Below are 57,671 nucleotides of genomic sequence, written 5' to 3'. Positions count from 1 at the left end.
AGCTCGATCTGCCCCTCCAGCTCCTGCCGGGCCGCGAGGTACTGCCCCGAGTCGATGTTGTCGCCGGCGTCGGCGGGCGGCGGGGTTAGGTCGGCGCGGAGGCGGTCGAGGGACGCGTCGATGTCGCGGAGCCGGGCGCGCCGATCGTCGTTGGCGGACCGGTCGTTGCTGGCGGGCCGATCGTCGTTGGCGGACCGGTCGCCGGACCGGTCGTCGGCGGCGGGGCGGTCGTCGTCCGGACTGCTGTGGTTCATGTGTTCCTCCCGTGGGTCTGCATGCCCGTGGCGGGACGGTTCACCCGTGCATCCCGTCCTCGCACCGGATCAGATGCGGATCACGGTCTTGCCGCGCGCGCCGCCCGCCCGGTTGGCGGCCAGCGCGTCCGGCGCGTCCTCCAGGGGCACCTCGCGTTCGACCTGGACGCGGAGTTCGCTCGCGTCGATGAGGGCGGAGAGCCGGTCGAGCGTGCCGGAGCTCAGCCCGCCCTCCAGGTTGAGCCCGCGCAGGCCCTTGGCCTCCATGGCGTCGGGGTTCACCGCCCAGATTGAGCTGACGTAGGTCCCGCCGGGGCGGAGCAGCTGCGCGATGTCCTCGGTGGCGGGGGTGTCGCTGACGACGTCGAGGACGGCGTCGATCCCGTCGTTGTGGACGGCCAGCACCTGGGCGTTGAGCCCGTCGGCCCCGTCGCCGCGGGTGTGGTCGACGGTCTCGTCGGCGCCGAGGCGGCGCATCGTCCCGGCCATGTCGTCGCAGGCCGTGGCGATCACCTTGGCACCGGCGAGGGAGGCGAGCTGCACCACGCCCTGCCCGACGCCGCCCGTCGCCCCGACGACGAGGACGGTCTGCCCCTCGTCGACCCGCGCCTGGTCGACCATCCCGAGCGCGGCGCCGCTCGCGGTCGGCACCGCGGCGGCCTGCGTGTAGATCATCCCTTCCGGCATCGCGGCGACCGGCCCGTCCTCCCGGACGAGGGCGTACTCGGCGAACGCGCCGAGGCCCCGCTCGATCCCGGCGAACGTCCCGTAGACCGGCTGGCCCTCCCGCAGCCGGGTCACGCCCTCGCCGACCTCCTCCACGACGCCCGCGCCGTCCACGCCCAGGATCAGCGGGAACGTGGTGTCGACGGAGTCCTTCACCATGCCGTCGGCGAGCTTCCAGTCGAACGGGTTCAGCCCGGCCGCGATCATCTTCACCAGGATCTCCCCGGGACCCGGCTCCGGGCGCGGCAGGTTCATCAGCGCCGGTGTGGCGCCGTACTCGGACACGGCGATGGCTCGCATGACGATCGTCCCCCCGAACGGATACGCACGCATATTTCGCACGCTTGATTCGCACAGCTTAGGTTTCGCGACGCTCAACAGGGGTGAGCACCCCACCGGTGATCTACCCGGACGCCGGACGATCACACAAAGCAGCAGGTCAGGCCCTATGGGAAGGGCAGAGCCGGATCAGGGCGGCGTGAGCTGGGAGCGGTCGCCGGGGGCGGCCGGGAACGTCGGGAACGTCGGCGGCGGGGTGACCGGCGGGACCGGCGGGTCGCCGTCGCGGGGTCCTGGACCTTTGCTGACGCGCAGCTCGATGGTCTCGCCCGGCTCTGCCTTGCCGGGGGCCGGGTCCATCTCGGCGATGGTGCCCTTCTTGTACTTGCGGGACTCGACGGCGGGCCTCTCGATGCGGGGCTCGAACCCGGCCTCGCGGAGCTTCTTGACGGCCTCGTCCGGCTTCATGCCGCGGACGTCGGGCAGTTCGACCTTCTCCTCGCCCGTCCCCTTGCTGAAGAAGTGCGACGGCGGCCGAACGAACGACGTTGGGGACGTGTCCGACAGCGCCCCGAGCATGCTCTGCCGCCAGATCGGCGCGGGGATCGTCGCACCGAACACCGAGCCGTAGCAGCGGCCGTCCATGCAGAGGCTTTCCATCGGGTACTTGTAGCCGCCGCGCGGATCGCCGACCCAGACGGCCGAGGCGAGGTCGGGCGTGTACCCGGCGAACCAGGCGGCGGAGAAGTTGTCGACGGTGCCGGTCTTGCCGGCGGCGTCGCGGCCGAGGCCCATGCCGCGCGCCGTGCCCTTGGTGAGCACGCCGGTGAGCACGTGGTTGACGGCGTCGGCGACGCCCTTGTCCATCACCTGGTCGCACTCGCGCGGCGGCACTTTCAGCCTGCGCCCGGACGCGTCGATGATCGACCGGATCGCGATCGGCTTGCAGTACTCGCCGCGCGCGCCGAACGCCGCGTAGGCCGCCGCGAGCCGCAGCGGCGAGACGGGGTTGAACCCCAGCGTGAACGCCGGGAACTGCTCCAGCGGCTCCCCGCTGGACTGCCGCATCCCGAGCCGCTCGGCCATCTTGACGGTGTCGCAGAGGCCGACCTCCTTCTGCAGCGCGAGGAAGAAGGTGTTGACGGAGTGCTGGGTGCCGGTGACGATGCTGAACTTCTTGCCGCCCTCGCCGTCGGCGGCGTTGCCGAGCGTCTTGGACGCGTCGCCGACGCGCTGCCCCTTGCAGTTGCGGAAGCCGACGGGCGTGTACTCGCGCGGCGCCATCAGCCGGGTACCGAACGGCATGCCCTCGTCGAGCGCGGCGGCCAGCGTGAACGCCTTGAACGTCGACCCGGCCTGCATCCCGATGCTGGAGCCGTGGCTGGCGTCGGCGGCGAAGTTGATCCAGGTCTTGCCGCGCTCCTTGTCGGGGCCGAGCTGCCGGTCGACGACCAGCGCCTTGATCTCGCCGGTGCCCGGCTCGACCATCGCCTCCGCCGCCGCCTTGCCCGCGGAGTTCTTCTGCGGGACGTGCCGGTCCACGGCCCGCTGCGCGGCCTTCTGCGCCCGCCGGTCCATCGTGGTGCGGATCGTGAGGCCGCCGCGTTTGAGCAGCTTCTCCCGCGCCTCGGCGGTCTGGCCGAACACCGGGTTGGTGAGGATCTCCCGCTGGACGTAGTCGCAGAAGAACGGCGCCTTGCTGGTCACGCAGCCGCTCTTGACGTCGTCGACGTCCAGCCTGATCGGGAGCCGCGCGGTGGCGTCGGCGGTGGCGCGCTCGATCCAGCCGAGCTCGGCCATCCGGTTGAGGACGACGTTGCGCCGGTCCCGTGCCTCTTCGGGATGCTGGGTCGGGTCGTAGGCGTAGGGGTAGCGGATGACGCCGGCGAGCAGCGCCGCCTCGGCGAGGTTCAGCTCGGACGCGTGCTTGGAGAAGTAATGCCGGGACGCCGCCTCGATGCCGTACGCGCCGTCGCCGTAGTAGGCGATGTTGAGGTAGCGGCGGAGGATCTCGTCCTTGGTGAACCGCTTCTCCAGCGCGACCGCGTACTTGAGCTCGCGGATCTTGCGCGCCGCGGACACCTCCTGCGCCGCCTGCCGCTCCGCGTCGGAGTCGGCCTGGGTGACCAGCAGGTTCTTGACGTACTGCTGGGTGATGCCGGAGCCGCCCTGGGTGACCTGGCCGTGGCCGAGGTTGCTCGCGAGCGCCCGCAGGGTGCCCTGCGCGTCGATGGCGCCGTGGTTGTAGAAGCGGCTGTCCTCGATGGCGAGCACGGCGATCCGGAGCACGGGCGCGATCTTGTCCATCGGGACGTCCACGCGGTTCTGGTAGAAGAACGTGGCGAGGGTGCGGCCGCTCGCGTCGAGGATCGTGGACCGCTGCGGGACGCCGGACGTCGTGAGCCCCTCCGGCTCCTTTAAGAACCAGGTGGCGGCGTCGCGGGCGCCGACCCCGGCGGCGCAGGTGGTGGGGAGCAGCATCAGCGCGACGAGGCCGCCGGCGAGCCCGCCGAGCGTGAACAGGTTGCGGAGCGCGCGGGCCTTCTGGGCGCGGGTCGTGGACGCGGTGAACACGCGCCGGGGGCGGCGGCGTGGCGGGTTCAGGACGTCCCGTTCTGCGGGCGCGCGCTCGCCCGCGGGGACGCCCTGTAGTACTTCGGGGTCCCCGGAGTCACCATCAGCCCCAGCCGACACGCGCTCAGAGTAGACGCGCCGCCCCCACCGGACTACCCCATCCGCGATATTTGGGTAGATACCTCGCGAATCAGTCGGACCGGTTCGACCGCTCCCAGGCTCGGACACGATCCCGGAATACCCTCGAAACCGCCCGCAACTCCGACTCGGCGTCCAGCCCCCGCGCCACCGCCTCCCGGACCAGCCCGAAAAGCCGTTCGCCCAGGTCATCGTCATTGTTGTCATCGTCATTGGTGACGAGACCGTCGGCGAGGCCGGACGGGGCGTCCAGGCGGGCGGCGCGGCGCTGGAGCTGCGCGGCGAGCGACAGCGCGGGCTGCCCCATCGGCACGCCGTCGAGCGCCGAGGCCTCCTCGCCGCTCTTCTCCGCCCGCTCCGCCGCCTTGATCTGCTCCCAGTTGGCGTTGACCTCGTCGGCACCGGAGACGGTCACGTCCCCGAACACGTGCGGGTGCCGCCGGACGAGCTTGTCGACGATCGCGCCCGCCACGTCGTCGATGGTGAACGCGGTCTCGTCGTCGCGCTCGGCGGCGACGACCGAGTGGAACGCCACCTGCATCAGCACGTCGCCGAGCTCCTCGCGCAGCGCGCCGTAGTCGCCCGCCTCGATGGTGTCGAGGACCTCGTAGGCCTCCTCCAGCAGGTACGGGACGAGGGTCGCGTGGGTCTGCTTGCGGTCCCACGGGCAGTCGCGGCGCAGCGTGTCCATCACCGAGACGAGGTCGAGGAGCCGCGCGCCGGGCAGGTCGTACGACCCGTGCAGCACCTCCACCTCCAGCGGGTCGCTCACCACCAGGTGGCCGATCTCGCGCATCAGGGCCTCGTCGCCCTCGGGCGCGGCGATCCACAGGACGTCGGCGCGGCGGGCGTCCGCGACCAGCGAGGCCGCGTCGGGCTCGTCCACCAGCTCGGGCACGACTCCCGCGTCGCCGAGGGACGGCAGCAGCGGATGCCCCGTCCGGGCCCTGACTGCGGACGCCGACCGGAGCGCGTCCCACGCGCGCCAGGTCAGCAGGCCCGGCGCCACGCGGTGCGTGGTCGCGAGCAGTGTCAGGCTCATGCGCCCCGCGTACCCGAATCGGGGCTGGACAGCCGGAACCGGACCGGCCCGACCTCGAACTGGCCCGGGTCGTAGCTGCCGTAGCGCGGGTTGACCTCGATGTCCATGCCGTCCGCGGTGCTGCGGAACAGCTCGTTCCACTTCTGCCCGGCCTGCTGCGTCGCCGGGCTCAGCTCGCTTCGCAGGTCGGCGCCGAACCGCTGCATCACCGCGCGCTGCGTGGCGACAAGCCGGGCGAGGTCACGGACATGCGCGCGGGGCAGCCCGCTGGCCAGGGTGATCGACGCGGCCCCGCCCTGCCGGTTCAGCGAGTCGAGGGCGCCGTCCACCTCCGCCCCGGTGACCGTCACGCCCGCCTTCTCCGCCACCTCGCCCGCGACCCGGAAGTTGATCATCAGGGTCAGCGCGCCGCGCAGGTCGGACTCGGACTCGCCGCCGAGCTGCGGCGCCGGGTTGCCCGGGTTGGCGCGCAGCTCGTTGGCGCGCGGGTCCGTCCGGAACTGCTCGCGCCAGTCGCGGACGGTCTGGCTGAGCGTGGTGACGGTGATGCGGTCGTCGCCGACGAGCGCGGCGGTGCCGACCTTCGGCGAAGCGCCGCAGCCGGTCAGCACGCCGGCCGCGATCACGGCGGCGCCGGCCGCCGCCGCGGCCTTCACGGACTTACCAGGCACGGAAACCTCGTCTCGTCGTCACACGATGGGGCTGTAGATCAAGTCGCGCCAGACTACCGGCTGCCAGAGGCGGCGGGTGCCTCCAGAAACAGCGCTTGAACCAGGTCGGTGGCCCAGCGGAGGAGGTCCTGGTCGCGGAGCGGGCGGCCGCCGATCTGGGCGGTCTTCGGTGCCGGGACGAGCAGGGTGTCGGTCGCCGGCTTGAGGATGCTCTTCGGGTACAGCCGCTGCAGCCTGACCTGCTTGGAGTCGGGCAGGCGCGCCGGGCTGAACTTGATGAAGTTGCCCTGGACGGTCACGTCCGCGAGCCCGGCACGGCGCGCCTTCGTCCGGAACCGCGCCACCTCGAGGAGGTTCAGCACCGGGACGGGCAGCGGCCCGAACCGGTCCTTCAGCTCGTCGTGGACGGCGCCGATCTCGTCCTCGGACGTGATCGCGGCGATGCGGCGGTAGGCGTCCAGCCGGAGCCGCTCGCCCGGGACGTACTCGTGCGGCAGGTGCGCGTCGACGGGCAGCTCGACCTTCGTCTCCACGGCCTCCGGCTCGCGGCCGCCGCCTTCCTTGAGGTCCTTGACCGCCTCCCCGACCATCCGGACGTACAGGTCGAACCCGACGCCCGCGACGTGCCCGGACTGCTCGGCACCGAGGATGTTGCCCGCGCCGCGGATCTCCAGGTCCTTCATCGCGACGTACATGCCCGCGCCGATCTCGGTGTGCTGCGCGAGCGTCGCGAGCCGCTCGTGCGCCGTCTCGGTGAGCGGCTGCTCCGGCTGGTAGAGGAAGTAGGAGTAGGCGCGCTCCCGGCCGCGCCCGACGCGCCCGCGGAGCTGATGGAGCTGCGACAGGCCGTACATGTCGGCGCGGTCGACGATCAGGGTGTTGGCGTTCGGCACGTCCAGGCCGGACTCGACGATCGTGGTCGCGACGAGGACGTCGTAGTTCTTCTCCCAGAAGTCGACCATGACCTTTTCGAGCTCGTTCTCGTTCATCTGGCCGTGCGCGATGCCGATCCGCGCCTCCGGGACGAGCCTGGCCAGGTTCGCCGCGACCTTGTTGATCGACCGGACCCGGTTGTGCACGAAGAACACCTGGCCCTCGCGCAGCAGCTCGCGCCGGATCGCCGCGGCGATCTGCTTCTCCTCGTACGGCCCGACGAACGTCAGGACGGGATGCCGCTCCTCCGGCGGGGTCAGGATGGTCGACATCTCCCGGATGCCGGTCAGGCCCATCTCCAGCGTCCGCGGGATCGGGGTCGCGGACATCGCGAGGACGTCCACCTGCGTCCGGAGGCGCTTCAGCTCCTCCTTGTGCTCGACGCCGAACCGCTGCTCCTCGTCGATGATCACCAGGCCGAGGTTCTTGAAGCGGGTCTGCGACGACAGGATGCGGTGCGTGCCGACGATGACGTCGACGGTGCCGTCCGCCATCCCGCGCAGCGTCTCGTTGATCTCACCGTCGGACTGGAACCGGCTGATCGGCTTCACCACGACGGGGAACGCCGCGAACCGCTCGGTGAACGTCGACATGTGCTGCTGCACCAGCAGCGTCGTCGGGACGAGCACCGCGACCTGCTTGCCGTCCTGGACGGCCTTGAACGCCGCCCGCACCGCGATCTCCGTCTTGCCGTAGCCGACGTCGCCGCAGATCAGCCGGTCCATCGGGACGGGCTTCTCCATGTCGAGCTTGACCTCGTCGATGGCGGCGAGCTGGTCGGGCGTCTCCACGTAGGGGAACGCGTCCTCCAGCTCCCGCTGCCACGGGGTGTCGGGGCCGAACGGGTGGCCGGGGCTCGCCATCCGCGCCGAGTACAGCCGGATCAGCTCCCCGGCGATCTGCTTGACGGCCTTGCGGGCGCGGGACTTGGCCTTCTGCCAGTCGGCGCCGCCGAGCCGGTGCAGGCTCGGCGCCTCGCCGCCGACGTAGCGGGTCAGCTCTTCGAGCTGGTCGGTCGGGACGAACAGCCGGTCGCTCTTGGCGTACTCCAGGATCAGGTACTCGCGGGTGGCGCCCTGGACCGTCCGGCTGACCATCTCGACGTAGCGTCCGACGCCGTGCTGCTCGTGCACGACGTAGTCGCCGGCCTTGAGCTGCAGGGGGTCGATGCCGCCGCGCCGCCGCGACGGCAGCCGCCGCGCATCTTTGGTGGACGACTTCTGCCCGGACAGGTCGGTCTCCGTCAGCACCGCGAGCTTGACCGACTCCCAGGTGAACCCGGTGTCCAGCAGCCCGGTCGTGACGGTGACGACCGATGGGGTGGGCGGCCCGGCGAGGTCGTCGAGCCGCGCGCCGACGCCCTCCTCCCCGGCGAGCTGGACGAGCCGCTCCGCGGGACCGTGCCCGGCGGTGACCATCACCACGCGCCAGCCGCCGTCGATCCAGCCCTTGAGGTCGCCGACGACCCGCATCGTGTCGCCCCGGTACGCCTCCGCAGGCTGCACGCCCAGATTCAGCGCGTCGCCCTCATCACTCAGGGGGGACGCCCCCCCTGTACCCCCCGCACTCGCTCCGCTCGCATTGAGGGGGTTGAGCGCTGTCACGCTCCATCGGGGCAGGCCCAGCTCCGTGCTGTGCGCGCGGACCTCCTCCAGCGACCGGAACGCGGCGGCGCCCAGGTCGATCGGCGCCTCTCCCCCGGCGGCGGCGTTGACCCAGCTCGCCTCCAGGAACTCCTGGCTCGTCCGGACGAGCTCGTCCGCGCGGGTGCGGATCCGCTCCGGCTCGCACACCAGCAGCGCCGAGCCGTCCGGCAGCAGGTCGGTCAGCAGCTCCATGCGCTCGGCGAGGACGGGCGAGAACGCCTCCATGCCCTCGACGGTGTCGCCGTCCGCGATCCGGCCGAGGACCTCCTCCAGCGCCGGATGCTCCTCGGCCAGCAGCTTCGCCCGCTCGCGGACCTGCTCCGTCAGCGGCAGCTCGCGGCACGGCGGCGCCCAGAGCCCGTCCTGTGCGACTTCGAGCGAACGCTGGTCGGCGGCCTTGAAGTAGCGGATCTCCTCGACGGTGTCGCCCCAGAACTCCACCCGGAGCGGGTGCTCCTCGGTCGGCGGGAACACGTCCAGGATGCCGCCGCGCACCGCGATCTCGCCGCGCTTCTCCACCAGGTCGACGCGGTGGTACCCGGCCTCGACCAGGCTGCGGACGGCGTCGTCCATGTCGGCGTCCTCGCCGGACACCAGCCGGACGGGCTCCAGGTCGGCGAGGCCGGACACGATCGGCTGGAGCACGGCGCGGATCGGCGTGACGACGACGTCCAGCGCCCCGCCCTTGCCCGCACCGCCCATGCTTTTCTCGGTGCCCGACTCTTCCTCGGTGGGCGGGCCGCCCGTGCCCGGGTGGACGAGACGGCGCAGCACGGCGATCCGCTGCCCGACCGTGTCGGAACGCGGCGACAGCTTCTCGTGCGGCAGCGTCTCCCACGCCGGGAAGTGCGCGACGCGGCCCGGGTCGAGGAGGCTCGACAGCGCCGCCGTCAGATCTTCGGCCTCGCGTCCTGTGGCCGTCACGGCGAGGACGACACCGCCCCCGGCGTCCCCGCCGATGCGGCGGCTCAGCGCGGCCGCCAGGATCGGCCACAGCGAGGACGGCGCGACGATCTCCTGATCCGTCCGTGCCGTCTGGAGGGCGCGCGCCAACCCGGGATCGGTGCTCGCGAGATCAACAAGTCCAGAAAGCGTCATCGTCGCCGTTTCGTTTAGTAGGGCCGTCTCGTTAGCAGGGCCGTTTCGCCGGCGGAGCCGCCGGCCGGCCGGAGCAGGGCAGCCCGAAAACCCGGGAATCCCACCTGGATCCCGGTACCGGATTCCAGGGTACGCGCCGCCTCACCCGCTCGTTCAGGCGATGCCACAGCTCGCGGACAGGACCGGCGGAGGGACGAGCGCCGCAACGCAGCGCGACACGGCCATTACCAAGAATAGGCAAATAGCGGACGGAACGCAGTCGGTCGATTACGCTGCGATACTGTGACCGATCTGCGTACGCCGCCGGTCAGCGACGGCGATCTCTTCTCGCAACGCGCTCGCCAGTACGCCCAAGAGAAGCCCCTGCAGCGGATCCACATCCTGGAAGCGGGCTGCGGCTGGGGGACGGGCTTGGACCTCGGCGACCGCGAGCACCACGTCACGGGCGTCGACATCGACTCCCCCGACCTGCGCGCCGCCACCTCCGCGCGGTCCGACCTGGACGCCTGGCACCTCGGCGACCTGCGGACCGTGCCGCTGCCGCCGCGCGCCTTCGACATCGTCCACGCCTCGTTCCTGATCGAGCGCGTCCCGCACGCCGAGCTGGTCCTCGACCGGTTCGTCGCCGCGCTGAAGCCCGGCGGGCTGCTGCTGGTCCGGCTCCGCGACCGCAACACCGCCTTCGGCTTCCTCGACCGCACGGTCCCGAACTGGTTGCACGTCGCCGGCCGGACGGGCCTGCCCCCGGCCATCTACGACCGGGTCGCGTCGCGGTCGGGCATGCAGTGGTACTGCGTCATGCGCGGGCTGGTGATCGCCGAGGAGTACACGTCCCGGCAGGCGATCAAGGCTCTCGGGGCCGGAACCGGCCTCGCCGAGCTGCTGTGCCGGCTGGTCTCGGTGCTCGGCCGTGGCCGCCTTCCCGCGGACCACAGCGAGGTCACGCTCGTGATCCGCAAACCAGAGAACCGTTTCGCCAGGGTCATCTGACTCCCCCGCACAGGCGGGGCGGTGGTGCGTGCGCCCGGCCCGGCGCAGTATTTTTCCTGCGGAAACTCCATTCATTCCAGTCCGGCCGCCGCGCCCTGACCGGCGGCGCCGACTCAAGATCGGAGATCGCGGTGACCGCCGAGTCCGGCCTGCCCGACACGCTGCGCGACCTGCCCGCCTGGACCCCCGGTCCGGTGGAGCTCGCCGACCTGGAGCTGGTCCTGGCCGGCGTGTACCGGCCGCTGACCGGGTTCCTCGGCTCCTACGACACCGCGATGGTGATCGCCGGCGGGCGGCTGGCCGACGGGACCCCGTGGCCGGTCCCGGTCACGCTGTCGGTCCCGAAGGAGCTGACCGACCAGGAGCGGATCGTCCTGCAGGATCCGGAGGGCGTGCCGGTCGCGGTCCTGAAGGTGGACGAGGCGTGGCAGGACCCGACGACCCGGGACTGGCGGCTCGCCGGGCCGCTGGAGGCCCTCCGCGCCCCCGCCCACGGACCGTTCCACGGCCTGCGGCGCCGCCCCGACGAGCTCGCCGCCGTCGAAGGGAACGTTCTAGCGGTGGCCGTCCGCGAACCGCTGCACCGCAAGCAGCTCGGCCAGCTGAGGCAGGTCGCCGAGCGGCTCGGCGCAGGGCCCGGGGCGGTCCTCGTGCTGCCGCTGCTGGGCGGCGAGCACGACGAGTCGCTCGTCCGGGCGCTGCTCGGCGTCCGCAAGGAGCTGCCGGACGGCGCGCGGATCATCCCCGTCCCGCTCCCGGCGCGCGGGGAGCAGGGCGTCCAGGAGAAGCGGGACGTCCACCTCCACGCGCACGTCGCCGCCGCGTACGGCGCCACGCATCTGCTCGGCGAGCACGAGATCGAGGACACGGCGATCCCGGTCGTCGTGCCGGAGCCGTGGGCCTACGACGCCGACGTCGAGGTGTGGCGGCCGGTCGCGCGCATCGAGCCCGACCACGTCCAGGCCGAGCTGACCCGGGAGCGGCTGAACGAGCTGCTGGACGCCGGCGAGCCAATCCCCGACTGGTTCACCCCGCCCGCCGTCGCCGCCGAACTGGCGCTGGCCCGGCCGCCGAAGCTGTCGCGCGGCATGACGGTGTTCTTCACCGGCCTGTCCGGCTCGGGCAAGTCGACGGTCGCGCGCGGCCTCGCCGACGCGCTGATCGAGCGCGGCGGCCGGACGGTCACGCTGCTGGACGGCGACGTCGTGCGGCGGATGCTGTCGTCCGGCCTGACGTTCTCGCGCGCCGACCGCGACCTCAACATCCGGCGCATCGGGTTCGTCGCCGCCGAGATCACCCGGCACGGCGGCACCGCGATCTGCGCGCCGATCGCGCCGTACGCGGCGACCCGCGCGGAGGTCCGCCGGATGGTGTCCGCCGTCGGCGACTTCGTCCTGGTGCACGTCGCGACGCCGCTGGAGGAGTGCGAGCGGCGCGACCGCAAGGGCCTGTACGCCAAGGCCCGCGCGGGCGTGATCCCCGAGTTCACCGGCATCTCCGACCCCTACGAGGCCCCGGTCGACGCCGATCTGACGCTCGACACGTCCCGGATGACGCCGGACGAGGCGGTCGCGAAGGTCCTGGACCTGCTGGTGGACGGCGGCTGGGTACGCTCCGCGTAGTTCCGGCTACGCAAACGCGATAAATAACGAACCGAGGGGTTCACTCGGGCATACCAGGGTTACCAGGTCTGGATGGGCTCCTTTACCCTGTTGGACGAGTATCCCTACAAAGCTGGTAGGTCATGCCGATGGACTTCGATTGGACGATGGCGCTGGGTTCGTTCCTCGTCGCCATCATCGTCGGGCTGACCGGCATGGGCGGCGGCGCCCTGATGACGCCGATGCTCGTGACGTTCTTCGGGGTCAGCCCGCTCGCCGCCGTGTCGAGCGACCTGGTGGCCGCGGCGGTGATGAAACCCGTCGGCAGCGCGGTGCACTACCGCCAGGGCACCATCGACATGCGGCTGGTCGCCTGGCTGTGCGCCGGTTCGGTGCCGGCGGCGTTCTCCGGCGTCCTGCTCGCGCGGGCGCTAGGCCACGGCGGCGAGGTCGAGGAAATCATCAGCAAGGCCATGGGCGCCGCGCTCATGATCGCCGCCGTGGGCCTCGTGCTGCGCGGCTACCTGTCCCGCCGCGCGGGCGCCAGCCCCGACGCCGCGGAGGAGAAGACCAGCGGGACGGCGCCGAAGGTCAAGGTCCGTCCGGTGCCGACCGTGGTGGTCGGCGCGGTCGGCGGGCTCGTCGTCGGCATCACCTCGGTCGGCTCCGGCTCGCTCATCATCGTCGCGCTGCTGGCCCTCTACCCGGCGCTGAAGGCCAACCAGCTCGTCGGCACCGACCTGCTCCAGGCCGTCCCGCTGGTGCTCGCGGCCGCAATCGGCCACCTGCTGTTCGGCGACTTCCAGATGGAGGTCACGACCGCCCTGCTCGTCGGCTCCATCCCCGGCGTCTACCTCGGCTCGCGGATCTCCTCGCGCGCCCCCGGCGGGATCATCCGCCGTATCCTGGCGATCGTCCTGGTCGCGTCGTCCCTGAAGATGTTCGGCCTGGGTGCGGTCCCGCTGGCCTGGACGATGACCGCGCTGATCGCCGGCTCCGCCGCCGTATGGCTCGTCCTGCGCCGGCGCACCGCCCGTGGCCTCCGCGCCGAGGCGGACACGGTCAGGGTGCCGCCGGACGAGCTCGTCCGCTGAGCACCTGAAATAGGCGGAAACGCGACCAGAAGCCCGGTAACCACCAGTACGGTGGTCCCCTATCCGTTCGCCCTGAGCAACCCCCCGCCCTGAGCAAGAAGGACCGTCACTCGTGATGCCGCATTCCATCCGGCGCGTCCAGGCGGGGCGAGTCCGCCGCCTGACGCCCGCCGTTCTGGCCGCCTGCGTGGCGCTGCTCGCCATCCCCGGGCCGCCCGCCGCACAGGCCGCCGACACCGCGGCCCTCGCCGCGCCGCGGACCGCCCCGGGCGCGCTCGCCGCGGCTCCGAACGGCATCGACCTCGAGGACGTCGTCCAGGGCCTCACCGAGAACGGCGGGCTCTACATCGCGCCCGACGTCCAGGACCTGAGCGACGGCCAGCTCGACCGGCTCCGCTCCCCGCTGGAGGGGGCCCGCCTCCCGGTCTACATCGCGATCTTCCCGGCCGGCACGCTGCCCGCCCGCAACACCGCCTTCAACCAGCTGATCGTGGACATCTACAAAGCGGTCAAGCGCAAGGGCACCTACGCCGTCGTGGTCGGCAAGACGGTCCGCGCCTACTCGTGGAGCTTCGCGCCGAGCACGACCGCGAAGGCGTGGGCGAGCGCGCGGCGGGGCGGCGGCGGCAGCCTGATCAACGAGCTCTCGCTGTTCGCGCGCAGCGCGGGCAGCGCGGCGCCCGGCAAGGCCGGCCCCGGACCGGACGTCGGCACGGAGAGCCCCGTCGCCACGCCCCCGCCCCCGCCCGACGAGAAGGCCGCGACCGACCCCGGAGCGGCACCGGAGGACGAGGGTTCCCCGATCGGCCTGATCGCGGGCGGCGTGGCGGCCGTCGCGCTGGCCGCGGGCGGCGCGGTGTTCCTGCTCCGCCGCAGGCAGAAGCCCGCCCTCTCCCCGGCGGGCGGCCCCGCCCCCGGCGCGAGCGGCCCGGGTGGTCCGGGCGGCCCAGGTGGTCCGGGTGGTCCGGGTGGTCCGGGCGGTCCGGGCGGTCCGGGCGGTCCCGGTGGCCCGGGCGGTCCGCGTCCGAGTGGCCCCGGTGGTCCCGGTGCCGCCGCGCAGGCGCCCCCGCAGCCGCCGGGCAGCGTGCCGCCGCCCGGAGGCGCGCAGCCGAACAACCCGCGGCCCGGTGGCTCCGCGAGCGGCGACGGCCGTCCTGAGGGCCGTTGATGGCCGCGCTCATCGCCTTCTGCCTGCTCGGCATGGTCCTGTCGTTCGTCCTCGGGTACGTCGTGACGGCCCGTCCGGCGGGCGCCGGCACGGGGGCGGTCGTGCGGCTGCGCACCGCCCGCGCGCAGCTCGACCGGACGCTCGGCCCGTTCGGTTCCTTCGTCGTCTTCCTCGGCGCGGGAACCTTCCTGGTCACCGCGGTGTGCCTGCCCCTCGGCGAGCTGTGCCAGCGGCTCCTCAAGGCCCACGACGTCCCGATGTTCGACCTCGCACAGCGCCACGTGCGGCCCGGCGCGTTCACGGACACGATGAAGCTCATCACGCAGTCGGGGAACGTGTGGCAGACCCGGTACGTCGGGCTGGGCGCGGCGATCGTCCTCACGCTCGTCGCCCTCAGGCTGCGCCGCCGCCCGTGGGTGCCGGTGGTGCTGATCGGCTTGGTCATCCTGGTGGAGCGGTTCCAGCAGACCGGGCTCGCCAAGCTGGTCGACCGGGGCCACCCGCCGACGACGCTCGGCACCTACCCGTCGGGCGGCTGCGCCCGGCTGATCTCGATCTACGGCGTGATCGTGCTGATCACACTGACCTACCTGCGGGCCGGACCGCGGACGCGCGCCATCGTGTGGGGCGCGCTCGCCGCGTTCGCGTTCCTGGAGGGGTACACGCGCTGGCATCTCAGCAAGCACTGGATCACCGACGTGTACGCCGGCTGGATCTACGGCTACCTGCTGCTGGCCGTGGCCGTGTTCGCGGGCCGGTCGCTGCTCGCCGAGCGCGGGGACGGCGACGGTGACGCGGGGTCGTCCGCGGACGGCGAGCGCGAGCCGGTCAGGGCGGCGTCAGGCGGTTGAAGTCCGGCATTTCAACGACCTTCCGGAATGCATTCGCCGAGGCGCCCGTGGCGTTCCACCTCGTGTCGCCCACGGGCGTCTTCGGCGACTCGAAGTAGAGCAGCCCCTTCAGCCGGGGGTAGCTCGGCAGCTGCCGCGGGACGGACGCGAAGAACCGCCGGCTGAAATCCGGGTCGTTCTTGCGGTTCACGGTGCCCCATTCGGCGAGCATCAGCGGCTTCTTCGGAAACCGCTTCGACGCCCATTCATAGAATCCGGGCCATGCCGGGTAATCCGGGCGCGTCTTGTTGACCAGGGTGGCGAAGTCGTTCACCCATTTGTCCGCGTACAGGTCGGCGGCGACCCAGTCGATCACGTCGTCGCCCGGGTAGAGGTCGTTGAACCAGGGCTGCGCGCCCCAGTTCGGGACGCCCATGTACGCCATCACGGTCACCGCGTTGTCCACGCCGCCGGCCCGCAGCCGCTTGATCACGTACCGGACCATGGCGGCGTAGTCGCGGGCGGTGAAGCCCGACCCGGGCGCCGGCCGGACCTCCTCCTCGGGCTCGTGGTGGACGGCGAGGAAGAACCGGTCCGGGTAGACGTCGCGGATGCGGCGGGCGACGTCGTCGATGTGCTGGTCGACGGCCGGGTCACCGGCGGCGACCTGCGCCCACGTCCGGCCCAGCTCGGGCTTCCAGTTGAGGAAGAGCAGCCGGGGGCGGCCGCCGTCGCGCGCCATCGCGATCTCGCGGTCGGTCGGGAAGATCTCCCCGTCCCGGTGGTACAGGTGGACGGCGTCGGCGGGGCGGCGGGTCTTGTCCTCCCAGTCGGCGAGGGCCCGCTCCGTCGACTTGTTCGTGAAGACGCCCGGCGCGACGCCCCACCACCGGCCGCACTCGGGGACCAGCTTGGCGGAGACCGCGCAGCCGGGGCCCTTCTGCTCGGAGTCCCCCCCGATGGAGATGCCGACCGCGACGCCCACCACCAACGCGACGGCGCTCGCCGTCCCGGCGAGCGCCCAGCGCACCTTCCTCGTCATGGCAATCAAAAACAGAACTCCACTCGTACCTAAGGCGATGCACCAAGGGCGTCGTAGACAAGGGCCAGGCGCCCACCGTATTCGGGCGGGCGCCCGGCCCCATCTCGCTATCTAGCTATGGATCATCCGGCGCTGCTGATCAGCCGACGAACAGGCCGCGGCCCCGCCAGTCCTCGCTGCTGATCACGGTGGGGCTGCCGCTCGGCACGCCGCCGGTGAACGTCACCGCGTTCAGCTTGCCGTCGGCGGCGACGTAGTAGAGCTTGCCACCCGAGACGAACATCCCGCGGACGTTCGACCAGCCGGAGGACACCGCGACGTTCTCCGAGCCGAGGATCCCGCTCTCCGGCGTGAAGGACCGGTAGAACAGCGAGTCGTTGCCGGCCCGGGTGTAGTACATCCGGCCGTTGTCGTAGAACATCCCGAGCGTCAGGCCGCCCGTCAGCGAGCTGTAGAAGTCGGGCACGGTGCCCTTCCAGGACGGCTCGTCGGCGTCCCACTGCGCGTTCGCGTAGGGGTTGACGACCTGCTCGGCTCCGACGGTGACGCCGTTGAAGGTGCGCTTGTACAGCGCGCCGTCGGCCTTGGCGTACCAGAGGACGCCGTCGATCAGCATCGTGCCGCGCACGTCCGACCAGTTCATGCCGCCCGCGACCGCCTCGGGGACCTCGGGGCCGACCGTCGTGCCGTTGACCGTGCGCGAGACCAGCTTGTTGGGCTGGAGGACCGCGCCCGGCGCGGCGACGTACACCTTGCCGGGAAGCTGCTTGGTCACGTCCTCCGGCAGCGTCGACCCGCCCGCGAACGGGAAGAAGCCGATCTTCCCGCGGAACTTCTGCGACGACGGCGGCAGGAAGTAGTTAGTGTCGCTGCCGACCCAAACGCCGTCGGCGGTCACCAGGATCGACCACGCGCCGTCGCCGCGGGGGTCACGGCCCGGGTTCCAGGAGAACGGGACGCCGTTGCGCGGGTCGAGCGCGGCCAGGCCCGGCCGGGTCACCGCGCCCGCGCGGGACCTGTCGCGGCCCAGCGGGTTGTTGGACCAGCGGGGGTGCCCGCCGACGAACACGGCCGAGTCGGAGATGGCGATCGAGTCGAGCGTGTCGCCGCCCGTGTAGTTCGCCCACGCCGGCTTCACGTTCAGGCCGCTGTCGTCGTTGTTCCAGCGGGTCGCGCTGTCGCAGAGCTGGGTGGTGCCGCCCGGGCCGCCGGTCGTGGCGACCGCCACGTACTTGCCGTCGGGCGACATCGCCATGTCGCGGACGTAGCTGTCGAAGACGGTGGCACACGGGGAGGCGAACCCGTCGGTCTTCCAGTTCGCGTCGACCGCGTCGGCGGCGTCGCCGAGGTTCAGCCGGGCGAACTGGCGCCGCTCCGCGCCGCCGACCGAGCTGAAGTTCCCGATCGCGTACATCTTGGTGCCGTCCGGGGTGGCCTCGATCCGCCGGACGACGGTGACACCGCCGTTGTGGATGCCGCTGAACGGGACGATGCCGAACTTGGTCGACAGGCCGCCCGTCGTCGGGCTCAGCGCCGCGAGGCCCTTGCGGTTCGCGCCCGCGACCGAGGTGAACTGCCCGGCGATGTACACCCGGCCTTTCGACACCTCGATGTCGAAGACAGCGCCGCCCTTGATGCCCGGCGTCTTCCAGGTGCCGTTGGCGGTCTCCTTGCCGGTGGCCACATCGAGCCGGGCGAGCTTCGGCCGGGCGGCGCCGTTGACGGTGTTGAACTTGCCGCCGACGAGCACCGACTTGCCGTCCGCCCCGGGCGCGAGCGCCTCGACCGTGCTGTCGAGCTGGGGACGGAACGTGGGGTCGAGTCGCTTGGTCGTCGCGTTGATGGCCAGCAGGTGGGTCACCGGGTACGTCGTCTCGCCCTGCTTGACCGACCGGAACTTGCCACCAACGATGATCTTGTCGCCGACCTGGGTCATCGCGTAGACCACGCCGGCCCAGCCGCCCTGGTTCGGCTCGATATTGGGGGTTCCGCCGTAGGGCGTCTCGACGGGCATCTTCCCGGCGGCGAGGGCGGCACTGGCGACGACCGGGACCTGACGGCCCTCGGCGAACTGCGGGGCGGCCACTAGGCCGATCCCTGCCAATGCCGTCACCGCAACCGCGGTCTCACGGCGCAGACGCGACACTTATGCCTCCTTGGCGGGGAATCATCGGTAAGAAGAAAGTGGTGACCAATGCGCCCATGGTGTCGCAGGTACATGCTCATGAGACGAGAGTTACCCGACTGATACTTATGGGGGGAGCCTGCGGTAGCATAGCGGTGGCTCGACCCGGCCGCCAGGCCGCATCCGGCAACCGGACGGCACGCGGCGACAGGCTAATAACGGACGGTGACGGACGCGGAGCGAAATGGCCCCCCGTTCACTTACCTCCCCGTCCACATACGTCGGATCCGCGCCGGTGATGTCCGGCCGCACGCCGATTGTCGGAACCATGCCCGTCGAATCGATATAGTGACCGCGACGCCACGCCCCCCACCTCATCCGGCGGCCAGCCCCACAGACCAGGCAGTTCGCGCGGCGGCGGGGCGGTGACCGCGGAAAGGGACTGAAGTGTCGTCTAGATCAGCGCCCTCCAAGGAGTTCGTCGACTACACAGGGTTGATTCGACGGCGCTGGGGGATCGTTCTGTGCTGCGCCGCGTTCGTCCTGGCGGGCGTCGCCGCGTACACGTTCACGCTGGCGAAGACCTACACCGCCGAGGCGCAGGTGCTCGTCGCGCCGACCGGGTTCGACGACACCGCGCCCGAGGCGGCCAAGAGCAAGCTCGACGTCAACCTCGACACCGAGGCCCAGGTCGCCAAGTCGCTCGAGGTCGCCAAGGAGGCCAAGCGGCTCCTCAAGTACGAGGACACCGAGAACCACCTGCTGTCGCACGTCGCGGTCTCGGTCCCGCCGAACTCGGGCGTCCTGACCATCGCCTTCACCGACGACTCGGCCCGCGGCGCCGCGAACGGCGCGAACCTCTTCGCCCAGGCGTACCTCAACCAGCGCACGGCGTCCGCGCAGGCCAACCTGAAGGCCCAGATGGACGTCATCAGCAAGAAGATCCAGGAGCTGAGCGAGGAGAACAAGGTCCTGCTGGACAAGATCCCCCGCTACACCGGCGCCGCCCGCACCTACGCGCGCAGCCAGCAGGGGATCATCAGCCGCCAGATCACCGAGCTGACCGGCCGGCTGGGCTCGCTCACCACCACCACGATCAACCCCGGCCGGATCATCAGCACCGCCGCCACGCCCACCCGGCCGAGCGGCCCGAACGTGCCGCTCTACCTCACCGGCGGGCTCATGGTCGGGCTGCTGGCCGGCCTCGGCGCCGGCGCCGTCCGCGACCGTCTCGACACCCGGCTGCGCAGCGCGGCGGACGTGGAGCGGATGCTGGACATGCCCGTCCTGCTGGAACTCCACCCGGCGGGCAAGGGCGACCGCCTCGGCCTGCTGCCCGCCCGCAGCCGCAACGGGCAGGAAGTGCACGAGCTGAGCCACCAGCTCAACGCCGTCCTCGGGCACGGCAACCATGTGATCCTCGTGACGAGCGCCACCGAGGGCCCCGGCGCGGGCCTGTCGGCCGCGAACCTGGCCGCGGCGCTCGCCCGCACCCAGTCCCGGGTCGCGCTGGTCTGCGCCGACCTGCACTCCCAGGAGTCGGCGCGGCTGACGGAGGCGCCGGCGAGCGTCGGGCTCGCCGAGGTCCTGCTCGGCAAGCGGTCGCTCCGCAACGCGATGGTCCGCTCGCCCGTGCAGAAGCGGCTGTGGGTCGTCCCGCCGGGCGTCGACACCGACCTCGCCTACGAGCTGCTCCAGACGCGGCAGATGGTCCACATCATCGACCAGCTCCGCTCCAACACCGACTACGTCGTGATCGACGCGCCGTCCACCGCCAGCAGCGCCGACGCGCAGGCGATCGCCGAGGCCGCCGACACCGCGCTGGTCGTCGTGGAGGTCCCGGACGCCCGGCGCAAGGACGTCGAGGAGTCGGTGCGCGCGCTCGACCGGATGAGCGTCGCGGTGCTCGGCACGCTCGTCGTCCCGGCCCAGCCGCACTCCACCGCGCGCCTGCAGCCGCGCCGCGCCCCGCGCCCCGCGCCCGGTGCGGCCTCGCCCTCCGGGACGGGCTCGCCCTCCGGTTCGGCCACATCCGGTCCGGCCATCGACCTGGAGGCGTTCGGGGACGGGCCCGCGGACCGCACCCTCGTCGACCCGCCCCGCGACCGTCCCGTCGGCGACCGCGCGGTCGCCGGGCCGCGCCGGGCGGTCGCCAAGCCCGCCGACGACGGGGAGAGCGAGCACCGCGCCCCGGCCAACGGCAGCGAGCCGGACACGACGTCGGTGATCCCCCGCTTCAGCAGCGGGCATGCGGACACGGACGACGAGTCCGGCCGCCTCTGAGCCGTCCCGACACGATCCGAGCCGATGCCTACCCCCGCGAAGACGTCCGCGAGCCCTGCGCCGGAAGCCGCGCCGGGCGGTCCGGCGCCACCGACGCGGAGCGAGGAACCGCTGCCGACCCGGCTGCGCCAGCTGCCGCGCTCGACCTGGCCGCTGATCGCGCTGCTCGTCGGCTACCCCGTGTGGTGGCTCGTCGGCCTCGGCGTGTTCAGCTTCGTCATCTGCGCCGTGCCGATGGTGCTGGTGCTGCTCAACCGGCGCCCGATGCACGTCCCGCCCGGCTTCGGGCTGTGGGTGCTGTTCCTGATCTGGTACGTGGTCAGCCTGTCCATGCTCAGCGAGAACCCGCCCGGCGCGTACGGCGAGTTCGGCCTCGGGCGGATCATCTCGGTCCTGGTGCGGCTGGCCATGTACCTCGCGTCCGCGGTCATCGTGCTGTACATCGGCAACCTCAGCGAGCGTGAGCTGCCGCGGCTGCTGCTCGTGCGGATGCTCGGGGCGATGTTCGTCACGACCACGTTCGGCGGGCTGCTCGGCGTCGTGTTCCCGAACTTCACCGTCACGCCGCTGTTCGGGATGCTGCTGCCCGCACGGGTGCGCTCCGACTCGTTCGTGCAGAACATCATCAATCCCACCGCGTCGCAGATCCACTGGGTCGGCGCGGTCAAGGCCGTCCGCCCCGAGGCCCCCTTCGAGTGGGCCAACACCTGGGGGAACAACTACTCGATCCTGCTGATCTGGTTCGTTCTCGGGTGGTGGGTGTACGCGTCCCGCAAGCGCCGGATGCTGGGCGTGGGGATCTTCGCGCTGTCGCTGATCCCGGTGGTCTACGGGCTGAACCGCGGGCTGTGGCTCGGCATCGGGGTCAGCGTCCTCTACATCCTCGTCCGGCTGGCGCTGCGCGGCCGGACCATGGCGCTCGGCGTGGGGGCGGTCGCGCTGGTGCTCGGCGGCACCGCGTTCGTGATGTCGCCGCTGTACGCCCAGGTCGAGACCAGGCTCGACAACCCGCAGAGCAACAGCATCCGCGCCTACACGCGCGCGAAGACGATCGAGGCGACGTTCAACTCGCCCATCATCGGCTACGGCAACACGCGCTACGCGGTCGGCAGCGACAAGACGGTCGTCACCGGCAAGACGCAGGCGTGCCCGCAGTGCAAGCACCCGCCGCTCGGCTCCGACGGCCAGCTGTGGCTGCTGCTGATCTCGCAGGGCTTCGTGGGGGCGGGCCTGTACGTCCTGTTCTTCCTGAACGCGATCCGGCGATATTGGCGGGACGTCTCCCCGATCGCGACGGGCGGCGTCCTGACGATGATGCTCGTGCTGTACTACATGACGATCTACGACGGGCTCTACACGCCGCTGCCGCTCTACCTGCTGTCCTTCGCGGTGATGTGGCGCAACGGCATGGACCTGGCGCCGCCGCGCATCGAGCCTGTCGCGGTGCGCGCCAAGCGGGCCCGCGACAAGGCGCTCAGCGCCGCCCGGACACGGCGGCTGCTGGAGACGAAGACGCGCCGCGCCGCACTGTCGACGCGCACGAACGGCAGGCCCATCCGGATCGGGGAAGGGCAGCGGGGTCGGGAAGGGCAAAGTACTCGGGAGGGGCACAGTGAGCGACACGGCGGACCGGCTGGCGGCACTGAATGAGACGGCCCGGCTGCTGTGGCCCGAACCGGCCCGCGTCACCTTCGGCTCCGGGGACCGGCTGCTAGCGCCCGGCGCCCGCCGGCCGAGGATGCTGCTGCCCGCCGACCGGGCGGCGTCCGTCGCGGCGCTGCGCGCCTACGGGCGGGTCGACTCGCGCGCCGCGCGGGCGGTGACGGCCGGGCTGATCTGGTCGCTGCGCGGCGGTGTCGCGCGGGCGGTGCTGCGGCGGGGCATGCGGGTGGACGTCCCCGAAGGCGCCGAGACCATCGAGACGTACCTGAGCGCGGCGCTGGGACGTCCGGTGTGCGCGGCGCTTTACGCGCGGCCCGCTGGGCGTGCCAACGACAAGCCTGTTCTGCAGGCGCTGTCCCCCGGCTCGAGCGGTCCCCCGGTGGCGTTCGTCAAGGTCGGGATCAACGAGCTGACGGGACGGCTCGTCCGCGCCGAGGCTGAGGCGCTGGCGAAGCTGCCGCGCGCGGCGGACGCCGTGGTCCGGGCCCCTGAGGTGCTGCATTTCGGGTCGTGGCGGGGGCTGGACGTCCTGGCGCTGACCCCGCTGCCGACGTGGGAGCCGGGCCGTCCCGTCGCGCCGGACACGCTGGCCGCCGCCCTCCGCGAGATCGCCGAGTCGGCCGGGACGCAGCGCATCCGCCTGCCGGTCTCGCCCTACTGGAACGCTCTCAACGACCGCATCGCCGCGCTGCCCGGCGAGGCGGCGGACCGGCTGCGCGCCGCGCTCGCGGCGATCGGCGAACGGCACGGCGACGCCGAACTCGTCTTCGGTTCCTGGCACGGCGACTTCACCCCCTGGAACGCCTGCGGCTCGGGCGGCGGGCTGCTGGTGTGGGACTGGGAGCGGTTCTCCGGCGACGTTCCCGTGGGCTTCGACGCGCTGCACCACCGCCTCCAGCAGGCGGTCTCCGACCCGGCGGCCGACCCTGCGCGGGCGGCGTCCGGCTGCGTCCGCGACGCGGCCGGCACGCTCGCCCCGCATGCCGTGGAGCCCGCGCAGGCGCCGCTCGTCGCGCGGCTGTACCTCGCCGAACTCGCCGCGCGCTATCTCGCCGACCGGCAGGCCGAGGCGGGCGCCCGTCTCGGCGATGTCGGGGCGTGGCTTCTTCCCGCCCTCTCCGAGGGCTTGCACGAAACGAAGGAAACGAATGGCTGACAAGCACCAGGCAGCGCGTCCCCCCGGGCACAAGCGGCTGGCCCAGGCCGCCGCCGTCTCCGCGGGCAAGGCCACCCACCGCGCCCGCATGCTGCCCGGATTCCTCATCGTCGGCGGCCAGCGCTGCGGGACGACGTCGATGTACCGGACGCTCAGCCAGCACCCGGCGCTGCTCAAGGCCCTGTGGCACAAGGGTGTCCACTACTTCGACACCGGCTACGACAAGGGCCCCGCCTGGTACCAGGGGCACTTCCCGCTGCGGACGACGGCCGCGCGCGTCGAGCGCCGGCACGGGGTGAAGCCGCTGGCGTTCGAGTCGTCGCCGTACTACGGGTTCCATCCGCTGGCCGGGGCGCGGATCGCCGCCGACCTGCCCGGGGTGAAGCTGCTGATGCTCGTCCGCGACCCGGTGGAGCGCGCCTACTCGGCGCACTCGCACGAGCTGGGACGCGGCTTCGAGACCGAGCCGTTCGAGAAGGCGGTGGAGCTGGAGGAGGAGCGGCTGGCGGGCGAGGCCGAGCGGCTGGCGGCCGACCCGTCCGCGACGAGCCACGCCCTCCAGCACAACGCCTACCTCGCGCGGAGCCGGTACATCGAGCAGATCGAGCGGCTGGAGAAGCTGGTGGGCCGCGACCGCCTCCACGTCGTGGACAGCCACGAGTTCTTCACCGAGCCGGAGACCGTGTACAAGGGCGTCCTTGACTTCCTCGGCGTCCCGCCGCTCGGCTCGCCGGTGTTCGAGCGGCACAACGCGCGCAGCCGCTCCCCGCTGCCGGACGAGCTGCGGGCGCGCCTCGACGAGTACTTCCGCCCGTACGACGAGCGGCTGGCGGAGTGGCTCGGCCGCACCCCGTCCTGGCGCCGGTGAGCGCCCCCACGACCGGCGCGGTCCCGGGCCCGGGCGAAGGCGCGGGCACGGGCTCGGAACCGGAGGGGTCGAAGGGGTCGAAGGGCTCGGACGTCGGGTCGCTCGCCCGTGGCGGCGCGCTGAACATCGCGGGCGCGGGGATCTCGGCGGTGACGCAGCTCGTCGTCGTCGCCATCATCACCAACGCCTTCTCGCAGGACGAGGCGGGCATCCTGTTCGCCGCGACGTCGGCGTTCCTGCTGTTCGGCGCGATCTGCGAGCTCGGGACGCAGACGAGCCTGGTCTACTTCATCGCCCGGTTCCGCTCGCTCGACCGCAAGGAGTGGATCGGTCCGATCGTCCGGCTGGCGCTGCGGCCGATGCTGCTGTTCTCCGCGGTGCTCGGCGTCGCGCTCTTCGTCGCGGCGCCGTGGGTGGCCGAGGCGATGATCCGCGGCGACTCCGGTGACGGCGTCACCTACCTGCGGGTGCTGGCGGTGTTCCTGCCGGTGATGAACCTGTCGGCCGGGTCGCTGGCGGCGACGCAGGGGTTCCGGCGGATGCGGCCGGCGGTGCTGATCGAGAACATCGGCCGCCCGCTGCTGCAGCTCGCCGCGGTCGGCGCGGTGGCGGTGGCCGGGGCGTCCGGGCTCATCGCGGTCGCGTGGGCCGGGCCGTACCTGCCCGCCGCGGTGCTGGCCGTCCTCGCGATGCTCGCGCTGGTCCGCCGCACCGCACCGGCCGACGGGTCCGCACCGGACGTCCCGGCGGATCTCGGCCGCCAGTTCTGGGGCTACGCGCTGCCGCGCGGGCTCGCGGGCATCACCCAGATCCTGCTGCAGCGCATGGACATCCTGCTGGTCGCGTCGATGCTCGGCGCCCGCGACGCGGCGATCTACACCGCGGCGTCGCGGCTGCGCGTCGTCGGGCAGCTCGCCAACCAGGCCATCTCGCAGGCCGTCCAGCCGCAGCTGTCGGAGGTGCTCGCGCACGACGACCGCCGCTCGGCCAACACCCTCTACCAGACCGCCACGAGCTGGCTGATGCTGGCGAACTGGCCGCTGTTCCTGCTCGCGGTGATGTTCGCCGAACCGCTGCTGCGGCTGTTCGGGGAGGGCTACCGCGACGGCGTGCCGGTGATCGTGGTGCTGGCGGTCGCGATGCTGCTGCGCGCGGGGACGGGCATGGTCGAGGTCGTCCTGATGATGGCGGGCAAGACCACCTGGAACCTCGCGAACATCGTGCTCGCGCTCGGCGTGAACGTCGTCGTCAGCGTCCTGCTCATCCCGCACATCGGGATCATGGGCGCGGCGCTCGGCAACGGCGCGGCGCTGCTGGCCCGCAACGTCATCCCGCTGCTCCAGCTCAAGATGAAGCTGAGCCTGCACCCGTTCGGGCGGGGTTCGCTGGCGTCCGCGGCGCTGGCGGGCGTGTGCTTCGGCGCGGTCCCGCTGGTCGTGCGGCTGACGGCGGGCGACGGGCTCATCGAGCTGGTCGCCTCCGCCGCCGTCGGCACCGTCGGATACGTCGCGGGCCTCTACCTGCTGCGCCGCCCGCTGCGCCTGGACGAGGCCGCGCGCTCGATCCTGCGCCGCGGACGGCGTGCGGCGGCCTAGGAGCGGCGGTAGCGGTCTCGCGCGCAGCCGGTGAGGAACCGCGCCGCGAACGGCAGGTCGTGCAGGATGTAGCGGCTGAACAGGCGGCGGGGCTCGCTCGCCAGCCGGTGCAGCCACTCCAGGCCCGACCGCTGCATCCACTCCGGCGCGCGCTCGATCTCGCCCGCCGCGAACGGGATCGCTGCGCCGCACCCCACGAACCAGGCGCCGGGCAGCGCGGGCCGCAGGACGGTGATGAGCCGGTCCTGGCGGGGGAAGCCGAGGCCGACGAACACCAGGTCGGGCTTGGCCGCCGCGAGGTCGGCGGCGACCGCGGCGACCTGGTCGGCGTCCCGGTCGAAGCCCATCGGCGGCGCCGACGCGCCCGCGACGCGCAGCCCCGGATACCGCTCGGCGAGGACCTCACCGGCCCGCTCGGGGACGCCCGGCGCGCCCCCGCCCAGCAGGTAGATCGACCGGCCGTCGCGCGCCATGGCCTCGCTCAGCGTCCAGATGAGGGACGCCCCGGTGACGCGGGCGGGCAGCGGGCGGCGGGCGAGCCGCGCGCCCCACAGGATCGGCGTCCCGTCGGCGACGACGAGGTCGGCGCCGGTGACGAGCGACCGCGCCTCCGCGTCCCGCCGGGCCAGCCGCATGATGTCGATGTTCGGCGTCACCAGGTGGCCGCCCGCACCGTCCGCGACACCGGCGGCGACGTGCTCGACGACCTGCTCCTCGGTCAGCGCGTCGAACGGCACACCGCGCAAGACGACCCGTGACGCGTTCTCCGCCACGTCGCCGGTCATATGCCGTGCCCCCGCGAGTGGAGGGTCCGCAGCACGCGCTCGTCGGAGACGATGCCGGACGCGACCGCCAGCGCGAACGGCACGCGCCGCTCCCGCCAGTTCGCGCGCAGCGCCCGCCGCGACCAGGTCAGCGCCTCCCGGCGGTGGCCGAGGCCCGCCTTCCAGAACGCGATCTGCGCGTAGACGCGGGCCGACCCGACCGGGTCGGCGGCCAGCTCCGGGTGGTGCTCCAGCATCCACCGCAGACCGTCGATCTTGGTGGCGTACTCGCCGGCGAACAGCGACGACCGGCCCCACAGCACCCGGACCAGCGGCTCGTCGACGTTCACGATCGGGTGCCGGCGGGCGGCGCGCAGCGCGAAGTCCCAGTCCTCGTTCTGGCCCGCCGGGATGGTCTCGTCCACCAGCCCGATCCCGTCCGGCTCGGTGAGGGCCGCGCGGCGCGCCAGGTACGTGGAGGAGTGGACCATCACCATCCGGGACCGGACGAGGTCGGCGTGCGTCACCTCGGCGGCGCCCGCGAGGCGCGCGTTGCCGCCGCCGCGGAACTCCACGAGGATGCCGCAGCTCGCGAGCACCGCGTCCGGTCGCTCCGCGAGCGCGGCCGTCTGCGCGGACAGCTTCTCCGGCAGCCACTTGTCGTCGTCGTCGCAGAACGCCACCAGCTCGGTGTCCAGCGCGAGGATGCCGGTGTTGCGCGCCCCCGCCAGGCCCGGAGTGCGGTCGTTGGTGACGACGGTGACGCGGCCGTCCGCGCCGGGCACGTCCGCGAGCGACGGGTCGGGCTCGGCACGGTCGTACACGATCACGACCCGCAGCTCGCCCGGATAGTCCTGGGCCAGGACGGCGTCCAGCGCCGCGCGCAGCAGCTCCGGACGGTTGTGCGTGGGGATCACCACGCCGACGGACGGATGCCCGTCCCGCTCCCGCGTCATGCGCCGTCCCCCATCATGCATCGCCTCCGAGATAGCTGTAGTGGCGCAGCAGCGGCAGCGTCATGGCGGTGACCCTGCGCTGGTCGGCGGGCGGGAGCGCGGTCCGCCACCGGTCATCGGACCGGACGTCGATGTGCCCGGTGCGGAACCGCATCGGGTTGCCGGACGCCGTGTGGTTCGCGGTCAGCTCCGCGCCGCCGGCACCGACGAAGGCCAGCGCCTCGTCGCCGGCGGGCAGGCCCGCGAAACGGGCGATGTCGCGGAGCCGGGCGCGCGGATCGGCCACGAAGTCCTCGTAGCGCATCCGCCGCACCCGCACGCCCCGGCGGGCGAGGAGCTGGTAGGCGCCGTTCTCGGCGTTCCAGTGGACGGCGGTGCGGGGCGGCGACCATTGCGTCATGTACTCGTCGCCGCCCTTGTCGGCCTCCGGGCGCCGCACCTCGCGCGTCCACGAGTAGGCCACGCCGCGGCTGTCCCGGACGACGTGCAGCACCCGCAGGTCGAGGCGGCCGGAGCGGGCCGCCCAGCGCAGGCAGAACGCCAGCGACGCCTGCTTGCTGGAGTCGATCAGGACGGACGCGCCCGTCTCCGCCGCGACGGCCCGGTACAACCGCAGGTAGTGGTCGACGTACTCGGCCACGAGCACCGCCCGGTCGGCCGGGAGCCGGTCGCGGGCGAGCGCCGGGATGTACCGGGTCCGGTCGACGGCGGCGCGCAGCTCGGCGAGCCGTTCCAGGTCGAGCACGTCCCAGCCGCCGAACGCGGCCTCCCCGGCGCGCCGCCACACCGGGCACTCGCCGAACGGGACGCCGCAGCCGCACCGCTCCCCCGCGTGCACGCCGCGCTCCCACAGGTGGATGACCTCGCCGAGCGCCATCGCCCCGGGCAGCTCGCCGAGCAGCCGCTCGACCAGCGTGGTCCCGCTGCGGCCGAGGCCGCCGAGGAACAGGACGCGGGGCGGGTCCGTCCGGTCCGCGGGCCCGGTCTCGGCTCCGGCGGGCTCAGCGGACACGTCCGCGCTCCGGTGGGGGGACACGCGTCATCGGCTCGACCTCGCAGGTTCGGGGGGTGTAGGGAGCCCATTGTTCCGCACCTCACCGGGCGATGTGACCCGGTTCAGTGTGATGCGTCTGCTTTGTACAGCGTGTTCTGCGCTGCGTGCTCGTGTGCTGCGCTCCCCCGGCTACCGGGTGGCGGTGATCATGCCGGCGCCGACGGTGTTGTTGGTGGCCTCGTCGATGAGGATGAACCCGCCGGTGAGCCGGTTGCGGCCGTAGTCGTCGACGAACAGCGGCTGCGTGACCCGGAGCGAGACGCGGCCGATCTCGTTCAGCTCCAGCGCCGTGGCCTGGTCGTCGCGGTGCAGCGTGTTGACGTCCAGCCGGTAGTGCAGGTCCTTCACCAGCGCGCGGGCCGTGCGGGTCGTGTGCTTGATGATCAGCTTGGAGCGCGGCGCGAGGGTGCGGTCGGGGGTCATCCAGCACACCATCGCGTCGATGTCCTGCGCGACCTCGGGCCGGTTGTGCGGGCGCGCGATCATGTCGCCGCGGGAGATGTCGATGTCGTCGGCGAGGCGCAGCGTGACCGACATCGGCGCGTACGCCTCGTCCACCGGGCCGCGCGGGCCGTCGATGTGCGTGATCGTCGTCGTCAGCCCGGACGGCAGGTGCACGACCTCGTCACCGGGCTTGAGGACGCCGCCCGCGACCTGCCCCGCGTAGCCGCGGTAGTCGTGCAGCTCCGGGTCGGTGGACGCGTGCGGCCGGATCACGTACTGCACCGGGAACCGCACGTCGATCAGGTTCCGGTCGGACGCGATGTGCACGTGCTCCAGGTGGTGCAGCAGCGACGACCCCTCGTACCAGGGCATGTTCACGCTGCGCTGGACGACGTTGTCGCCGTGCAGCGCCGAGATCGGGATGAACGTCATGTCCGTCACCTCCAGCTTGGAGGCGAACGCGGTGAACTCGTCCACGATCCGCTCGTAGACGCCCTGGTCGTAGTCGACGAGGTCCATCTTGTTGATCGCGACGACGAGGTGCGGGACCTGCAGCAGCGTGGTCAGGAACGCGTGCCGCCGGGACTGCTCCAGGATGCCCTTGCGGGCGTCCACCAGGATGATCGCGAGGTCGGCTGTCGACGCGCCCGTCACCATGTTCCGGGTGTACTGGATGTGCCCCGGGGTGTCGGCGATGATGAACTTGCGGCGCGGCGTCGCGAAGTAGCGGTACGCCACGTCGATCGTGATGCCCTGCTCCCGCTCGGCGCGCAGCCCGTCGGTCAGCAGCGCCAGGTTCGTGTACTCCTCGCCGCGGTCGGCGCTGGTCTTCTCCACCGACTCCAGCTGATCCTCGAAGATCGACTTGGAGTCGAACAGCAGCCGCCCGATCAGCGTGGACTTGCCGTCGTCGACGCTGCCGGCGGTCGCGAACCGCAGAAGATCCATGCTCTTGGCGGACGGGGTGTTCGCGGTGGAAGGCCCCTGGGCGGCCTCGTTCGAGCTGGCCATTAGAAGTAGCCCTCCTTCTTGCGGTCCTCCATGGCGGCCTCGCTGGTGCGGTCATCGGCGCGGGTCTGGCCGCGCTCGGTGATCCGCGTGGCCGCGATCTCCTCGATCACCTCGTCCAGCGTCACCGCGGACGACTTCACCGCGCCGGTGCAGGACGCGTCGCCGACCGTCCGGTACCGGACGGTCGCCTCGAACTCCGGCTCGTCGTCGCCGCGGTTCGCGAACCCGGTCTCCGCGTCGAGCAGCAGCCCGTCCCGCTCGAACACGCGGCGGGTGTGCGCGAAGTAGATCGGCGGGAGCTCCAGCCCCTCCCGGCGGATGTAGTCCCAGATGTCGAGCTCCGTCCAGTTCGACAGCGGGAACACCCGCACATGCTCACCCTGGACGATCTTGGTGTTGAACAGGTTCCACAGCTCGGGACGCTGGTTCTTCGGGTCCCACTGGCCGAACTCGTCCCGGAACGAGACCACCCGCTCCTTCGCCCGCGCCTTCTCCTCGTCGCGGCGTGCCCCGCCGAACGCCGCGTCGAACCGGTGCTCCTCGATGGCGTCCAGCAGCGACGTCGTCTGCAACCGGTTCCGGGACGCGCGGCGCCCCTTCTCCTCCACCACCCGGCCGCTGTCGATCGACTCCTGCACCGACGCGATCACCAGCCGGATACCGAGGTCGGCGACCCTGCGGTCACGGAACTCGATCACCTCGGGAAAGTTGTGCCCGGTGTCGACGTGCATCACCGGGAACGGGATCGGCGCCGGCCAGAACGCCTTCTGCGCCAGCCGCAGCATCACGATGCTGTCCTTGCCGCCCGAGAAAAGCAGCACCGGCCGCTCGAACTCGGCCGCCACCTCCCGGAATATATGGATCGATTCGGCTTCAAGGACGTCCAACTGGGACAGCAGATAATCGCGACGCTGCATGATCTAGGGCTCTTTTCACGCTGTTGTGGCAGATGCACCGGTGGCCGACGGGACGAGGCCACACCGGATCGAACGCCGGCCCGCAGGGATTCAGTCCCGCCTGGCGGAGGCCCTCGCGGGCGGACCGCCGGGCGGCCCGGCCGTGCGGGTCGGCCGTGCCGTACGGGTCAGCCGGGCCGTGCGAACCAGGCCATACCGGTCAATCGGGCCATGCCGATCAGTCTGGCAGGGCGCCGTGCACGTCCCGGATGCCGGTCAGCAGCGTCGGCGCCGACACGGGGTGGCACACCAGGATATCCGGCAGCCGGGGGTCCTCCCGGTTGTACTCCAGCGGCGCCCCGTCCACCCGGGACGCGTGCGCCCCCGCGGCGAGCGCCACCGCCGCCGGTGCCGCCGAGTCCCATTCGTACTGGCCACCGGCGTGCACGTACGCGTCGACCTCGCCGAGCAGCACCGCGGAGATCTTCGCCCCCGCCGACCCGATCGGCACCAGCTCCACGTCCAGGTCGAGCCGGTCGGCCAGCAGCCGGACGAACTCGGGCGGGCGGGTGCGGCTGACGGCGATGCGGAGCTTGCCCGCGTCCGGCGCCGGAGTGTGCAGCGGAACCTCGCGCGGCTGCCCCTTGCGGGACGCGTCCTGCCCGGCGGTCACCGGATCGGGCTCGCCGGGGTCGACCCGGACGAGCGACGCGCCGCCGGTCGCGTCCGTGCGGAGCGTCAGGCCCTGCGCAGGGAGCGCCACCGCCCCCGCCACCAGGCGCCCCCCGCCTGACGGGTCACGCTGCCACAGCGCCACGTGGACGGCCCAGTCGCGGCGGCCCTCCTCGGAGAACTCGCGGGTGCCGTCCAGCGGGTCGACGATCCAGACCCGGTCGGCGGTGCGCCGCCCGGCGTCGGAGGTGTTGCGGGTCGGGGCGCGGTCGTCGCCGCCCGCCCGCTTCCCCGCGACCGACGCGCGGCCCTCCTCGGACAGGACGGCGTCGCCGGGACAGCGCTCGGCCAGCGCCGCCATGAGGTACTCGTGCGCCCGCAGGTCGCCCGCGTTCTTCAGGGCCCGCGCGTCGGCGAATCCCTGCTCGTCCCGCACGTCCAGCAGAAGGCGTCCCGCCGCGGCGGCGAGGTCCGCCGCCAGCGCGTGATCGTCCGCCGCCGCTTGCACCGTCATCTCTCGATCACATTCCCGGCTCGGCTGGTTTGCTCGGTCAACTTTCTCATGCGTCCAGGATGCCGCCGCGCGGCAGGGTGGACCATCCCACGACGGGCGGCCGGGCGATCAGTACGCGCCGGAGCCGCGGAAGACCGCCGACCACGTCTTCCACATGATCTGCAAATCGAGGGCGAGCGTCCAGTTGTCGACGTACCGCAGATCGAGCCGGACCGACTCCTCCCAGGTCAGGTCGGAGCGGCCGCTCACCTGCCACAGGCCCGTCAACCCGGGCTTCACCACGAGCCGCCGGTACACGTCGCCGCCGTACTGGGCGACCTCCTCCGGCAGCGGCGGGCGCGGCCCGACCAGCGACATGTCGCCGCGCAGCACGTTGAACAGCTGCGGCAGCTCGTCCAGCGAGTAGCGGCGCAGCCAGCGCCCCACCGGCGTCACCCGCGGATCGGCACGGATCTTGAACAGGACGCCGTCGTTCTCGTTGTGCTGCAGCAGCTCGACCTTGCGGGCCTCCGCGTCCCGCACCATCGTGCGGAACTTCAGCACCGTGAACTCCCGGCCACCGCGCCCGACCCGCACCTGCCGGAACATCACCGGACCCGAGCTGGACACCTTGATCATGAACGCGACCACCGCCAGCAGCGGGCTCAGCAGCACCAGCCCGGCCAGCGCCGCCGTCCGGTCGAACATCCCCTTGAGGACCTTCCGGCCGCCGTCCAGCTCGGGGTGCTCCACGTGCAGCAGCGGCAGGCCCGCCACCGGGCGGATCGAGATGCGCGGGCCGGTCACGTCCATCAGCGCGGGCGCGACCACCAGCTCGACGTCGTCGCGCTCGATCTGCCACGCCAGCCGGCGCAGCGCCGTGCCGTCCATCTCCGGGCAGGCCAGCACCGCCACCGAGTCGGCCCCGATCCGGTCGGCGACCGAGGCGGCCTGGCTGAAGTCGCCGAGCACCGGCACGCCCTCGACCTCGCTCACCGCGTCGTCGCCCGCGGCCAGCGCGGGCGGCAGGCACACGGCCGCGATGTCCATCCCGTGGTAGCGCTTCTGCTGCAGCACCCGGATCAGGTCGGCGACGGACGTGCGGTGCCCCACCGCGACCACGCGGCGCATGCACTCGCCGTTCCAGCGCCTGCGGTGCAGCCACTTGCGCAGCCGGTACCGCGCGAACACGTTGAGGAGCGTGCCGAGCGGCATCGCCATGATCACGTAGCCGCGCGCGACCTCGGTCTTGGTGGCGTAGGCGATGATCGCCAGCGCGGCCGTGAAGATGAACCCGGCGCGCAGCACCCGGTGGAACTCCTCGTAGCCGACGCCGATGTACCTCGGCTGGTACGCCCGGCACAGCATGAGCGTCGGCACCCACAGCACGGGCAGCGCCACCGTCAGCGCCACGTACGGTGCCGTGTACGAACCCGTAGGATTCTCCGGCACGCCGGGGAACCGGAGCACGAACGCGATCACACCGGCCAGGAGCATGCTGAAGAAGTCGAGACATCCGGCGAACCGGCGGTAGGTTCCGCTCCAGCTCTGGGAGGTCACGCGTCGCTGCTCATGGCTGATCGATGACTCGGCCTGGACCTTGTCAACGACGGCCATAAACCACTCACCAATCCCCTGTAACGCGCGCCCCGTCAGCGCGATTCACACCGAAGACGGTTGAACGTCGCGTGAGGTTCACAAGCATCACGAACCTCGTTCGAGCAGCATCCTACGACCGCTTTGCCGTGGTCAGCGGACAGACACCCCCAAAACCGCGGGAAGACCGGCAAACCTGGCCGGACGTGCAGCAAAACCTGGCCCGGACGTCGGAGATCGTCTCTCATCGTGATCTTGCGGTCCCGCTCTGTGGCCGGATCCGGTCAGTCCGTTCGAGAGCCGTCAGCAGGCCGTTCGAGAACCGCCGGCCGCCTGCTCAGCCCGCGTGGAAGACGTTCTGCGCCGCACCCAGACCATCGGCGATCAGCGCCTCCACCGCGTCCGCCGCCCGATCCACGTCGAGGTCGAGGCCCTTCCGCTCGGCCGCCGAGAAGTCCTTCAGGACGAACGCCGCCGCGTCCATCCGCCCCGGCGGCCGCCCCACCCCGAACCGCACCCGCAGGTAGTCACGCGTCCCGAGCGACTTCGTCACCGACCGCAGCCCGTTGTGGCCGTTGTCACCACCGCCCAGCTTGAGCCGCACCGCGCCGAACGGGATGTCCAGCTCGTCATGGACGACGATCAGCCGCTCCGCCGGCACCTTGTAGAAGTCGCACAGCCCCTTCACCGGGCCGCCCGACTCGTTCATGAACGACCGCGGCTTCGCCAGCACCGCCCGCGCGCCCGCCAGCCGCCCCTCCAGCACCTCCGCCCGCGCCCGATGCGACTTGAACCGCCCGCCCACCCGCGCGGCCAGGACGTCCAGCACCATGAACCCGGCGTTGTGCCTGTTCTTCGCGTAGCCCGGCCCGGGATTGCCGAGACCGGCCACCAGCCAGAGATCCGCGCTCACCCGAAACCCTCCACCCGCAATGAGAACGGTCCCCGCCGGTGCGCACACCCGCGGGGACCGTGAAGAACCGTGCAGCCCGAAGAACGCCGGTGACCCGGCGCCCGGCCGCCTCCGTCAACCGGAGGACGGCGTCACTCGGAGGCGGACTCGCCCTCGGCGGCCTCGCCCTCGCCCTCAGCGGCCTCCGCCTCGGCCTCGACCTCCGGCTCGGTGGACACGCTCGCGTCGCGGATCTGGACGATCAGGATGTCGTCGTCCGCCACCAGCGTGGTGCCCGACGGCAGCTTCAGGTCCTTGGCCAGCACCTGGCTGTCGATCTCCAGGCCGCTGATGTCCAGCTCGACGGACTCGGGAATGTGCGTGGCCTCCGTCTCGACGGAGATCTCCACGACCGTCTGCGCGACCTGGCCGCCCGCGACCACGTCACCGACCAGCACGACCGGCAGGTCGACGACGACCTTCTCGCCGCGCTTGACCAGCAGCAGGTCGACGTGCTCCAGGAAGCCCTTGATCGGGTCGCGCTGCACGTCCTTCGGCAGCGCGAGCTCGGCGCCGCCGCCGAGACCCTCGATCGTCAGCAGCACGTTCGGCGTCTTGAGCGCGAGCATCAGGTCGTGGCCCGGCAGCGAGATGTGCTGCGGGTCGGTTCCGTGACCGTAGAGCACGGCGGGCACCCGGCCGGCCCGGCGGGTGCGGCGCGCGGCACCCTTGCCGAACTCGGTGCGCGGTTCGGCGGCGATGCGTACCTCGGACACGGCGAAAACTCCTCATTGTTGCGATCCACGGCCGTCCGCCATCGGACGTCCGCTACGGACAGTAGCGATCCTCGCACGCCAACGGGGGGCGGGCGACTCAAAGACTCATTGCGTTACCCAGGGAGCGCGGAACCTAACCGGTACGCACTGAACGACCTGAGGCAATCGCGGTCGGCCAAGTCTAGCCGATCGAAGACCCACCCCAAGCCGCAGCCCCCAGCCCGCCATCGTCCGCGGTGCCAGGACCAGAAGGAGGAGCTATTAAGAATGCCCGCCGAAAAGGCTGGTGACTGAGCCGTCGGAGAAGACTTCGTTGATGGCGCGGGCCACCAAGGGGGCGATCGACAGGACGGTCAGCTTGTCGAACTGCTTCTCCTCCGGGATCGGCAGGGTGTTGGTCAACACGACTTCAGAGACGCGCGAGTTCTTCAAACGGTCGACCGCCGGGCCCGACAGGACGCCGTGCGTCGCGGCGACCACGACGCGGCTGGCGCCATGGTCGAAGAGGGCGTCGGCCGCCTTCACGATCGTGCCGCCGGTGTCGATCATGTCGTCCACCACGACGCAGGTGCGGCCCGCGACCTCGCCGACGACGTCGAACACCTTCACCTCGTTCGCCACGTCGGGGTCGCGCTTCTTGTGGATGATCGCCATCGGGACGCCGCCCAGCCGGTCCGACCACCGCTCGGTCACCCGGACCCGGCCCGCGTCCGGGGCCACCACCGTCACCTGCGAGGTGTCCAGGCGGCTCTCGAAATGGTGGGCCAGCAGGTCCAGCGCGAACAGGTGGTCGACCGGGCCGTCGAAAAAGCCCTGGATCTGCGCAGTGTGCAGATCGACCGTGATCAACCGGTCGGCACCCGCGGTCTTGAACAGGTCCGCCATCAGCCGGGCCGAGATCGGCTCGCGGCCGCGGTGCTTCTTGTCCTGCCTGGCGTACCCGAAGAACGGCGCCACCACGGTGATCCGCTTGGCCGACGCGCGCTTCAGCGCGTCCACCATGATCAGCTGCTCCATGATCCACTGGTTGATGGGCGCGGTGTGGCTCTGGATCACGAAGGCGTCGGAGCCGCGGACGGACTCCAGGAACCGCACGAACGTCTCACCGTTCGCGAAGTCGTACGCGGACGTCGGCGTGAGGTCGACGTGGAGGTTGTCGGCTACTTCCTTGGCCAGGTCCGGGTGGGCTCGGCCGGTGAAGAGCATCAGCTTCTTCTGGCCACTCGCTTTGATCCCACTCACCTCTGACAACTCCCCCTCAATGGAATATGCCTTCACGTGGGTTGTTGTCCCCACTCCCCGCGCACCACAAGAGTCCGGGTCGCACGGGTTGCTTAGTTGTTCGCGGAGAACGCCGGTGTCCTCCACCTCCCCGCCATGGGGCGGGGCAGTCTTCGCCGGACGCGCCGAGGTTACGGCGCGTCCTCCTCATGAGCCTCTTGGGCCTCGTCCGCCTCACGGGCCCGGCGGGCGGCCTCCGCGGCGGGCGTGCCCGCGCGCTTCCGCTCGACCCAGCCCTCGACGTTGCGCTGCCGCGCCCGCGCGACCGCCATCGCCCCCGCCGGAACGTCCTGGACGATCACCGAACCGGCGGCCGTGTAGGCACCGTCGCCCACCGTCACCGGCGCGACGAACATGTTGTCGCTGCCCGTCTTCACATGGGACCCGATGACGCTGCGGTGCTTGCGCACGCCGTCGTAGTTCACGAACACCGAGCTCGCGCCGATGTTGGAGTGCTCGCCGATCTCCGCGTCGCCGACGTAGGTCAGGTGCGGGACCTTGCTGCCCTCGCCGATGTCGGCGTTCTTCGTCTCGACGAAGGTGCCGATCTTGCCCTTGCGGGCCAGCCGCGTCCCCGGCCGCAGGTAGGCGTACGGCCCGACCGTCGCCTCCGGGCCGATCTCGGCCTCGACGCCCACCGTGTTGATCACGGTCGCGCCCTCCCCGACCCGGGTGTCGGTGAGCGTGCAGCCGGGCCCGACGCGGGCGCCCTCGCCCAGGTGCGTCCGGCCGTGCAGCTGCGTGCCCGGGTGGACCTCCGCGTCCCGCTCGGCGGTCACCTGCACGTCGATCCAGGTCGTGGCGGGGTCGACGATGGTGACGCCCGCCCGCATGTGCGCTTCGAGGATCCGGTCGTTCAGCTGCCTGCGCGCCTGCGCGAGCTGGACCTTGTCGTTCACGCCCTGCGTCTCGACCCAGTCGGCGGCCAGGTGCGCGCCGGCGCGGTGGCCGTCCCCGCGCACGATCGCGACGACGTCGGTGAGGTACTCCTCGCCTTTGGCGTTGTCGGTGGTGACGCGCTTGAGGGCGTCCGCGAGCCGGGCGCCGTCGAAGGCGTACATGCCGACGTTGATCTCGTTGATGGCGCGCTGCGCCGCGGTCGCGTCCTTGTGCTCGACGATCGCCTCGACGCTGCCGTCCGCCGCCCGGACCATGCGCCCGTAGCCGGTCGCGTCGGGCATCTCGGTGGTCAGGACGGTCGCCGCGTTGCGCTCGTCCTCGTGGGTCCGGACGAGCGCGGTGAGGGTCTCGCCCCGCAGCAGCGGGACGTCGCCGTTCAGGACCACGACGGTCCCGTCGAGGGCGCCGGTCTGCTCCAGCGCCATCCGGACGGCGTGCCCCGTCCCGTTCCGCTGCTCCTGGACGGCCGTTTCGGCGTCCGGGGCGGCCGCGGCGAGATGCTCGACGACCTGCTCGCGCCGGTGCCCGACGACCACGACGAGCCGCTCGGGCTCCAGCTCGCGGGCGGCCGCCAGCACATGGCCGAGCATGCTCCGCCCGCACAGCTCGTGCAGGACCTTCGAGGTACGGGACTTCATCCTGGTGCCCTCGCCCGCGGCGAGAACGATGACGGCGGCCGGTCGGCTCGCAGCACTCACAAGGAGGCTCCTCGGCATCGCGGACGGGATTCGGTTCGCCGCGCACGCCCACCCGCGACATCCCTGTCCACCAGGCCGGACGCACCCGACACGGGCAGGATACCGCCCACCCCGCCCCTGTCATCCCGCCGCCCACCCACGGCACCACCCGTGGCACGATCCAGGCACCAGCGACGGCACAACCTGGACGTTCCCCAACAGCTCCGGCGCCAGGACTCGAACCTGAACTATGGGTACCAAAAACCCAGGTGCTGCCAATTACACCACGCCGGATCAAACGGGACATTTCCCCGCCGGAGATCACCTGCCGGTCCAACGATACCGGTCGGAGGGTCGGCGCCCACACCCATTACCGGCCCCACGCCGGACGGTGCGGGCGACCTTGCCCGGCCCCTCAGGCGAGCCAGCCGGGAAGGGGTTCGCGGGCCGCCGTCCAGGAGGCGGGGACGGCCGCGGGCCCCAGATGCGCGGCGACGATGCCGCCGACCATGGCTGCCGTGGTGTCCATGTCACCGCCGACCATGGCGCAGGCCCGGACGGCCGCCTCGAAATCGGTCAGCCGGGTGGCGGCCGCCCACAGCGCGTACGGGACGGTGTCCTGCGCAGAGATCCGGCTCCCGTTCCCCAGTTCGTGGGCCGCCTCCTGAGGTGACTTTCCGAGCAGCCGGAGCGCACGGCGCATCCCCCGCCGCACGTACTCCCCTGTGGTCGTCCACTCCAGGGCCGCCTCGATCACCGCCTCGGGCGCGACGGACCGTCCTCGCCGGGACGCGACGTAGGCCGCCGCAGCCGCCACCGCGACGGCGCCTGCGATGCCCTCGGCATGGGAGTGCGTCACTTCCGCGGACAGGGCGGCCTGCTCCGCCGCCCGCGCCGGATCATCGCTGAAGTAGGCACCGAGCGGTGCGACGCGCATCGCGGCTCCGTTGCCGTAGGAGCCCCGCCCGCTGAAGAGTTCCCGGGACGCCACGCGCCAGGACGTACCGCCCTGGACCTTGGTGAGCAGTTCATACGCGCCGGCGCCGTACCCGCGGCCGACGTCCATCCGCGTGGCGAACGACTCCGCCAGCGCGTCCTGATCGACCTGCCCGAACCTGCGCAGGACGTCCAGGACGGAGCAGGCCATCTCCGTGTCATCGGACCACGGCCAGGGGGCGGGCGGCACGCCGGTCTCCGGGGAGACGTCCCGGTTGGAGAGGAGAAAGAACTGATCTCCGAAAGCGTCGCCCACAGAGAGACCGGCCAGCGAACCTTCGGCGAGCGTCGCGCGTTCGTCCAGGGTGAGGGCCATCCCGCCATTCTTCCGCCCCGGGCCGGCGGTGGTGGGGGAAGAGTGTTTTGTGGCTGTTGGGGCAGTTTCCTGCTGAATTTACTGTTCGTCGGTGTCAACCTACGGTTCCGTAGGTTACGTTGGCGTAGGTAAGCCCGCCAGTCACTAGGGAGTGCCAATCACAGGGAGTGGTGACGCAATGACGACAGCGCCGGCCGTGGGTCCTCCTCGCCGTCAGGGGCTTCCGGAGACCGAGCCCGTGCCCCAGGGGAACGCCGAACGGGTGCTGGTCGCCGTGTTCACGGGGGTCCCGTTCCTGGCCCTGTTCGCGGCGATTCCGCTGGCCTGGGGCAGGTTCCTCGGCTGGACGGACATCATCCTCATGGCCGTGTTCTACGTCCTGTCCGCGGGCGGGGTCACGGTCGGGTACCACCGGCACTTCACGCACGGGTCGTTCCGGGCCAAGCGGCCACTGAAGGTCTTCCTGGCGATCGCGGGGAGCCTGGCGATCGAGGGGCCCGTCATCATGTGGGTCGCCGACCACCGGCGGCACCACAAGCACTCGGACAAGGAGATGGACCCGCACTCGCCCTGGCGCTTCGGCAACGACTGGAAGGCGCTGACGAAGGGGCTGGCGTGGGCGCACTACGGGTGGCTGTTCGGCGGCGACCGGACGTCCAAGCGCCGGTTCGCCAAGGACCTGCTGAACGACTCCGACATCAGGCGCATCCATCTGGCCTTCCCCGGGCTGGTGGCGGTGTCGTTCCTGCTTCCGGCGCTGATCGGCGGCATGGTCTCGATGTCGTGGGCCGGGTTCCTGACCGCGCTGTTCTGGGCGGGGTTCGTCCGGATCACGCTCGTCCACCATGTCACGTGGTCGATCAACTCGATCTGCCACACCTTCGGCAAGGAGGACTTCGAGGTCCGCGACAAGTCACGGAACGTGTGGTGGCTCGCGATCCCCTCGCTGGGCGAGTCGTGGCACAACCTGCACCATTCGGATCCGACGTGCGCGCGGCACGGGGTGCTGAAGGGGCAGGTCGACATCAGCGCGCGGATCATCTGGCTGTTCGAGAAGGCAGGCTGGGCCTATGACGTCCGGTGGCCGAACGATGAGCGGCTGGCCGCGAAGCGCACCAAGCGGGCGGGGTGAGCGCCACAATTGATCCCGTGACAGATCCCGCTCCCCGGACCCGCAGAAAGCGGATGACGGGCAAGGAACGCCGCGAGCAGCTCCTCAACATCGGGCGGACGCTGTTCGCCGCGCGCGGGCTGGACGGCACGTCGGTGGAGGAGATCGCTTCCGCGGCCGGCGTGTCCAAGCCCGTGGTGTACGAGCACTTCGGCGGCAAGGAGGGCCTGTACGCGGTCGTCGTCGACCGGGAGTTCGAGCGGCTGCTGCGGCTCGTCACGGAGGCGCTGAACTCGGCGGCCCACTACCGCGGCAAGCTGGAGAAGGCCGCGCTGGCGCTGCTGGAGTACATCGAGGAGCACCCCGACGGCTTCCGGATCCTCGTCCGCGACTCGCACGGCGGCACCGGTACCGGCAGCTACGCGAGCCTGCTGAGCGAGATCGCCGGCGAGGTGGAGTACATCCTCGCGCAGGAGTTCGACCGGCACGGCTACGACGACAAGTTCGCGTCGCTGTACGCCCAGAGCCTGGTCGGCATGGTGGCGCTGACGGGCCAGTGGTGGCTGGACGTCCGCAAGCCGCGCCGTGAGGACGTGGCCGCGCACGTGGTGAACCTCGCCTGGAACGGTCTTTCGGGGCTGGAGCCGAAGCCGTCGCTCGATCCGCGCCAGCGGCGCAAGGAGCTGGAGCGCGCGGAGAAGCGTGCGGAGAAGGCGGCCGCGAAGGCGGAGAAGGCGGAGGAGAAGGCCGCCGCCCGGGAGGAAAAGGCCGCGGCGAAGGCGGGGAGGGCGCAGCGCAGGGGGCGCCGCGATCCGGAGATCGCCGACCCGTCCGCGTGATCAGCGGTCCGGTTGCATGAATTCGAGGCGGTTGCCTACGGGGTCGTCGGCGTAGAACCGGCGGTATCCGGGGAACAGGGCGTCGGGTGTGACGTCGTGGCCTGCGGCGCGGAGGCGGGCGGCGAGTTCGTCCAGGTCGTGGACGAGGAGCGCCGGGTGGGCCTTGCGGGCGGGTCGGAAGCCGCGCTCGATGCCGAGGTGCAGTTCGACGCCGTCGCCCCGGAACCAGGCTCCGCCGCGTTCGGCGAGCGCGGCCGGTTTGGCGGTCTCTTCCAGGCCTAGGACGCCGGTGTAGAAGGCGCGGAGCGCGTCTTCGCTGCCGGGCGGGGCGGCGAGCAGGATGTGGTGGACGCCGCTGATCATCCGCGCCTCCTTCGGCCGGCGGGGCGGCACCGGCGGCCGTCCGGAGTTCGTCCGGTCGGCCGCCGGTTGGGGTCGCCGGCCTCGGGTCACGAGGCCGGGATACGCCGGACGCCGCCGGACCCTCCGAGGTGGCACACCGCAGGGGAACGATTCGCGTCCCTCGGCAGGGCCTTGGCGGCACCCCGTCCTTGGGCGCCGAGAGCCCGAGCACGGTGTCTCAGGTGTCTCTCGACATCAAGAGACAGGATGCACCAGACGGTATCTTGAGGTCAAGAATCGACCCGCGTGGCGACCACGAAGATCCGCCGGAACGGGAACACGGTGCCGTAGGGCGCGGCCGGGTACGCCTGCCGCAGCCGCTCCCGGTAGGCGGCCAGGAACTCCTCCGTCTCACCGGGATCGAGCGTGGACAGGACGGGCCGCAGCGCGCTGCCCTTGACCCATTCGAGGACCGGGTCGTCGCCGTGCAGGACCTGGATGTAGGTCGTCTCCCAGGCGTCGACCGCGCAGCCGTGGCGGGTCAGCAGGTCGAGGTAGCCGGCCGCGTCGAGGACGGGCGCGTCCCGCTGGAACGCGCCGAGCTTGCCGCGCCACCGGTCGGAGCGGGCCAGCTCGCGCAGCAGGACGTGGCTGGGCTCGCCGAAGTTGCCGGGGACCTGGAAGGCGAGCCGACCGCCTGGCGTGAGCGCGTCAGCCCACTGGGGCAGCAGGTCGAGGTGCTCCGGGACCCATTGCAGGACGGCGTTGCTGACGATGAGGTCGACCGGGCCCTCGGGCCGCCAGGCGGCGACGTCGCCGACGCGGAAGCTCAGCCGTCCCGGGATCTCGCGCCGCCTGGCCTCGGCGATCATCTCGGCGGAGCTGTCCAGGGCGTCGATGACCGCCCCCGGCCAGCGGGCGGCGAGGGTCGCGGTGAGCTCCCCCGTCCCGCAGCCGAGATCGACGATGCGGGCTGGGGCGGCGCCGTCGAGGCGTCCGGTGAGTTCGCGGAAGGGCCTGGCGCGTTCGCCGCCGAAGGCCTCGTACTGAGCGGGGTCCCACACCGTATTCATAGGTCCAACACCGTGTTCATAATCCGCCTCACGTGTCCCGGCACTTGTCTCGATATCAAGATACAACGTGCTCGCCGCTCCGCCCCGGTCGTTTGGCGGATGCGGTCGGGGGCGGGTGCTTTCTAGGCTCGCCGGCATGACGCAGAGCAGAGAATCGGGCGGGTGGGCGCTGGTGCTCGGGCCGGGCGGGCCGGTCGGGACGGCGTGGCTGGCGGGCCTCGCCGCCGGGCTGCGCCGCGCGGGCCTGGATCCGGGCGCCGCGACGCCGATCGTCGGGACGTCCGCGGGCGCGATCGCCGGCGCGATGATCGCGACGGGCCGCGATCTCGCGGCGGTGGCGGAGCTGCCGCCGCGGGGCCGGGAACGGCCGCCGTCGGACGCCTCGGTGATGGGCCGGGCGTTCGAGCTGACCGGGGACCCGGACCTGGACCCGGACGAGGTCAGGCGCCGGATCGGACGGCTCGCGCTGGAGGCCGACACGCTGCCCGAGGAGCGTCACCGCGCCGGAATGGAGTACCTCGTCGGGACCGACGAATGGCCCGGCCGGCGGGCGGGCCGGGCGCGGCTGCTCGTCACGGCCGTGGACGTCGCGTCGGGCAAGCCGGTCGTGTGGGACGGGAGCGACGACGGCGTCCCGCTGACGGCGGCCGTCGCGGCGAGCAGCGCGGCGCCCGGGTTCGCCGAGCCGGTGACGATCGGGGGCCGCCGCTACATGGACGGCGCGTTCGGCGGCGGGTCCAACGCCCATCTCGCGGCGGGCACGGGCCCGGTCGTGCTGATCGAGCCGCTCCCCAAGATGTCGGGCGGCTCGGGGGCCGATGTCCGGATCGTCCCGGACGAGGGGGCGCGGGAGGCGTTCGGCGACGACGTCGGCGACATGGCGCGCTGGACGCCCGCCTACCGGGAGGGCCTCCGGCAGGCGCCCGCGGCGGCGGAGCTGATCGGTTCGGCGATCAGGGGTCCGGCCGGGTGATGAGGCCGCGGTCGAGGGCGACGATGACGGCGTGGGTGCGGTCGCTGACGTCGAGCTTGGCGAAGACGCGCAGGAGGTGCGTCTTGACGGTCGCCTCCGCGATGACGAGGCGGCGGCCGATGTCGGCGTTGGACAGCCCGTCCGCGACGGCGTTGAGGACGTCGATCTCCCGCGCGGTCAGCGTCACGGGCGCGGGCCGCCGCATCCGGGCGACCAGCTTCTCCGCGACGCGGGGCGCGAGGACGGTCTCGCCGCGGGCCGCGGCGTGGATCGCGTCGACGAGCTGGTCGCGGGTCGTGTCCTTGAGGAGGTAGCCGATGGCGCCGGCCTCGATCGCGTGCTCGATGTCGGCGTCGGTGTCGTAGGTGGTGAGGACGAGGACGCGGGTCCCGGTGCCGCGGGCGGCGATCCGCTCGGTGGCGGCGACGCCGTCCAGGACGGGCATGCGCAGGTCGAGGAGCGCCACGTCGGGCCGGAGGCGTTCGACGAGCTCGACGGCCTCGTGCCCGTCGCCGGCCTCGCCGACGATGTCGATGGTGGGTTCCGAGGCCAGCAGCGCGACGACGCCCGCGCGCATGACGGTGTGGTCGTCCACCACGATGATCCGGAGTTTGCCTTCGGTCATGTCATCTCTCTCCGGAACCGGGGTGCGGGGGGATGAGGGCGAGGACGCGGGTGCCGTCGCCGGGCGAGCTGGTGACGGTGAGCTCGCCGCCGAGTTCGGCGAGGCGGCGGCGCATGCCGTCCAGGCCGAATCCGGTGGCCTCGCCCGCCGTCCGGGCCTCGGCGGCGGGGAAGCCGCGGCCGTCGTCGGTGATCTCCAGTTCGATGCCGTGCGGGTGCCGTTCGAGGACGACGCCGACCGTGCTCGCGGCGGCGTGCTTGCGGACGTTGGCCAGCGACTCCTGCGTGCAGCGCAGCAGCGCGATCCGGGCCGTCCGGTCGCAGTCGACCTCGGGCAGTTCGGCGGTGACGGTGAGGCCGGTGTCCTCGGTGAACCGGTCGAGGGTGCGGCGCAGCGCCCCGGCGATCGAGGCGGGCGCCGCCCCGGCCGGCGCGGCCCCGGCCGGGGCGGCCCCGGCCGGGGCGGCGGGGGCGCCGGCTCCCGACGCGACCAGGACGCGGGCTTCGGCGAGGTTCTCGCGGGCGGTCCGCTCGATCGAGACGAGCTGCTGGGCGCTGCGCTCTGGGTCGGCCGCGATCCCGTTCCTGGCCGCCTCCGCCAGGACGACGATCGACGCGAAGCCCTGCGCGAGCGTGTCGTGGATCTCCCGGGCGAGCCGTTCCCGTTCTTCGGCTGCGCCCTGTCGGCGCTGCGCCTCGGCGAGCTGCCGCTGCGTCGCCTCCAGGTCGGCGGCGAGGAGGCGGGCGCGCTCGTCGCGCTGCCCGACCACCCGGTGCATCCACAGCCCGAACAGCGAACCGGCCGCGTAGCCGATGAGGGTGGCGATCACGTTGCCGGTGAGGACCTTGCCGTCCGGTGCCTGCTGGACGATGTTCCCGGCGACCGTGGCCGCGGTGGCGGCGCCGCTGAGCACGACCGCGCGCCGCGGGCTTCCCGCGAAGATCCAGAAGTGCGGGAGCGTCACGATCAGCAGGGAGGCGGCGCCGTCCATCAGGTAGGAGACGGCGCCGGTCCCTGCGATGAGCACACCGAGGTAGGCGTACCGGCGGGCGGCGGGGCCGCCCGGGGACGAGCCGGTGATCGGATACGTGAGCGCGAGCACGGCCAGTACCGCCAGCGTGGTGAACTTGATGTCGTCCGGCCGGTCCCACACGCCCATGGCCTGCGGGACCAGTCCGAGGATCATCCAGAGGCCCGCGTACCACCGGATCAGTGCCCGTTGCGCCATGCGGTCAGACTACGTTTTCCATGGACGGGCCGGTGACCACCGGGTCATCCGCCCGCCGGGACGGCCCGGACGAGCGGGACGGCCGGGACGGCCACCAGGCCCGCTCGCCGAGCAGCAGCATCAGCGACGGCAGGATCACGATCCGGATGACGACGGCGTCCAGCAACACGGCCACCGCCAGCGCGAAGCCCATCTGCTTCATCTCCATGATGTGCAGGGGCACGAAGCTGGCGAACACGGTGACCATCACGAACGCGGCGCTGGTGACGACGCCCGCGGAGCTGCGGATCCCGCCGAGCACCGCGTCCCGGGTGGACGCGCCCGCCAGCACGGCCTCCTGGATCCGGCTGATCACGAAGACCTGGTAGTCCATGGAGAGGCCGAACAGGATCACGAACAGGAACAGCGGGACGCGGGAGGAGATCGACCCGGTGGAGGTGAAGTCGAGCGCGCCCTCCGCCCATGTCCCCTGGAAGACGAGGGTGAGCAGGCCGAGCGAGGCGCCGGCGGACAGCAGGGTCAGCAGCACGCCGACGAGACCGAGCACGACCGAGCGGAACGCCCACACCGTCATCGCGAACGTCACCAGCAGCAGCGACCCGATGATCATGGGGAGCTTGCTCTCCTGGTGCGCGGGGTAGTCGGTGTAGCGGGCGACGTCGCCGGTGACGGCGGTCTCGGCGCCGGTCTTCCCGACGGTGGCGGGAATGTACTCGTCGCGGAGGGCCTTCAGCGACGACTGCGCCTCGTCCGTGCTGCCGTAGTGCGGGACGGACAGCTTGAGGAGGCTGGTCCGGCCGTCCGGCGAGGTGCTCAGCTCGGACGTGCCCGTGAAGCGCCCGTCGTTCTCCGTGCGGTCCGCGAGGGCGCGCAGGGCGGCGGTCACCTCGTCCGCCCGGCCCGCGTCGCCGCGGACGACGACACGGTGCGCCGCCTTCAGCTCCGGGAACGCCGCGTTCAGCCGGTCGAAGGTCTGCATCGCCGGGATGGCGCGCGGGTGGGTCTCGCGTCCCATGTCGGTCAGGTTGAGGTTCAGCAGCGGCGCGGCCAGGGCGAGCATGACCAGGACGCCGACGGCCAGCGTCGCGGCGGGGTGACGGCCGACGGGACGCAGCATCGCCGTCGTGATCCGGCCGCCGTCCTTCGCCTTCGTCCGCCGGGGCGCCTTGCCGCGGCGGGCGCGGCGCTCGGCGCGCCGTTCCGCCCGCCTGCCGAGCTTGACGAGCAGCGCGGGCAGCACGGTCAGCGAGCTGGCGACGGCGACGAGCGTGACGATGATCGCGGAGGTGGCGATGGAGGAGAAGATGACGTCGTCGGCGAGATAGAGCGTGGCGCTGGAGACCGCGACCGCGAGGCCCGACAGCACCACGGCGCGCCCTGACGTCGCCGCGGCCAGCTCCACGATGGCCCGCGATGAGAGCCGCCCGCCGGACCGGGCCCGCTCCTCCCTTTCCCGCTTGAGGTAGAAGAGGGTGTAGTCGACGCCGACGGCCATGCCGATCAGGAGGATCATGCTGGCGCCGACGCCGACGTCCGGGAAGACGTGCGAGGCGAGCATCGACAGGCCGACGGCCGCCACGATCGAGGTCAGGGCCAGCAGGATCGGCACGACCGCCAGCGACACCGACCCGAACACCACCAGCAGCGTGATCAGCGTGATGGGCAGCGCGATGATCTCGGTGCGCGACAGGTCCTCGCCGCGCAGCTCGTCGATGCCCTTGCCGACGGACGCCCCGCCGGTCTCCTCCACCCGGACGCCGGGATGCGCGGCCCGCACCTCGGCCGTCTGCGCGAGCAGCGGATCGACGTGTTCCTTGCCTTCGCGTTCGGGGCCGCGCAGGGCGATCTCGACGCGGACGGCGGTCCCGTCCTTCGACCTGATCGGCGCGGACACCGACTCGACCTCGGGCAGCCGCTTCATGCGGGCGGCGGCGTCGCGGGCGGCGGCGTCGGCGGCACGCGCGTCCAGCGCGCCCGTGCCGGGCTTCGCGGTGATCAGGATGTGCTCGTCGGCCCGCTGCTGGAGACCGCCCTCGGCGGCCAGCGCCTCGGCCCTGCCCGCCTCGCCGATCCGGAAGTCCTCGGTGCTCGCGGCCTGCCCTCCGACCGCGATACCGATGCCGAGGCACATCGTCACGAACAGGAACCAGCCGGCGATCGCCCGCCAGGGGTGCCCGGCGCTCCACCGGGCCATCTTCACAGAGGGGTTCGTCATGCGAAAATGCTCGTCGCGGGCACCCTTTCCGCATGAGGCCCGTCCGGCTGAACCTCGTGTCCACCGACCGGTGGACACCGCCGCGGCCGCCTCTCTCGATATCAAGATAAAGGTAGGGTGGCGGCATGCAAGATGAGGTGGACAGGCTCGTCGAGGCGTGGCGCACCGAGCGGCCGGACCTGGACGTCCGTCCGCTGCAGGTCCTCAGCCGCGTGTCCCGGCTGGCCCGGCATCTCGACCGCGCCAGGCGCGGCGTGTTCGCCGACCACGATCTGGAGTCGTGGGAGTTCGACGTCCTCACGGCGCTGCGCCGCGCGGGCAGCCCCTACCAGCTCAGCCCGGGGCGGCTGCTGCGGGCCACGCTGGTCACCTCCGGCACGATGACCAACCGCATCGACCGGCTCGCGGCGGCCGGGCTCGTCGAGCGGCATCCCGACCCGCAGGACAAGCGCGGCGTCCAGGTCCGGCTCACCGCCGCGGGCATGACCCGGGTGGACGCGGCCATCGCCGACCTGCTGGAACGGGAGAAGGTCATCCTCGACGGCCTCAGCCCCGCCCAGCACGACGCCCTCGCCGACCTGCTCCGCATCCTGCTCATCCCGTTCGACGAATAGCCGCCGGGGGTCCCGGCCGGGGCCGGGGTCTCAGCCGATGTCCTCGGCGAGCATCAGCCATTCCTCCTCGACCGTGGCGGCCTCGGCCTGGATCTCCCTCAGCCGCCCGCCGAGTTCCTGGAGCTTGGCGTAGTCGGTGGCGTGCGCCGCGAGCTGCTCGTGCAGCGCGGCCTCCTGCCCGGCGAGCTTCTCCAGGCGGCGTTCGAGCCGGTCGAGCTCCTTGCGGGCCTTCCAGTCCTGCCCGCCCTTCGGCTTGGGCGCGGCGGCCTTCACCGGAGCGGCCTTCTCCGCGGGAGCCTCGGGGCGGGACGGCTTCGGCGCCGTGCCCGCGGCGCGGCGGCCCAGGTACTCGTCGACGCCGCCGGGGAGCATCGACACGCGCCCGTCGCCGAGAAGCGCCACGACGTGGTCGGTGACGCGCTCCAGGAAGTACCGGTCGTGGCTGACGACGACGAGCGTCCCGGGCCAGCCGTCCAGGAGGTCTTCGACCTCGGTGAGCGTCTCGATGTCGAGGTCGTTGGTGGGCTCGTCCAGGAGGAGGACGTTCGGCTCGCCCATCAGGAGGCGGAGGAGCTGCAGGCGGCGCCGCTCGCCGCCGGAGAGGTCGCCGACGGGCGTCCACTGGCGTTCGCGCTGGAAGCCGAGGCGTTCGAGAAGCTGGCTCGCGGTCCAGTCGCGCTTGCCGACGGTGATCCGGCGGCGGATCTCCTCCACCGCCTCCAGGACGCGCCGGGACGGGTCCAGGTCTTCGAGGTTCTGCGTCAGATGCGCGAGCTGGACGGTCTTGCCCTGCACCACCGTCCCGGCCACCGGCGACACCGAGCCGTCCAGCAGGCGCAGCAGCGTCGACTTGCCGCTGCCGTTGACGCCGACCAGCCCGACGCGGTCACCCGGGCCGAGCCGCCAGGTCATCCGATCGAAGATCGTGCGGGCGCCGCCGCCGTCACCGGAAGCACCGCCGACCTGAACGGTCACGTCCTCCAGGTCGTAGACGGTCTTGCCGAGCCGCGCGGTCGCGAACCGGGTCAGCTCGACCGAGTCGCGCAGCGGCGGCTCGTCGGCGATCAGCGCCTGCGCGGCGTCCACCCGGAACTTCGGCTTGGACGTGCGGGCCTGCGGGCCGCGCCGCAGCCACGCCAGCTCCTTGCGGAGCAGGTTCTGCCGCTTCGTCTCGGTCGCGGCGGCGATCCGGGCGCGTTCGGCCTTGGCGAGGACGTAGGCGGAGTAGCCGCCCTCGTAGCGCTCGACGCTTCCGTCGACGACCTCCCAGGTCCGGTCGGTGACCTCGTCCAGGAACCAGCGGTCGTGGGTGACGACGAGAAGCGCGGACTTGCGTTCCCTCAGGTGCCGGGCCAGCCAGTCGATGGCCTCGATGTCGAGGTGGTTGGTGGGCTCGTCGAGCAGCAGCAGGTCGGACTCGGGGACGAGGAGCCGCGCCAGCGCGACACGGCGGCGCTCGCCGCCGGACATGCCCGCGAGCGGCGCGTCCAGGCCGAGATCGGCGAGCAGGCCGCCGAGGACGTCGCGGACGCGGACGTCGCCCGCCCACTCGTGCTCGGCGCGGTCGCCCAGCACGACGGACCGGACCGTGGCCTCCGCGGCGAATTCGTCCCGCTGGGCGAGATGGCCGAGCCGCAGGCCGCGCGAGTGCGTGACGCGCCCGGTGTCGGGTTCGGTCTCCCGCGCGAGGACGGACACCAGGGTGCTCTTGCCGCCGCCGTTGCGGCCGACGACGCCGACGCGGTCGCCCTCGTCCAGCCCGAGCGACACGGCGTCGAGCAGCGGCTCGGGCCCGTAGGCCTTGGCGACGTTCTCAAGGTTGATCAGATTCACGACGCCACCAAGCCTATTGGCCCCCGGAGCCCCCGCCGGACACGCCCCGTGCCGGACGCGCCCCTGTCAGGTGCCGGGCGGCGGCGGGCCTTGCGGGCCCTGCCCTGGTGGGGGGCCGTAGCCGGGTGGGCCGTAGCCGGGCGGCATGCCGCCGCCGTGGCGGCCCTTGTTGCGGTTGGCGGACGCGACGATGACCACCACGACCACGGCCACGATCCCCAGCATGACGAACAGGAGCAGGAGCAGGAACAGTGGTCCGACGGTCGTCATGGCGTCCTTGGGGTCAGCGCAGGGCGGCCGGAGGCGTCGATCCGCCTTCGGGGTGCGCCTCCAGGCTAGCGGCCCGGGCCCGTCCCGCGACGACGGAAGCGGGGGCGTTGCGGCGCAGGTCCCGGTCGCGGCGCACGGCCAGCAGGACGAGCGTCGCCATCATCGCGATCGCCATGACGGCCAGCAGGCCGGACAGGTACGTCATCGCTCCACCTCGCCGGAGGGATCAGCGCTCGGGGTAATCGGTGTCACGGGTACAAGACGCCTGCCGTGTGCAAGAAGTTCGCTTGTGTGACGAGCGCATCTACCCTTTTTTATTAGGAAAGCTTCTTGTTGTGAAGCCCCAGGGTATCGGCGTCGTCACACCCTTGTCACACCTGCCGTCACACCACCGTCGCACCCGGAACCGGCCCGTGGGCGCGCAGGATCTGCCGGGCCACACCCGCTCCGTCCAGCGCTTCCGCGATCTCTCCGGCGTCCTCGTCGGTCTCGGCGAGGAAGGCGCATGTGGGACCGGAACCGGACACGAGCGCCCCGACCGCGCCGAGATCGCTGCCCGCGTCCAGGACGCGGGCGAGCGACGGCCGCAGCGCCAGCGCCGCCTCCTGGAGATCGTTGGTGAGCGCCTCACCGAGCCGCTTGGCGTCGCCGGTCGCGAGCGCGGTCATCAGCTCCTCGGAGACCATCGGCGGCGCCGCCGACTCCCCCCTGGCCGCGCGGATCCGGTCGCATTCGGCGTAGACGGCGGGGGTGGACAGGCCGCCGTCGGCGGTCGCGAACACCCAGTGGAAGACCCCGCGGGTCAGGGCGGGGGTGAGCCGCTCACCGCGGCCGACCCCGACCGCGGTGCCGCCGAGCACGGCGAACGGCACGTCGCTGCCGAGCTCGGCGCCGAGCTCGACCAGGTCCGCGCGGGTGAGGGCGGGACTTTCCCGGTCGTCCCAGAGCCGGGCGCAGGCGACCAGCGCGGCGGCCGCGTCGGCGCTGCCGCCCGCCATGCCGCCCGCCACCGGGATGGCCTTGCGGATCCGGATCGCCACGCCGGGCTCGACGCCGAGCCGCGCCGCGACGAGCCTGGCCGCCTTCGCCGCGAGGTTGTCGTCGTCGACCGGGACGTCGTCGACGGCGACCCGCGAGTACGGGGCGGCCTGGACGCGCACCTCCAGCCGGGGCGCGTCCCGGGCCGTCACCTCGTCGAAGAGCGACACGGCGTGGAACACGTTGACGAGGTCGTGGTAGCCGTCGTCGCGGATCGGTCCCACACCGAGCTGCAGGTTGACCTTCGCGGGGACGCGTACGCTCACTGCGGTCACGTCCAAGACCCTACGGGCAATCCGGGGCAGGGTCGTACGGAGGTCAGTCTCCGCTGGTCACGGGCAGGTTCCGGGGGTTGAAGTAGGGGGTCGTGGCGAGTTCGCGGAGGGCCGAGACGGTGTGCTTGTCGCCCGTCACCGAGTAGGCACGGCGCTTGTCCCTGGCGCCGGCCGCCTGCTCGTCGGAGTTGAAGTAGACGACGGCCTTGACCTGCGGGTCCTGCAGCGTCTTGGCGGCCTCCCTGAGCCATTCGGCACGCCGCTCGCCGTAGGACTTCGGGACGCCGAACTCGGCGATCATGATCGGCTTCTCGCGGTCCCGCGACCACTGCAGGAACATCTTCACGGCCTCCGACAGGTCGCGGTACTCGTAGTCGGTGCCGGGCTGCGCGTCGGCGCAGATCCAGTCGACCTGGTCGTCGCCGGGATAGTACGCGGGGGCGTCGCCGCCGCCGAAGCCGCGCGCGGTCGGGCACCACACCCACGCGACGTTGTCGACCCCCTCCTGCTTGAACACCGCCCGCAGGTGCTTCCAGGCCGCGACGAAGTCCTCAGGCGAGTGGACGCGCTTCTTGTTGACCGCCTTGTCCATGTCCCGCGACCAGCGCAGGAAGACCGGCTTGCCGAGGGCCTTGACGGCGCGGGCACGGCGCTGGACGAGCTCGTCGTACTCGCCCTGGACGATCTTCTTGGTGTCGGCGCCGCCCCAGGTCAGCAGCAGGTAGCGGTTGCCCTCGGTGACCGACTTCTCCAGCCCGGCGGGGAACTCGGCCGTCCAGCTCCGGTAGCTCTGGACGATGTCGAGCTGCCGTCCGAGCGCCTGCTCGAAGCCGGCGACCGGGGCCATGCCCGGCTTCCCCGCGTCCTTTCCGGTCGGCTTCGCGGTCGGCGTCGCGGACGCTGATCCCGAAGGCGAAGGCGACTCCAAGGGCGAAGGCGACTCCGAGGGCGAAGGCGACTCCGAAGGCGAACCGGACGCGGACGGCTTGCCCTCGCCGTCCGGCGGCACCCAGGCCCCGAAGTACGCGCCCTCCTTCGGCGGCACCGGCGCCACGCCCGCCCGCGCCGTCGTCGTGATCTTCGGCGCCGCCCCGGCGCCGCCGCCGCAGCCCGCCGCCACCGTCGCGACCATGGCCGCGATGGCGAGCAGGGCCGTCCCCACGATCGGCAATCTCGCCCGCGCCGTCCGCGAACGCCCCTTCACATCGACCTCCGGCTTGTCCTGTCCAATGTCCCCCGCGGAGCCGTACAGCCCCCGGCTCCCCGCCACGCCCCGTACCCGGGCCACGCTCGTCCCCGGACACGCTCTGCTCTGAACCTGCCCTGCCGCGAACACGCTCTGCGCTGAACGTGCCCGGCCGAACCGCGCCCTAGGGGGTCGGGAGCTGATCTCCCCGGCGTGAAGGACCATACTCGGCAATACGGGCGAAGGCGGCCACGTCCAGAGCTTCCCCCCTCGCCCGGGGGTCCACTCCCGCGGCGCGCAGCGCCTCCTCCGCCGCGCCCGCGGAACCGGCCCAGCCCGCCAGCGCCGCCCGCAGCGTCTTGCGGCGCTGCGCGAACGCGGCGTCCACCACGGCGAACACCTCCTCGCGGGTCGCCGTGGTCGGCGGCGGCTCGCGGCGGGTGAACGCGACCAGGCCCGAGCCGACGTTCGGCGCGGGCCAGAACACCGCGCGCCCGACCGCCCCGGCCCGGCGCGCGTCCCCGTACCAGGCGAGCTTCACCGACGGCACCCCGTAGATCTTCCCGCCGGGCGCGGCGACCATCCGGTCGGCGACCTCGGCCTGCACCATCACCAGCGCGGTCCGCAGCGACGGCAGCACGGCCAGCAGGTGCAGGACGACCGGCACCGCCACGTTGTACGGCAGGTTCGCGACGAGCGCCGTCGGCGCGGGCCCCGGCACGTTTGTGATCTTCATCGCATCGGCGTGGACGACCTCCAGCCGCCCGGCGACCTCCGGCGCCCGCGCCTCGACCGTGCCGGGCAGCGCCGCCGCCAGCGCCGCGTCGACCTCCACGGCGACGACCCGCCGCACCTGCGGCAGCAGCGCCAGCGTCAGCGACCCGAGCCCCGGCCCCACCTCGATCACGACGTCATCGGGGCCGACCCCGGCCGCCCGGACGATCCGCCGGACGGTGTTGGCGTCGATGACGAAGTTCTGCCCGAGCGTCTTCGTCGGCCGGACGCCGAGCCGTTCCGCCAGCTCGCGCACGTCCGCCGGGCCCAGCAGCGCCGCCTGTGTCTCCCCCACGGCCCCGATTGTTCCAGCTCGGCCGCATGCCATGACCGGAGCTCGGGAGACCCGTCCCCACAACCGCCCTTGCGGCCGGGTAAAGAGCGAATCACCTGATTGTCATTTATCGGCTCCGGGGCCCCATTAGGCTGCCTGATCATGGTGTGGCGGAGAAACGCGTTCTATGCCGCGATGGTGGTGGCCGCCTGCGTGGTCGCGTTCTGGCCGGTCATGATGGTGTTGACGTACACCTCCGGTGAGAAGGCCGACGCCACCGTCACGGAATGCGTCTACAGCGCCGGATCGAGGCGCACGGCCAAGGTGGAGCGCTGCGACGCCGTCTGGCGCACCGAGAGCGGCGAGACGGGCAAGGGCCCCATCTACGGGCTCGACACCGACACCCCCAAGGGCACCCGCGTGACCCTGCACATCGGGCCGATGGGCCCCTACGCGGGCAACGTCGTCGACCAGTACCAGCTCTTCACGCCCGCGATCTTCCTCGGCGCCGTCGGGGTGCTGTGCGCGGTATGGACGGGCCGCCGTGTCGTGTCGGGACGGGCCGTGGCCCGCACGCTGCTGAGCGCGCCGTCCGACGGCATGCGGCTCGTCGTCACCCGCCACAAGGCGAAACGCCCGGACGGCGGCCTCTACGTCTCGCTGGCCAAGGCGCAGGCCCCGGCGGGATACGAGCGGGCCCAGCCGCGAAGCCTCCAGCTGGCGCAGGTCAAGCTGCTCCACATGCCCGTCTGGTTCTTCGGGAGGGCGATCGACCCGGCCGGCGTCGCGGCCTGGAAGGGCCCCGGCGGGGAGACGTTCCTCCTCGTCGACCATGTCGTCCGCAGGCGGCTGGAGCCCGAATACGTGCTGATCGACACGTCGGGCACGGTGCACCTGGTGATCCAGCGGCTCCGCTGGAGGCCCGCCTCCTACACGCTGCTGCGGCCCGACGGCACCGAGATCGGCCGTGCCGGGCCCGGGAACGGACGCGGGCCCGGCGTCCTCGAAGTGCGCGACGCCCAGGGCGCCCAGATCGCGGTCGCGGCGGGCCGGTGGCGGTCCTGGGTCTTGCAGGTGCAGCCGTCCGCGCCGCCGCTGCTGCGGGACGCGAGCCTCGTCCTCACCTTCCTGCAGCACCGCATGTCCGACTGACACCCCGCGCGGCCCGACGGCTTACCAGGGGCCGAAGGCGCGTTCGCCGTTGGCCGCGATGGCCGTGCACAGTTCCGCCAGGTCCACGCCCTTGTACTCCGCCATGGCGCGGACGGTGTGCGGGATCAGGTACGAGGCGTTCGGCTTGCCACGGTGCGGGATCGGCGTCAGGAACGGCGCGTCGGTCTCCACGAGCAGCAGGTCGAGCGGCGCCACCTTCAGCGCCTCGCGCAGCGGCTCGGCGTTCTTGAACGTGACGTTGCCCGCGAAGCTCATCAGGTAACCGCGCTCGGCGCAGATCTCCGCCATCCGCGCGTCGCCCGAATAGCAGTGGAAGACGACCGTGCCGGGCGCGCCCTCCTCGTCCAGGACGCGCAGGACGTCGTCGTGCGCGTCACGGTCGTGGACGACGAGGGCCTTGCCGGTGCGCTTGGCGATCTCGATGTGGCCGCGGAACGAGCGGTGCTGATCTTCCTTGGGCGCCCAGTCGCGGTAGTAGTCGAGGCCCGTCTCGCCGATCGCGCGGACCTTGCGGTGCGCGGCCAGCCGCGCCACGTCTTCCAGGACGGCGTCGGAGATCCCCGTCGTCTCGTTCGGGTGGATCGCGACCGCCGCGTACACGTCGTCGAACTCGGCGGCGGCGTCCGCGGCGAACCGCGACGACGGCAGGTCGCAGCCGATGGTGACGATCCGGGTCACGCCCGCCGCCTTCGCCGACCTCAGCTGCTCCTGCACTGGGGTGTCGACGATGTCGAGATGGCAGTGGCTGTCGAACACGTCCACCGGGAGGCGATCGGGAAGCGGCGCGAACGAGCGCGAGCTCTGCCCGTCCCCCTCGCGGCTCAACGGTTCTCCAGCCTGGCGAGCTCCTCGTCCACCACGGACGTGTCGAGCTTGGTGAACAGCGGGACCGGCTTCGTCAGCGGGACGCCCGGCTTGATCGGCCTCGACTCCCAGCGCGCCTCGGTCGCGTAGTCGCCGGTCAGGATCGTGTAGTCGGGGCCGCCGTCCTCCGAGACGGTCCGCAGCTCCGGCATGCCGCTCCACTCGCCCTCGCCGCCGAGCATCTCGTAGACCTTCTGCGACGAGCGCGGCAGGAACGGCGTCAGCAGTGTCTTCGCGTCGTCGACGACCTGCAGCGCGGTGTGCAGGATCGACTTGACGCGGGCCGGGTCGTCCTTCAGCTTCCACGGCGCCTGGTCGGACAGGTACTTGTTGGCGTCGCGGACGACGTCCAGCGCCTCGGTGATCGAGTTCTTGAACCGGGACCGCTCGAGCTCCGCGCCCACGGCCGCGAACGCGCTCCGGCTGCGCTCCATCAGTGCCCGGTCGGCGTCGGTGAGCTCGCCCGCCTCGGGGATCGCGCCGAAGTTCTTCGCCGCCATGTTCACCGACCGGTTGACGAGGTTGCCCCACGCGGCGACCAGCTCGTCGTTGTTGCGGCGGACGAACTCCGCCCACGTGAAGTCGGTGTCCTGGTTCTCGGGCCCGGCGACGGCGACGTAGTAGCGCAGCGCGTCGACGTCGTAGCGGGCGAGGAAGTCCTGGACGTAGATGACGACCTGGCGGGACGAGGAGAACTTCTTGCCCTCCATCGTCAGGAACTCCGACGACACGACCTCGGTCGGGACGTTCAGCGCGCCGAGCGGCCCGGGCGTGCCGCCCTTGTCGCCCTGCCCGCTGTAGCCGAGCAGCATCGCGGGCCAGATCTCGGCGTGGAAGACGATGTTGTCCTTGCCCATGAAGTAGTAGGACAGGGCCTCGGGGTCTTGCCACCAGGCGCGCCAGGCCTCCGGGTCGCCGGACCGCCGCGCCCACTCCACCGACGCCGAGAAGTAGCCGACGACCGCGTCGAACCACACGTACAGCTTCTTGGCGGGGTTGTCGCGCCAGCCGTCCAGCGGGATCGGGACGCCCCAGTCGAGGTCGCGGCTGATCGCCCGCGGCTGCATGTCGTCCAGCAGGTTCAGCGCGAACTTCAGCACGTTCGGCCGCCACGCGAGCGCGCCGTTCTGCTTGCCGCGCAGGTACCGGCCGAGGACCTCGGTGAACGCGGGCAGGTCGAGCATGAAGTGCTCGGTCTCGACGAACTTCGGCTTCTCGCCGTTGATCCGCGACACCGGGTTGATCAGGTCGACGGGGTCGAGCTGGTTGCCGCAGTTGTCGCACTGGTCGCCGCGCGCGCCGTCGTAGCCGCAGATCGGGCAGGTGCCCTCGATGTAGCGGTCGGGCAGCGTCCGGCCGGTGGACGGCGAGATCGCGCCCATCGTCTTCTGCGGGAAGATGTAGCCGTTGTCGTACAGGCCCTTGAAGATCTCCTGGACGACGGCGTAGTGGTTCAGCGTCGTGG

The 57,671-nt window shown here is 72.0% G+C and carries 49 protein-coding genes and 1 tRNA gene (2 of these 50 running past the window's edge); 16 read left to right on the top strand and 34 right to left on the bottom strand.

Annotated features, from left to right (window positions below):
* From ACH34S_RS30185 to mfd, 6 genes are all read right to left on the bottom strand, one after another.
* Positions 1-254 carry the 5' portion of a hypothetical protein gene (locus tag ACH34S_RS30185; RefSeq protein WP_395956222.1) on the bottom strand. 49 nt of this gene lie to the left of the window's left edge, so only the first 254 of its 303 coding nucleotides appear in the window; it begins with the start codon at positions 252-254; the stop codon falls past the left edge of the window.
* Between the two features lie 69 nt (positions 255-323).
* Positions 324-1,280, bottom strand: coding sequence for an NADP-dependent oxidoreductase (locus tag ACH34S_RS30180; RefSeq protein WP_395956221.1), 957 nt, complete (start codon positions 1,278-1,280; stop codon positions 324-326).
* 168 nt (positions 1,281-1,448) lie between these two features.
* On the bottom strand, positions 1,449-3,953 hold the full coding sequence (locus ACH34S_RS30175) for a transglycosylase domain-containing protein (RefSeq protein ID WP_395956220.1): 2,505 nt from the start codon (positions 3,951-3,953) through the stop codon (positions 1,449-1,451).
* Positions 3,954-4,023: 70 nt separating this feature from the next.
* Positions 4,024-5,013 (bottom strand): MazG family protein, encoded by a 990-nt coding sequence (locus ACH34S_RS30170; RefSeq protein ID WP_395956219.1) that lies wholly within the window; start codon positions 5,011-5,013, stop codon positions 4,024-4,026.
* Positions 5,010-5,684 carry a hypothetical protein gene (locus ACH34S_RS30165; protein WP_395956218.1) on the bottom strand — a complete coding sequence of 225 codons (675 nt, stop codon included), beginning with the start codon at positions 5,682-5,684 and terminating at the stop codon, positions 5,010-5,012. Before ACH34S_RS30165 ends, ACH34S_RS30170 begins: the two co-directional genes overlap by 4 nt.
* 53 nt (positions 5,685-5,737) lie before the next feature.
* Positions 5,738-9,361, bottom strand: a complete 3,624-nt coding sequence (gene mfd / locus ACH34S_RS30160) for a transcription-repair coupling factor (RefSeq protein WP_395956217.1) — start codon at positions 9,359-9,361, stop codon at positions 5,738-5,740.
* Between the two features lie 282 nt (positions 9,362-9,643).
* Between mfd and ACH34S_RS30155 the strand changes: the two genes are divergently transcribed.
* The 5 genes from ACH34S_RS30155 to ACH34S_RS30135 all read left to right on the top strand — a co-directional run bounded on the left by ACH34S_RS30155 (position 9,644) and on the right by ACH34S_RS30135 (position 15,065).
* On the top strand, positions 9,644-10,351 hold the full coding sequence (locus ACH34S_RS30155; protein ID WP_395956216.1) for a class I SAM-dependent methyltransferase: 708 nt from the start codon (positions 9,644-9,646) through the stop codon (positions 10,349-10,351).
* A 131-nt stretch (positions 10,352-10,482) separates the two neighbouring features.
* Positions 10,483-11,973, top strand: coding sequence for an adenylyl-sulfate kinase (gene cysC / locus ACH34S_RS30150; protein WP_395956215.1), 1,491 nt, complete (start codon positions 10,483-10,485; stop codon positions 11,971-11,973).
* A 128-nt stretch (positions 11,974-12,101) separates the two neighbouring features.
* Entirely contained in the window at positions 12,102-13,046 is a 945-nt protein-coding gene (locus ACH34S_RS30145; protein ID WP_395956214.1) for a sulfite exporter TauE/SafE family protein, read from the top strand.
* A gap of 115 nt (positions 13,047-13,161) precedes the next feature.
* A complete protein-coding gene (locus ACH34S_RS30140) occupies positions 13,162-14,214 on the top strand; it encodes a hypothetical protein (RefSeq protein ID WP_395956213.1) in 1,053 nt (350 codons plus the stop codon).
* Positions 14,214-15,065: a phosphatase PAP2 family protein gene (locus ACH34S_RS30135; RefSeq protein WP_395956212.1), complete on the top strand. Its 852-nt coding sequence runs from the start codon at positions 14,214-14,216 to the stop codon at positions 15,063-15,065. Before ACH34S_RS30140 ends, ACH34S_RS30135 begins: the two co-directional genes overlap by 1 nt.
* Here the strand turns inward: ACH34S_RS30135 and ACH34S_RS30130 are convergent.
* Together ACH34S_RS30130 and ACH34S_RS30125 are read right to left on the bottom strand one after the other, a co-directional pair.
* Positions 15,043-16,086 (bottom strand): hypothetical protein, encoded by a 1,044-nt coding sequence (locus ACH34S_RS30130; RefSeq protein ID WP_395956211.1) that lies wholly within the window; start codon positions 16,084-16,086, stop codon positions 15,043-15,045. The two genes, ACH34S_RS30135 and ACH34S_RS30130, sit on opposite strands and share 23 nt — an antisense overlap.
* A gap of 139 nt (positions 16,087-16,225) precedes the next feature.
* A complete protein-coding gene (locus ACH34S_RS30125; RefSeq protein WP_395956210.1) occupies positions 16,226-18,232 on the bottom strand; it encodes a hypothetical protein in 2,007 nt (668 codons plus the stop codon).
* Positions 18,233-18,658: 426 nt separating this feature from the next.
* Here ACH34S_RS30125 and ACH34S_RS30120 point away from each other — a divergent pair, with 426 nt between their 5' ends.
* Genes ACH34S_RS30120 through ACH34S_RS30100 form a run of 5 tightly spaced genes read left to right on the top strand, consistent with a single transcriptional unit; the run spans position 18,659 to position 25,775 of the window.
* Positions 18,659-20,494 carry a Wzz/FepE/Etk N-terminal domain-containing protein gene (locus ACH34S_RS30120; RefSeq protein WP_395956209.1) on the top strand — a complete coding sequence of 612 codons (1,836 nt, stop codon included), beginning with the start codon at positions 18,659-18,661 and terminating at the stop codon, positions 20,492-20,494.
* A 24-nt stretch (positions 20,495-20,518) separates the two neighbouring features.
* Complete coding sequence (locus ACH34S_RS30115) at positions 20,519-22,144, top strand: O-antigen ligase family protein (protein ID WP_395956208.1); 1,626 nt, start codon at positions 20,519-20,521, stop codon at positions 22,142-22,144.
* A complete protein-coding gene (locus ACH34S_RS30110) occupies positions 22,107-23,312 on the top strand; it encodes a hypothetical protein (protein ID WP_395956207.1) in 1,206 nt (401 codons plus the stop codon). Before ACH34S_RS30115 ends, ACH34S_RS30110 begins: the two co-directional genes overlap by 38 nt.
* Positions 23,305-24,180, top strand: coding sequence for a sulfotransferase (locus tag ACH34S_RS30105; RefSeq protein WP_395956206.1), 876 nt, complete (start codon positions 23,305-23,307; stop codon positions 24,178-24,180). The genes ACH34S_RS30110 and ACH34S_RS30105 overlap by 8 nt, the downstream gene beginning before the upstream one ends.
* Entirely contained in the window at positions 24,177-25,775 is a 1,599-nt protein-coding gene (locus ACH34S_RS30100; protein ID WP_395956205.1) for a flippase, read from the top strand. The genes ACH34S_RS30105 and ACH34S_RS30100 overlap by 4 nt, the downstream gene beginning before the upstream one ends.
* Here the strand turns inward: ACH34S_RS30100 and ACH34S_RS30095 are convergent.
* The 13 genes from ACH34S_RS30095 to ACH34S_RS30035 form a co-directional block, all read right to left on the bottom strand.
* Entirely contained in the window at positions 25,772-26,560 is a 789-nt protein-coding gene (locus ACH34S_RS30095) for a WecB/TagA/CpsF family glycosyltransferase (protein WP_395956204.1), read from the bottom strand. The two genes, ACH34S_RS30100 and ACH34S_RS30095, sit on opposite strands and share 4 nt — an antisense overlap.
* Positions 26,557-27,495: a glycosyltransferase family 2 protein gene (locus ACH34S_RS30090; protein WP_395956203.1), complete on the bottom strand. Its 939-nt coding sequence runs from the start codon at positions 27,493-27,495 to the stop codon at positions 26,557-26,559. Before ACH34S_RS30090 ends, ACH34S_RS30095 begins: the two co-directional genes overlap by 4 nt.
* Positions 27,496-27,508: 13 nt before the next feature.
* Positions 27,509-28,507, bottom strand: a complete 999-nt coding sequence (locus ACH34S_RS30085; RefSeq protein ID WP_395956202.1) for a sulfotransferase — start codon at positions 28,505-28,507, stop codon at positions 27,509-27,511.
* 171 nt (positions 28,508-28,678) lie between these two features.
* On the bottom strand, positions 28,679-29,941 hold the full coding sequence (locus ACH34S_RS30080; protein WP_395956242.1) for a sulfate adenylyltransferase subunit 1: 1,263 nt from the start codon (positions 29,939-29,941) through the stop codon (positions 28,679-28,681).
* Positions 29,942-30,003: 62 nt separating this feature from the next.
* Positions 30,004-30,921: a sulfate adenylyltransferase subunit CysD gene (gene cysD, locus ACH34S_RS30075; protein WP_395956201.1), complete on the bottom strand. Its 918-nt coding sequence runs from the start codon at positions 30,919-30,921 to the stop codon at positions 30,004-30,006.
* Between the two features lie 217 nt (positions 30,922-31,138).
* On the bottom strand, positions 31,139-32,086 hold the full coding sequence (locus tag ACH34S_RS30070) for an inositol monophosphatase family protein (RefSeq protein WP_395956200.1): 948 nt from the start codon (positions 32,084-32,086) through the stop codon (positions 31,139-31,141).
* Positions 32,087-32,194: 108 nt separating this feature from the next.
* The gene (locus ACH34S_RS30065; RefSeq protein ID WP_395956199.1) at positions 32,195-33,682 is read right to left on the bottom strand and encodes a sugar transferase; all 1,488 of its coding nucleotides are present in this window, start codon (positions 33,680-33,682) and stop codon (positions 32,195-32,197) included.
* 316 nt (positions 33,683-33,998) lie between these two features.
* Entirely contained in the window at positions 33,999-34,574 is a 576-nt protein-coding gene (gene pth, locus ACH34S_RS30060; protein ID WP_395956198.1) for an aminoacyl-tRNA hydrolase, read from the bottom strand.
* Between the two features lie 131 nt (positions 34,575-34,705).
* Complete coding sequence (locus ACH34S_RS30055; protein WP_395956197.1) at positions 34,706-35,329, bottom strand: 50S ribosomal protein L25/general stress protein Ctc; 624 nt, start codon at positions 35,327-35,329, stop codon at positions 34,706-34,708.
* Between the two features lie 261 nt (positions 35,330-35,590).
* Positions 35,591-36,571 carry a ribose-phosphate diphosphokinase gene (locus ACH34S_RS30050; protein WP_132171112.1) on the bottom strand — a complete coding sequence of 327 codons (981 nt, stop codon included), beginning with the start codon at positions 36,569-36,571 and terminating at the stop codon, positions 35,591-35,593.
* 170 nt (positions 36,572-36,741) lie between these two features.
* The gene (glmU, locus tag ACH34S_RS30045; RefSeq protein ID WP_395956196.1) at positions 36,742-38,208 is read right to left on the bottom strand and encodes a bifunctional UDP-N-acetylglucosamine diphosphorylase/glucosamine-1-phosphate N-acetyltransferase GlmU; all 1,467 of its coding nucleotides are present in this window, start codon (positions 38,206-38,208) and stop codon (positions 36,742-36,744) included.
* A gap of 201 nt (positions 38,209-38,409) precedes the next feature.
* Positions 38,410-38,481 (bottom strand) — tRNA-Gln (locus tag ACH34S_RS30040).
* Positions 38,482-38,602: 121 nt separating this feature from the next.
* The gene (locus ACH34S_RS30035; RefSeq protein WP_395956195.1) at positions 38,603-39,499 is read right to left on the bottom strand and encodes an ADP-ribosylglycohydrolase family protein; all 897 of its coding nucleotides are present in this window, start codon (positions 39,497-39,499) and stop codon (positions 38,603-38,605) included.
* Between the two features lie 178 nt (positions 39,500-39,677).
* On the opposite strand from ACH34S_RS30035, the gene ACH34S_RS30030 reads away from it, so the two are divergent.
* On the top strand, positions 39,678-40,631 hold the full coding sequence (locus ACH34S_RS30030; protein WP_395956194.1) for an acyl-CoA desaturase: 954 nt from the start codon (positions 39,678-39,680) through the stop codon (positions 40,629-40,631).
* A gap of 17 nt (positions 40,632-40,648) precedes the next feature.
* Positions 40,649-41,449 (top strand): TetR/AcrR family transcriptional regulator, encoded by an 801-nt coding sequence (locus ACH34S_RS30025; protein ID WP_395956193.1) that lies wholly within the window; start codon positions 40,649-40,651, stop codon positions 41,447-41,449.
* Here ACH34S_RS30025 and ACH34S_RS30020 read toward each other — a convergent pair whose 3' ends face one another.
* Both ACH34S_RS30020 and ACH34S_RS30015 read right to left on the bottom strand, forming a co-directional pair.
* Positions 41,450-41,812: a VOC family protein gene (locus tag ACH34S_RS30020; RefSeq protein WP_395956192.1), complete on the bottom strand. Its 363-nt coding sequence runs from the start codon at positions 41,810-41,812 to the stop codon at positions 41,450-41,452. It lies immediately after the preceding gene.
* Between the two features lie 269 nt (positions 41,813-42,081).
* Positions 42,082-42,864: a trans-aconitate 2-methyltransferase gene (locus tag ACH34S_RS30015; RefSeq protein ID WP_395956191.1), complete on the bottom strand. Its 783-nt coding sequence runs from the start codon at positions 42,862-42,864 to the stop codon at positions 42,082-42,084.
* 136 nt (positions 42,865-43,000) lie between these two features.
* Here ACH34S_RS30015 and ACH34S_RS30010 point away from each other — a divergent pair, with 136 nt between their 5' ends.
* A complete protein-coding gene (locus tag ACH34S_RS30010; RefSeq protein ID WP_395956190.1) occupies positions 43,001-43,837 on the top strand; it encodes a patatin-like phospholipase family protein in 837 nt (278 codons plus the stop codon).
* Here the strand turns inward: ACH34S_RS30010 and ACH34S_RS30005 are convergent.
* The 3 genes from ACH34S_RS30005 to ACH34S_RS29995 are packed head-to-tail and all read right to left on the bottom strand — an operon-like array spanning position 43,818 to position 47,905.
* The gene (locus tag ACH34S_RS30005; RefSeq protein ID WP_395956189.1) at positions 43,818-44,462 is read right to left on the bottom strand and encodes a response regulator; all 645 of its coding nucleotides are present in this window, start codon (positions 44,460-44,462) and stop codon (positions 43,818-43,820) included. The two genes, ACH34S_RS30010 and ACH34S_RS30005, sit on opposite strands and share 20 nt — an antisense overlap.
* Before the next feature lies 1 nt (position 44,463).
* Positions 44,464-45,690 carry a sensor histidine kinase gene (locus ACH34S_RS30000; protein ID WP_395956187.1) on the bottom strand — a complete coding sequence of 409 codons (1,227 nt, stop codon included), beginning with the start codon at positions 45,688-45,690 and terminating at the stop codon, positions 44,464-44,466.
* Positions 45,691-45,694: 4 nt separating this feature from the next.
* Complete coding sequence (locus ACH34S_RS29995) at positions 45,695-47,905, bottom strand: MMPL family transporter (RefSeq protein ID WP_395956186.1); 2,211 nt, start codon at positions 47,903-47,905, stop codon at positions 45,695-45,697.
* A 125-nt stretch (positions 47,906-48,030) separates the two neighbouring features.
* Between ACH34S_RS29995 and ACH34S_RS29990 the strand changes: the two genes are divergently transcribed.
* Positions 48,031-48,519: a MarR family winged helix-turn-helix transcriptional regulator gene (locus tag ACH34S_RS29990; RefSeq protein ID WP_395956185.1), complete on the top strand. Its 489-nt coding sequence runs from the start codon at positions 48,031-48,033 to the stop codon at positions 48,517-48,519.
* 30 nt (positions 48,520-48,549) lie between these two features.
* Here ACH34S_RS29990 and ACH34S_RS29985 read toward each other — a convergent pair whose 3' ends face one another.
* From ACH34S_RS29985 to ACH34S_RS29965, 5 genes are all read right to left on the bottom strand, one after another.
* A complete protein-coding gene (locus tag ACH34S_RS29985; RefSeq protein ID WP_395956184.1) occupies positions 48,550-50,352 on the bottom strand; it encodes an ABC-F family ATP-binding cassette domain-containing protein in 1,803 nt (600 codons plus the stop codon).
* A gap of 66 nt (positions 50,353-50,418) precedes the next feature.
* Complete coding sequence (locus tag ACH34S_RS29980) at positions 50,419-50,622, bottom strand: hypothetical protein (RefSeq protein ID WP_395956183.1); 204 nt, start codon at positions 50,620-50,622, stop codon at positions 50,419-50,421.
* 13 nt (positions 50,623-50,635) lie between these two features.
* A complete protein-coding gene (locus ACH34S_RS29975) occupies positions 50,636-50,827 on the bottom strand; it encodes a hypothetical protein (protein ID WP_395956182.1) in 192 nt (63 codons plus the stop codon).
* A 178-nt stretch (positions 50,828-51,005) separates the two neighbouring features.
* Positions 51,006-51,926, bottom strand: a complete 921-nt coding sequence (locus tag ACH34S_RS29970; protein ID WP_395956241.1) for a 4-(cytidine 5'-diphospho)-2-C-methyl-D-erythritol kinase — start codon at positions 51,924-51,926, stop codon at positions 51,006-51,008.
* Positions 51,927-51,978: 52 nt separating this feature from the next.
* Entirely contained in the window at positions 51,979-52,782 is an 804-nt protein-coding gene (locus tag ACH34S_RS29965; protein WP_395956181.1) for a glycoside hydrolase family 26 protein, read from the bottom strand.
* Between ACH34S_RS29965 and ACH34S_RS29960 the strand changes: the two genes are divergently transcribed.
* A complete protein-coding gene (locus tag ACH34S_RS29960; protein ID WP_395956180.1) occupies positions 52,781-53,251 on the top strand; it encodes a hypothetical protein in 471 nt (156 codons plus the stop codon). The two genes, ACH34S_RS29965 and ACH34S_RS29960, sit on opposite strands and share 2 nt — an antisense overlap.
* 54 nt (positions 53,252-53,305) lie before the next feature.
* On the opposite strand, the gene rsmA is transcribed toward ACH34S_RS29960, so the two are convergent.
* Positions 53,306-54,190 carry a 16S rRNA (adenine(1518)-N(6)/adenine(1519)-N(6))-dimethyltransferase RsmA gene (rsmA, locus tag ACH34S_RS29955; RefSeq protein ID WP_395956179.1) on the bottom strand — a complete coding sequence of 295 codons (885 nt, stop codon included), beginning with the start codon at positions 54,188-54,190 and terminating at the stop codon, positions 53,306-53,308.
* A gap of 141 nt (positions 54,191-54,331) precedes the next feature.
* Between rsmA and ACH34S_RS29950 the strand changes: the two genes are divergently transcribed.
* Positions 54,332-55,321 carry a hypothetical protein gene (locus tag ACH34S_RS29950; protein WP_395956178.1) on the top strand — a complete coding sequence of 330 codons (990 nt, stop codon included), beginning with the start codon at positions 54,332-54,334 and terminating at the stop codon, positions 55,319-55,321.
* A gap of 21 nt (positions 55,322-55,342) precedes the next feature.
* Here the strand turns inward: ACH34S_RS29950 and ACH34S_RS29945 are convergent, their stop codons facing one another.
* Together ACH34S_RS29945 and metG are read right to left on the bottom strand one after the other, a co-directional pair.
* A complete protein-coding gene (locus ACH34S_RS29945; protein ID WP_395956177.1) occupies positions 55,343-56,167 on the bottom strand; it encodes a TatD family hydrolase in 825 nt (274 codons plus the stop codon).
* Positions 56,164-57,671, bottom strand: the 3' portion of a protein-coding gene (gene metG, locus ACH34S_RS29940; protein WP_395956176.1) for a methionine--tRNA ligase. Its footprint extends 295 nt past the window's final position; only the last 1,508 of its 1,803 coding nucleotides appear in the window; the start codon falls outside the window, past its right edge; the stop codon is at positions 56,164-56,166. Before metG ends, ACH34S_RS29945 begins: the two co-directional genes overlap by 4 nt.

Source organism: Actinomadura sp. 3N508 (assembly GCF_044326375.1).
Classification (GTDB): Bacteria; Actinomycetota; Actinomycetes; order Streptosporangiales; family Streptosporangiaceae; genus Spirillospora.
The sequence above is the reverse complement of the archived record's forward strand: the minus strand, read 5'-3'. Positions and strand labels throughout refer to the sequence as shown.

Bases quoted from the DNA above. Each gene is read 5' to 3' on its own strand.
- ACH34S_RS29995 (WP_395956186.1), bottom strand. From the start codon at position 47,905: ATGACGAACCCCTCTGTGAAGATGGCCCGGTGGAGCGCCGGGCACCCC.
- ACH34S_RS30180 (WP_395956221.1), bottom strand. From the start codon at position 1,280: ATGCGAGCCATCGCCGTGTCCGAGTACGGCGCCACACCGGCGCTGATG.
- ACH34S_RS30015 (WP_395956191.1), bottom strand. From the start codon at position 42,864: ATGAATACGGTGTGGGACCCCGCTCAGTACGAGGCCTTCGGCGGCGAA.
- ACH34S_RS30010 (WP_395956190.1), top strand. From the start codon at position 43,001: ATGACGCAGAGCAGAGAATCGGGCGGGTGGGCGCTGGTGCTCGGGCCG.
- ACH34S_RS30000 (WP_395956187.1), bottom strand. From the start codon at position 45,690: ATGGCGCAACGGGCACTGATCCGGTGGTACGCGGGCCTCTGGATGATC.
- ACH34S_RS30065 (WP_395956199.1), bottom strand. From the start codon at position 33,682: ATGGCCGTCGTTGACAAGGTCCAGGCCGAGTCATCGATCAGCCATGAG.
- ACH34S_RS29990 (WP_395956185.1), top strand. From the start codon at position 48,031: ATGCAAGATGAGGTGGACAGGCTCGTCGAGGCGTGGCGCACCGAGCGG.
- ACH34S_RS30135 (WP_395956212.1), top strand. From the start codon at position 14,214: ATGGCCGCGCTCATCGCCTTCTGCCTGCTCGGCATGGTCCTGTCGTTC.
- ACH34S_RS30115 (WP_395956208.1), top strand. From the start codon at position 20,519: ATGCCTACCCCCGCGAAGACGTCCGCGAGCCCTGCGCCGGAAGCCGCG.
- ACH34S_RS30170 (WP_395956219.1), bottom strand. From the start codon at position 5,013: ATGAGCCTGACACTGCTCGCGACCACGCACCGCGTGGCGCCGGGCCTG.
- ACH34S_RS30140 (WP_395956213.1), top strand. From the start codon at position 13,162: ATGCCGCATTCCATCCGGCGCGTCCAGGCGGGGCGAGTCCGCCGCCTG.
- ACH34S_RS29965 (WP_395956181.1), bottom strand. From the start codon at position 52,782: ATGGCCCCGGTCGCCGGCTTCGAGCAGGCGCTCGGACGGCAGCTCGAC.
- ACH34S_RS30090 (WP_395956203.1), bottom strand. From the start codon at position 27,495: ATGACGCGGGAGCGGGACGGGCATCCGTCCGTCGGCGTGGTGATCCCC.
- ACH34S_RS30080 (WP_395956242.1), bottom strand. From the start codon at position 29,941: ATGGATCTTCTGCGGTTCGCGACCGCCGGCAGCGTCGACGACGGCAAG.
- ACH34S_RS29975 (WP_395956182.1), bottom strand. From the start codon at position 50,827: ATGACGTACCTGTCCGGCCTGCTGGCCGTCATGGCGATCGCGATGATG.
- ACH34S_RS30030 (WP_395956194.1), top strand. From the start codon at position 39,678: ATGACGACAGCGCCGGCCGTGGGTCCTCCTCGCCGTCAGGGGCTTCCG.
- ACH34S_RS30145 (WP_395956214.1), top strand. From the start codon at position 12,102: ATGGACTTCGATTGGACGATGGCGCTGGGTTCGTTCCTCGTCGCCATC.
- ACH34S_RS30130 (WP_395956211.1), bottom strand. From the start codon at position 16,086: ATGACGAGGAAGGTGCGCTGGGCGCTCGCCGGGACGGCGAGCGCCGTC.
- ACH34S_RS30095 (WP_395956204.1), bottom strand. From the start codon at position 26,560: ATGACCGGCGACGTGGCGGAGAACGCGTCACGGGTCGTCTTGCGCGGT.
- ACH34S_RS30020 (WP_395956192.1), bottom strand. From the start codon at position 41,812: ATGATCAGCGGCGTCCACCACATCCTGCTCGCCGCCCCGCCCGGCAGC.
- ACH34S_RS30105 (WP_395956206.1), top strand. From the start codon at position 23,305: ATGGCTGACAAGCACCAGGCAGCGCGTCCCCCCGGGCACAAGCGGCTG.
- ACH34S_RS30035 (WP_395956195.1), bottom strand. From the start codon at position 39,499: ATGGCCCTCACCCTGGACGAACGCGCGACGCTCGCCGAAGGTTCGCTG.
- ACH34S_RS30070 (WP_395956200.1), bottom strand. From the start codon at position 32,086: ATGACGGTGCAAGCGGCGGCGGACGATCACGCGCTGGCGGCGGACCTC.
- ACH34S_RS29980 (WP_395956183.1), bottom strand. From the start codon at position 50,622: ATGACGACCGTCGGACCACTGTTCCTGCTCCTGCTCCTGTTCGTCATG.
- cysD (WP_395956201.1), bottom strand. From the start codon at position 30,921: ATGCAGCGTCGCGATTATCTGCTGTCCCAGTTGGACGTCCTTGAAGCC.
- ACH34S_RS30005 (WP_395956189.1), bottom strand. From the start codon at position 44,462: ATGACCGAAGGCAAACTCCGGATCATCGTGGTGGACGACCACACCGTC.
- ACH34S_RS29960 (WP_395956180.1), top strand. From the start codon at position 52,781: ATGCCCGGCTTCCCCGCGTCCTTTCCGGTCGGCTTCGCGGTCGGCGTC.
- mfd (WP_395956217.1), bottom strand. From the start codon at position 9,361: ATGACGCTTTCTGGACTTGTTGATCTCGCGAGCACCGATCCCGGGTTG.
- ACH34S_RS29950 (WP_395956178.1), top strand. From the start codon at position 54,332: ATGGTGTGGCGGAGAAACGCGTTCTATGCCGCGATGGTGGTGGCCGCC.